Source organism: Luteibacter sp. OK325, from assembly GCF_003050935.1.
Classification (GTDB): domain Bacteria; phylum Pseudomonadota; class Gammaproteobacteria; order Xanthomonadales; family Rhodanobacteraceae; genus Luteibacter.
Map to the genome: position 1 here is coordinate 57672 of NZ_QAOX01000007.1, position 55609 is coordinate 113280.

The window sequence follows — 55609 nt, forward strand, 5'->3', positions numbered from 1 at the left end:
TCGAACTGCACGCGCCTATCGACGTCAGGGTCGATCTGCCTTTTCCCTGTCAGTCTGTCGTGTTTGCCTTGTTTGCTTTCCCCCGACTCACTGTGGAGACTACTGCTCGAGTCTTTGCGGACGACGGCGCGATTCTGAGGGAGCACATCTGGCTCGCCGGGGACGACCTGAACACGCTCTTCGGCTACGAAGGCAGTGGCGAAAAACGTGCGACGTATTTTACCGTTACAGGCGGAGCGAACCTCTTCCTTGACAATGTGCTCATGACCGAGTGGGACGACCCCGCGACGCCAGAACTGATCGTCACGAATGGTGACTTTGAAAATGACGACGCCTGGGTCTTTCATGGTTCTTCGATCTGGTTGCCGGCGCCGCCTTCGCGTCGCGTGGGGCTCAGTTCTGGGCCGCTCGGTGATGCATCCATAGAGCAGAAAATATTCTTACCCGTTGCCGGCAAGTATTCGCTCAGCTTCACGCTCCGCCATAAGACCACGACGCTGGAGCCGGATCGTGGCAAAGTCTTGATAGAAACATACAATCGGACGCATGAGAGTGCCATTGAAGTGAAAGCCAACGGCGTGTATCCGATCAGTCTCGTCTTCGATATCCCGGAAGACGACATCGGCGTAGATCAGGCGTTGCGCATCGTCAAACTGGGAAGCGAAAATACCGGTCTGCAGTCGTGGGAGATCGACGACGTTCGGATGGTCGCTTTATTGTAGAGGCCTTGGCGGCGAAGGTCGCTTGCCGCAGACTCGGGACGATCTGCCCGAGGAAGCGATCCATGTCCGACACCGACATCTTCGGCGACGTCCGCGTCACCACGCATCGCGATGGCGACGACCTGCTGAGCGCCGGCCTCGGGTTGCGTGGTCTTGCGGGGACATCGACACGCTTCGCGCAGCCGGCCTCACCGACTCCTGCGGAGTTGCGCCAACGCGCCATCCAGTCCAGTTGGAAGGGCATCGCCGATCTGGGTCCGCTCGGTGGATTCGGCACGTTGTACGGCAGCGTGCCGAACGTTCCCGGTCGCGAATTCACGACGTTCGCCAATCTTCCCGGTGCGCGTGCATCGCATCGCGTGCTGGCTCAGATACCCGATGACTTCGATCGCAACAAGCGCTGCCTCGTCGTTACCGCTTCGTCCGGCTCACGCGGTATCTACGGATCCATCGCCCTGGCCGGTGGCTGGGGTCTTCCGCGCGGATGCGCTGTCGCTTATACGGATAAGGGCGGCGGTGCAGGGTATTTCGATCCCGCAGACAGTACGGGTGTCGTGCTCGATGGCACCCGTGCCAAAGCCGGCTCGGCACCGTTGGAGTTCGAACCGCAAGGTGTGAGCGCCGATGCAGGCATCGCGGTGAAACATGCTCACTCGGGTGACCATCCCGAGGCGGACTGGGGCCGTCATGTCCTGCAGGCCGCGCGTTTCGGCCTGGCCATGCTCGACCGCGCCTTCCCCGACGAGGCCCCCTTCACCGCGCAGAACACGACGATCATCGCCACCGGCATCTCGAACGGCGGTGGGGCGGTGTTGCGAGCTGCGGGGGACGACAAGGACGGCATCCTCGCCGCCGTGGTCGCGCTGGAACCGAACATCCATGTGCGCGGTGCGGGCCGCTCGTTCTACGACTACGCCACGGAGGCCGCCTTGCTGCTACCGGCCGCACTCGCGGCGCGCGACTTCGACGGCGTGCCGTTCGCCCGCGTCGGCCTCGCGTCGCCGACGGCCTGGGCATTGCGATGCGCTTCGCTGCGCGCCCACGGCCGGCTTACCGCCTTGATGCCCGGAGCGCAGGCCGAGGAAGCCCTGGCCATGCTCAGGGCAGGCGGCTGGCACGACGAGGTCCTCGCCACGGCGGCCTCGTCCACCTCGCTGGATCTGTGGCGAGTCGTGACGGTGGCCTATGCGTCGGCGTATCTGAAGCGCGATGCCGCGCATATGCCAGCCGGGTTTTCTTACCGGGCGTACCACGCGGCCGGCGTCGTCGGTCCGGCCGACGCCCTGCTCAAGGCGACATGGTGGGCGGAGGGCTCGGGCGTCCCGCCGGGTGCCGGCGTCCTGCTCGCTGGTGGCACCGATCTCTCCCTCGATCCGACCCTGCCGGGTGTGCTGAGCCTGCGTGAGCTGCAGACCGGCCACGGGATCGAGGCGGAGCAACTTCGCGCGGCCGTCGACGCCACTACGGCCGAGCTGCCCCGCGACGGCCTGCCCATCCTGATCGTCCACGGGGCGCAGGACGGCCTCATCCCGGCGGCCTTCAGCTCGGAACCGTATGTGAGGTGGCTGCGTGACGCCGGACGCACGCCGGTGTTCTGGAAGGTCCCCTACGCCCAGCACTTCGATGCTTTCCTGGCCTTCCCGGACTTCGGCGACCGGCACGCCCCGTTACTGCCTTTCGGCTACGCGGCGCTGGACCGCGCCTGGGCGCACATGAATGAGGGCAGGGCGCTGCCCGAGGACGCCGCCGTGCGTGACACGCGTCCCCGTGGCGCCGGCCCGCTGACCGCCGAAACGCTAGCCTTGCCGCAAAACTGAGCGACCATCACGCTTTCTCGCTTGAACTCTTGGGGATAGGGCGCCATCTTTGTTGGCCTTGCAGCCCCCCGGAGCCGGTCGCACGAAGCGACTGGACCGATTTTCAACGAGTTACAGGAATTGCGATGACCATCAACGTCACCATGAAGACCAACAAGGGCGACCTTCACCTTCGCCTGCACGACGAGAAGACCCCGATGACGGTGGCCAACTTCGTGAATCTGGCCAAGCGCGGCTATTACGACGGCAAGACCTTCCACCGCGTGATCGCCGACTTCATGGTCCAGGGCGGCTGCCCCGAGGGTTCGGGCCGCGGCGGTCCGGGCTACAAGTTCGGCGACGAGTTCGACGCCAGCCTCAAGCACGACAAGCCGGGCGTCCTGTCCATGGCCAATGCCGGCCCGGGGACCAATGGCTCGCAGTTCTTCATCACCCACGGCCCGACCCCGTGGCTGGACGGCAAGCACAGCGTGTTCGGCGAGATCATCGGTGCCGAAGACCAGAAGATCGTCGACGCGATTCGCCAGGACGACACCATTGAGAAGGTGGTTGTCGAGGGCGACGTGGACGCGCTGCTGGAGAAGCAGGCGGCGAATGTCGCCAAGTGGAATGAGGTGCTGGACGCGCGTTAAGCGGCCGGTTTTCCTGTGTTTGAAACGCCGCCTTCCGGGCGGCGTTTCTGTTTCTGGCCCGCTGGAGCGGGATCGCCGCTGAAGCGGCTCCCACACTTCCTGCGCAGGTCTTGTGTGGGAGCCGCTTCAGCGGCGATGCCCCTCCCACCCGGCCGTGTTAAAATAACGGCCTTTGCCCCGTCCCCCTCCGAGGAAACGATGCCGCAGCTCGCCACGCGAATGGGTCGCGCCAAACCCAGTGCGATCATGGTCATTGCCGAAAAGGCCAAGCGCCTGAAAGCGGAGGGGCGCGACATTGTCAGCTTCTCGATCGGTGTCCCCAACTTCCTCCCCGGCGAGCACGTCTACGCCGCGGCCCGCGAGGCCCTGGCCAAGGATTCCGGCCAGTACGGCAGCAACCGCGGCTCCGACGCGCTGGTCGACGCCTTCCTCGGCCACATCGAGGCCCTCGGCCTGACGGGCTACAAGCGCGAGAACGTCTCCACCGGCGTCGGCGCCAAGCAGATCCTCTACAACCTGGCCGAGGCGCTGCTGGACGAGGGCGACGAGATCGCCTTCCCGGCGCCGTACTGGACCAGCTACCTCGACATCGCCGAGATCGTCGGCGCGAAGATCAACATCCTGCCGTGCCCGCCGGAGCAGCACTACAAGCTCACACCGGCGCAGCTGGACGAAGCACTGGCCCGCAAGCCGCGCGTGTTCCTGTTCAACAACCCGTCGAACCCCACCGGCATGGTCTATACGCGCGATGAAATCGTCGCGCTGGCGGATGTCATCGCGACGTATCCGGACACCTGGATCATCACCGACGACATCTACAACACCATGGTGTTCGACGGCGTGGGTTACCACAACTTCGTGCACATCCGTCCGGAACTGAAGGATCGCGTGATCTTCGTCGATTCCTTGTCGAAGACCTACGGCATGCCGGGCTGGCGTGTCGGCTTCATCGCCGCGCCGGAATCGGTGGCCAGGGCCGTGACCACGCTCAACTCGAACCACATCACCAGCCTGCCGGAAGTGATCACCGCCGCGGCCATCGCTGCGTTGTCGGGTCCGCAGGACGTGCCGGCCGCGAAGTGCGCCGAGTTCGCGGTCAAGCGCGACCGCGTATACAACGCGCTGGTCTCGATTCCGGGCGTGGTCTGCCCGCGTCCGCAGGGCGCGTTCTACGCGTTCCCGGATATCTCGGTGGCCTTCGGCAAGAAGCACAACGGCGTGGCAATCACCTCCGACGTGGACTTCTGCGCCGCACTGCTCGAGACCAAGGGCGTGGCCTGCGTGCCGGGCTCGGCCTTTGGCGAGCCGCGCGCGCTGCGCATTTCCTATTCCTGCCCGGACGAGGCACTCGACAAGGGCATGGCCCGCATCGTCGAGTTCTTCGCCGAGCTCACCTGATCATTCCCAAGCGATATTCCTGAGGAGTCGAAAGATGAAAGCACCCGTTCGCGTTGCCGTGACCGGCGCAGCCGGCCAGATCGGCTATGCCCTCCTGTTCCGTATCGCCGCCGGCGACATGCTGGGTCCGGACCAGCCGGTCATCCTGCACCTGCTTGAAATCACTCCGGCGCTGCCGACCCTGCAGGGCGTGGTGATGGAGCTCAATGACTGCGCGTTCCCGACGCTCGCTGGCATCGTCGCCACCGACGACGTCAACGTCGCTTTCAAGGACGTCGATTACGCACTGCTCGTCGGTGCGCGTCCGCGCGGCCCGGGCATGGAGCGCAAGGACCTGCTCGAAGCCAACGGCGCCATCTTCGGCCCGCAGGGCAAGGCCCTGAACGACCACGCCAAGCGCGACGTGCGCGTGCTCGTCGTCGGCAACCCGGCCAACACCAATGCGCTGATCGCCCAGCAGAACGCGCCGGATCTCGATCCGAAGTGCTTCACGGCCATGGTTCGCCTGGACCATAACCGCGCGCTGTCGCAGCTGGCCGAGAAGACCGGCTCGCACTCGACCGACATCGCCAGGCTCACCATCTGGGGCAATCACAGCTCCACGCAGTACCCGGACCTGCACCAGACCACGGTGAAGGGCAAGGCGGCGCTCGAGCAGGTCGACCAGGCCTGGTACGAGAGCGACTTCATTCCGACCGTGCAGCAGCGTGGTGCGGCCATCATCAAGGCCCGTGGCGCCTCGTCGGCCGCGTCGGCAGCTTCGGCCGCCATCGACCACATGCGCGACTGGACGCTCGGCACGGCCGAGGGTGACTGGGTTTCCATGGGTATCCCGTCGGATGGCTCGTACGGCGTCGAGAAGGGCGTGATCTTCGGCTACCCGGTGACCGTGAAGAACGGCAAGTACGCCATCGTCCAGGGTCTGGCGATCAACGCGTTCTCGCAGGCTCGCATCGATGCGACCGAGAAGGAACTGCGTGAAGAGCGTGCAGGCGTGGCGCATCTGTTCGCGAAGTAAGTTCGCAGCAGGTTTTTGCAAATAAGAGGGCCGCGCTGCAAAGCGCGGCCTTTTTTTGTTGTTGTGGGAGCCGCTTCAGCGGCGATTGGGTGCTTGCCTCAACCTGGCCCGCTCCCGCGGGATCGCCGCTGAAGCGGCTCCCACAAGAAGCGGCTCCCACATGGTTTACTACGCCCATGGCCCATAGCTCCCGACTCGTCGTCTTCGTCGCCCTTGCCTCGAACGTCGCCATCGCCGTGGCGAAATTCGTCGCCGCGGCGCTCACCGGTAGTTCCGCCATGCTCTCCGAGGGCGTGCACTCGCTGGTGGACAGCGTCAACGAAGTGCTCCTGCTCTACGGCCTGAAGCGCTCACAGCGCCCGCCGAACCGCCAGCACCCACTGGGCTTCGGTCGCGAGCTGTACTTCTGGAGTTTCATCGTCGCGCTGCTGGTGCTCAGCCTCGGTGCGGGCTTCTCGCTATACGAGGGTGTCAATCACATTCTTACCCCGGAACCGTTGAAGGACCCGACGGCCAACTACATCGTGCTGGCTGTAAGCGCGCTGTTTGAAGGCAGCTCGTGGTACCTCTCGCTAAAGAGCGTGCAGCGGAAGAAGGGCAAGTACGGCTACTTCGAAGCATTCCGCCGGACCAAGGATCCGACCACGTTTTCGGTGTTGTTCGAGGACACGGCAGCGCTGCTGGGCCTGGGCATAGCGGCCATCGGCGTCTACCTCTCCCATGCGTTGAACGATCCACGCATCGATGGCTGGGCCTCTGTCGGTATCGCCGTGGTGCTTGCCGCAGCCGCCAGTCTTCTGGCGCGGGAGAGCAAGGCCTTGCTCATCGGCGAGCCCGCGCAACCGCGGCTGCTGGCCCAGGTGTGCAACATCGCCGGCGAAGTGCCAGGCATCGAGGCGGTGAATGGGGTCCTCACCGTACAGGTGGGTCCCGACCATGTACTGGTCGCGCTGTCCGCCGCGTTCGATGACGCGCTGACCACGGTAGAAATCGAGGCAGCTGTGCGCGAGATCGAGGCGCGAACGAAGGCGGCGAACCTGCCTATCGTGGCGTTGTTTATCAAGCCACAGACGCCGGAGGGGTGGCGGGAGAGGTTGCAGCAGCTGGATGGTAAGGCCTGAACGAGAAAACCCCGCGTGTGCGGGGCTTTTTCTCTGCTGTTTCTGTGCTCTTTGTGGGAGCCGCTTCAGCGGCGAAAAGCCCCCGCGTTGTAGCGGCCGCCAATCGCCGCTGAAGCGGCTCCCACAGGGGCTCCACACAGTGACCTATGGCATCAGGAGTGCTCGCTTTCCTTCGGCGGCTTGCCGCGGCCTTCGATGTGACCACCGAAGCCCATGCGCATGGCCGAGAGCAGGCGTTCGGCGTAGGTGTGGTCCTGGCGCGAACGGAAGCGGGCGAACAGGGCGGAGGTGAGCACCTCGGCCGGGACCGCTTCTTCGATCGCGGCGTTGACCGTCCAGCGGCCTTCACCGGAGTCGTCGACGTAGCCTGAGTAGTTGTCCAGTTCCGGGCCCTTGGCCAGCGCGCTGGCGGTCAGGTCGAGCAGCCAGGACGACACCACGCTGCCGCGACGCCAGACTTCGGCGATGTCGGCCATGTCCAGGCTGTAACGCTCGCGCTCCGGAATCTGCTTGCCGTCGCGGTTCTTCAGGATGTCGAAGCCTTCCGCGAAGGCCTGCATCATGCCGTACTCGATACCGTTGTGGATCATCTTGACGAAATGGCCAGCGCCCGCCGGACCAGCGTGCATGTAGCCGTTCTCGACGCGCGGATCACGGCCGTCGCGGCTTTCCGTGCGCGGGATGTCGCCGGCGCCCGGGGCGAGGGTCTTGAAGATGGGATCGAGGTAGTCGACCGTGGCCTTGTCGCCGCCGATCATCATGCAGTAGCCGCGATCCAGGCCCCACACGCCGCCGGAGGTGCCGACGTCCACGTAATGCTGGCCCTTGACGGCGAGCTCTTCGGCGCGACGGGCATCGTCCTTGTAGAAGGTGTTGCCACCATCGATGACGATATCGTCCTTGCCAAGCAGGCCACTGAGCGTGGCGACGGTGTTCTCGGTGATTTCGCCGGAGGGAAGCATGACCCAGATGATTTTCGGCGAGGGCAGGGCCTTGACCATGGCCTCGAGGGAGTCGACGGCTTCACCGCCGTCTTTGGCGAGCGTGGCACGCGCGTCGGCGTTATTGTCGTAAACCACGGTCTGGTGACCGTCCCTCATAAGGCGGCGGGCGATATTGCCGCCCATCTTGCCCAGTCCGATCAAGCCGATTTTCATGCGTGGGGTCCTCGATGAGTTCAACGTGGGGAATATGCGGATACCGTGGCGCGATGCAAGGTATACCTAAGAATGAGGCGCAAATTGGCGCCCCGAGGGAGATTTGATCCCCATGGTAAACCGCATGCCCGTCCGGCGTCTTGTGTTCACCTGACTTTCGGCACGGTAGAGGCGAGCTTCATTTGCCGGTTACGCTGAGGGGTCGTCCCCAAGGTGCTACCGATGAAAAACGTTGCCCGCCTGTCGATCGCCAGCCTTGCCCTGATGGGTTCGCTGGCTGCTTCGGCCGCGACCTTCGACCCACGCGAGACCTTCGCGCCGTTCACCTATCCCCAACAGGCAACCGCTTATCGCTCAGGCAGCGGCATGCCGGGCCCCCTGTTCTGGCAGAACCGTGCCGACTACGAGCTCGCGGCCACGCTGGACCCGGTGAAGAACACCATGGTGGGCAAGGCGACCATCCACTACACCAACAACAGCCCGGACGCGCTCGACGTGCTCTGGCTGCAGATGGACCAGAATCGCTACACCCCGGACGCGCGCGGCAATTTCACCTCGGGCCGCACGCCCAAGCAGCACACTGACGGCTATCGCGTCGCCACGGTGACGCTGGAGCAGGGCGGCAAGACCGTCAAGGCCAGCTACGTCGTCGCCGACACGCGCATGCAGGTACGTCTGCCCGAGCCCGTCGCGGCCCGCGGCGGCAAGGTCACCCTGACCATCGAATATTCTTACGATCTGCCCGGTGACTTCGGTGGCCGCACCGGCTTCGCTCCTTCGAAGAACGGCAACATCTACGAGATGGCGCAGTGGTATCCGCGCATGTGCGTCTACGACGACCTGCGTGGATGGGACACCGCCCCCTTCCTCAACAGCGAGTTCTATCTCGAGTACGGTGACTTCGATTACGCCATCACCGTACCGGCGAACATGATCGTCGCCGGCTCGGGTGAACTGGTGAATCCGGAGGATGTGCTCACCGCCACGCAGCGCGAGCGCCTGGCCAAGGCGCGCGACAGCGACGCCACAGTGATGATCCGCACGCCGGCCGAAGTGACCGACCCCGCCAGTCGCCCAGGCAAGGCGGGTACGCTGACGTGGAAGTTCCGCATGAAGAACAGCCGCGATGTCGCCTTCGGCGCTTCGACGGCCTACGTATGGGACGCCGCGCGGATCAACCTTCCCGAAGGCAAGAAGGCGCTGGCGATGTCTGTCTACCCGGTGGAAAGCGTGGGTGACAACTCCTGGGGCCGTTCGACGGAATACCTGAAGGCCTCCGTCGAACACTTCTCGACCAAGTGGTACCCGTATCCCTATCCTGTTGCCGTGAACGAAGCCGGCTCGGCGGCCAGCGGCATGGAATACCCGGGCATCGTCTTCGATCCGATGAAGGCGCCGGCGAAGCCGCTGCATATGGTCACGGCACACGAGATCGGCCACACCTGGTTCCCGATGATCGTCGGCACCGACGAGCGTCGTAATGCGTGGATGGACGAAGGCTTCAACACCTTCATCGACGTGTACGAGGCTGACGCCTTCCATCACGGCGAGTTCGCACCGAAGCGCGACAGCGAATACTCGCCCAAGGGTGGCAACCCGGTGGACGAAATCCTTCCGCTGCTGGCCGATCCGGATGCGCCGAACCTGCTGATCGGCGCGGACATGGTCAAGGAAAAGTACCGTCACCCGGCGACCTACTTCAAGGCGGCACTCGGCCTGGTATTGCTGCGTGAGCAGATCATCGGGCCGGAAAGGTTCGATCCCGCCTTCCGCAAGTACATCGCCACCTGGGCCTATCATCACCCCTCGCCGTCGGACTTTTTTCGCCTGATGGAAAGCGAAGCCGGTGAGGACCTCTCGTGGTTCTGGCGTGGCTGGTACGCGAACAACTGGCAGCTGGACATGGCGATCACCAAGGTCGACGGTTCCGTGGTGACCATCGAGAACCGCGACCAGCTGGTGATGCCGGCCACCCTGCGCGTGACCTTCGACGACAAGAGCACGAGCGACATCCGCGTGCCGGTGGAAACCTGGCAGCAGCACAAGAGCTTCGACCTGACCGTGCCCGGTGGGCGCAAGGTCGTCGCCGCCACCATCGATCCGGACCACGTGATTCCCGATCGTGACCGCTCGAACAACAGTTGGCCCGTCGTGGCCGCCGGCAAGGGCGGCTGATACCCATGTCGCCACGCACCGCCGCGCTGTCGAACCTCTTCGCAGTCGTCGTCGCGGCGGTCGCGTGGCCGGCGCTGATGTTGCAGTACTGGTTGATCCTGTGGTCCGGCCCGATCGGCTACGCCACGGTCCGGTATTTCAGCTTCTTCACCATTCTGTCCAACCTGCTGGTCGCGGTGGTGGCTGCCTCCGCGGCGACAGGCGGTAACTGGGCGCCGCTGCGCTTCTGGCGAAATCCGCGCGTGCGCGGCCTTGCAGCGCTATGTATTGCAGTGACCTGTCTTATCTACGCCACGATTCTCGCCGGTCAATGGCATCCGCAAGGACCTCAGCTGATTGCAGATCGCGCCCTGCATTACGTGCTGCCGGCCCTGTATCTGTTCTGGTGGGTGGTACTCCTGCCTCACGGCACACTGGTATGGCGCGATGCGCTTCGCTGGCTAGGGTTTCCACTGGTATATCTCGTGTGGACCCTGCTGCGCGGTGCCGTGGTGCATGAGTATCCGTATGCGTTCGTCGACGCGGATCACCTTGGTTACGGCGGGGTGTTGGTCAATTCGCTCGTGATTGCTTTGGTGTTTGTCGTGCTTGGCCTCGGGCTTGTCTCGATCGACCGCGTGCTGGGCCGACACAGCAGCCCATAGCGTTATCCTTGCTTTGCATTGACCCTCGATTGACGGGGGCACTGCCATAACCGACCTGCTGCCATAGCAAAGGGTCCGTCATGAGCAAGCCGCCGTTCGATGCTTCTGCGTTGCACGAGAGGTTCGATCGGTTCGATCACGCGCGTCTGCCCGAGCGGGTAGTCAATGCACGCGGTGCCGGCGCGCATGGCTATTTCGAGGCCTATGAGTCCATGGCATCGCTGACGCGTGCCGACTTCCTCAGGGCCAGGGGCAAGCGCACGCCGGTCTTCGTTCGCTTCTCCACCGTCTCGGGTTTCCGCGGATCCACCGACCTTGCGCGCGACGTGCGCGGTTTCGCCGTGAAGTTCTACACGGAGGAAGGTAACTACGATCTGGTCGGCAACAACATGCCGGTTTTCTTCATCCAGGACGCGATGGCGTTCCCCGACCTGATCCAGGCCGCGAAACCCGACGTGCATAACGAGATGCCGCAGGCGGCGACCGCGCAGGATTCGTACTGGAAATTCATTTCCTGCATGCCCGAGTCCATGCACATGATCATGTGGGCGATGTCGGATCGCGCCATTCCGCGGAGTTATCGCATGATGGAAGGCTTCGGCGTACACACGTTCCGCCTGATCAACGCGGCGGGCGAAGGACACTTCGTCAAGTTCCACTGGAAGCCGGCGCTCGGTTTGCATGCCGTGACCTGGGACGAGGCGGTCAAGATCTCCGGTAACGATCCGGACTTCCATCGCCGTGATCTGTTCGACGCGATCGAGGCAGGCGACTTTCCCGAGTGGGAGTTCGGCGTGCAAATAGTGGATGAGAAGGACAGGCACGCGTTCGACTTCGACCTGCTCGATCCAACCAAGTTAATTCCCGAGGAAGTGGTGCCTGTCCGGCGCATCGGCAAGCTGGTGCTCGATCGCAACCCGCGCAACTACTTCGCCGAAACCGAGCAGGTGGTTTTTCATCCTGGCCATGTGGTGCCCGGTATCGATCTCTCCGACGATCCGCTCCTGCAGGGTCGCGTTGCGGCATACGCGCACGCACAGGCATCGCGCCTTGGCGGAGCCGACGGCTACGATCTGCCGATCAATCGCGGCAGGGCATCGGCGACCGACGTAGCGCGACGGAACGGTCACGGCACCAGTGCACGTAGCGATACCTTCCTCGATCACTTCACCCAGGCGCGCATGTTCCTGCACAGCCAGTCCGAGCCCGAGTACAACCATATCTGCCATGCACTCGAGTTCGAGCTCGGAAAGGTGAATTCAGCGGCGGTGCGCGAACGCACGTTGTTCATGCTGGCGCAGGTGGACGCGGACATGGCGGCCAGTGTCGGCAAGGGATTGGGCATGCCTGTGCCGCGGAAGGTCGGGGCGCCGAAGACGGATCACTCGCGGCCTGCGCGGGATCTTCCCGTCTCGCCGGCGCTCAGCATGGCGAACGGCCACCCGCGCGGCATCGCCACACGCAAGGTCGCGGTGCTCCTGGCGGACGGCTACGACCGCGCCGACCTGGCCACGCTGCGCAAGGCGCTGGAGAGCAGTGGGGCATGGATGAAAATCGTCGCACCACAACTCGGCGCCATCCCGTCACATCACGATGCAGTGGAAGCCGACTTCAGTTTCCGCACGAGCGATTCCGTCCTGTTCGACGCGATTTATATCCCCGGTGGCCGAAAAAGCGTAGATGCTTTGAAGCGTCATGTGGAAGTCGGCGATTTCATCCGGGACAGCTGGCGGCATTGCAAAGCCATCGCCGCCAGCGGCGCGGGCGTGGAGTTGTTGGCGGGGCTGCCGGGTGCTTCCGCCGCCAACGGCAGAATGAAGTCGGTGCATGGTGTGGTGGTCGCGCCGGGGAAGGCCAGCGACGCCATGGCCGAGGCCTTCGTGCAGGCCATCGCCAGCGGCCGGCATTGGGTGCGCGAAACGCTGGCTTGAGATCGGGGAGGGGCGGGCACGTGCCCGCGACGCTCAACGGGACTAGAATGCCCACATGATATTTCGCTGGTTCGAATCCCTGATCGACATCTTCCGCGAGGCGCCGGACCGCGCACCGCCGAAGGGTGTCGTGCGTTTCTACATCTACTACCTGCGCCAGGTGTGGAAGATCTTCGCCGCCGCACTGTTCGTCGGCCTGGCGGTGGCGCTGATCGAAGTCGCCCTGTTCGACTTCCTCGGTCGCGTGGTGGATATGGCGCAGAAGACACCGGCCGCCGTGTTCTTCCAGACGCACGGCACCACGCTGCTGTGGATGGCCTTTGTCGTGGTGGTACTGCGCCCGCTGTCCATCGGCCTGCACGATCTGCTGGTGAACCAGACGCTCAACCCCGGCATGACGAACATGGTGCGCTGGCAGCACCATCGCTACGTACTGAAGCAGAGCCTGTCGTTCTTCCAGAACGACTTTGCCGGTCGTATCGCCAACCGCATCATGCAGACCGCGCCCTCGTTGCGCGAGTCGGCCGTGCAGGTGGTCGACGCGATGTGGTACGTCTCGGTGTACGCGGGTACGTCGGTCTACCTGTTCGCCAAGGCCGACGTGCTCCTGGCACTGCCCTTGGTACTGTGGATCGCGTGCTACATCGGCATGCTGGTGTTCTTCGTGCCGCGGGTGAAGGAGCGTTCCTGGAAGGCTTCCGAGGCGCGGTCGAAGCTGATGGGACGTATCGTAGACGGGTACAGCAACGTCATGACGCTGAAGCTCTTCGCCCATACCAACCGCGAGGAAGCCTATGCGCGCGAGGCCATGCTCGAACAGACCGACAAGGTGCGTTCGTCCAATCGCATGATCACCTCGATGGACTTCTCCATCACCTCGCTCAACGGCTTGCTCATCGCCGGCACCAGCGCACTTGCGCTGTGGCTGTGGTCGCGCGGTACGGTCTCGACCGGTCAGGTCGCGCTTTCCGTCGGCCTGGTCATCCGCATCAACAACATGTCCGGCTGGATCATGTGGGTGGTCAACGGCATCTTCGACAACGTCGGCACCGTGCAGGACGGCATCACCACGCTCGCGCAGGAACGTACCGTGGTCGATCGCGACGACGCGAAGCCGCTCGTCGTGACCAGGGGTGAAGTGCGCTTCGACGACATCCACTTCCACTACGGCAAGGCGGGTGGCGTCATCGGCGGACTCGACCTCATCGTCCGCGCCGGCGAGAAGATCGGCCTGGTCGGTCCCTCGGGTGCCGGCAAGTCGACGCTGATGAACGTGATGCTGCGTCTGTACGATCTGGAAGAAGGGCACATCCTCATCGATGGCCAGGACATCGCGAAGGTCGCCCAGGAGTCGCTGCGCTCGAACATCGGTGTGGTGACCCAGGACACCTCGTTGCTGCACCGTTCGATTCGCGACAACCTGCTTTATGGGCGCCCCGACGCGACCGAGGCGGAGATGTTCGAGGCCGTGCGCAAGGCGCGCGCGGACGAGTTCGTGCCCCTGCTATCGGATGGCGAAGGTCGCACGGGCTACGACGCCCACGCCGGTGAGCGGGGCGTCAAGCTGTCCGGCGGCCAGCGCCAGCGCATCGCCATCGCGCGCGTGCTGCTGAAGGACGCGCCGATCCTCGTCCTGGACGAAGCGACCTCGGCACTGGATTCGGAGGCCGAAGCGGCTATCCAGGAAAGTCTCGAAACGCTGATGCAGGGCAAGACGGTAATCGCCATCGCGCATCGCCTTTCCACCATCGCCCGCATGGATCGGCTGGTCGTGATGGAGCACGGGGCCATCGTCGAGACCGGCACGCATGCGGAGCTGATTTCGCGAGGCGGCCTGTATGCGCGTCTGTGGGCACATCAGACCGGCGGCTTCGTCGGCGTCACCTGACCACCTGACCACCTGACCACCTGATCACCTGGCCGCCAGTCGCTCGCTAGCCTCTGGGCTCGAGGGTCTCGCGTTCGACCCAGGCAATAAACGCCAACGCCGCCGCAGTCGGCGGCCGATGCGCGGAGTGCACCAGGTAATACGCATAGCGCGTCGGCAGCTCCGGTCCGGGCAAACGGACCAGCCGCCCATCGGCCAGATGCGCCGACGCCAGCCGCGTGCGTGCCAGCACCGCACCCAGACCCGACGCCGCCGCATTGAGGCCGTCGGCTGAATCGCTGAGCGTATGCATCGTGCCGCCACGCGGGTAGCGCACCCCGGCGGCGCGGAACCACTCACGCCAGCCTTCCGGTGCGATGTCCGTCAGCAGGGGCAGGGTGGCGACGTCTTCGGGCGAACGGATGCTGGCGGCCAGTTCCGGCGACGCCAGTGGTTGCAGCGAGTCGTCCATCAGGAAGCGCGCGGTGAGTCCGGACCACTGGCCTGACCCGTAGCGAATACCCAGGTCGGGGCCGCCTTCGTCGAAGCGGACGAGGGAGCGGTCGGTGTCGATGGAGAGGCGCACCGTGGGATGTGCGTCGATGAAGCGTCGTAGCCGCGGGGTAAGCCAGTTTGCTGCCAGCGAGGGCAGTACGCTCAGGCGCAGTCCGTTATCGCGTCGATGCTGCCGCAGGCTGTCGAGCACGGATTCCACCTCGGCGAGCGCCGAACCGGCGGCATCGGCAAGCAGGCGGCCCTCGGGCGTGAGGGCCACGCCGCGGGCATGCCGTTGGAACAGGCTCACGCCCAAGGCCGTCTCCAGCTTGCGCACATGGTGGCTCACCGCGCTGGCGGTGAGATGTAACTCCTCGGCGGCATGAGCGAAATTCTGGTGCCGGGCAGCGGAGGCGAAGGCAGCGAGGGCGGGCAGGAGGGCGGATCGCATGGGCAGGGCTGAATTAAATGAGAGGCTGGCTTGCAAAGAATGCGCTTGTCCGGCGCGCCATTCCAGCGAGAATAGGGCATAGCCACAAGCGAGGTTCATATGTCGACCGCCATCAATCCTCCCGCTGATTCCTTAGGCCCGGTCGCCGAACGCGATTGGCGCACCCCGGTCGAACTGGTCTCCCTCGGCGCCATCTGGGGCGGCTCGTTCCTTTTCATGCGTGTGGCGGCGAAGGATTTCGGCCCGTTCCCCATGGTCGCCACGCGCCTGCTTTTCGGCTCGGTGATCCTGCTGCCGCTGTTGTGGAAGGCCCGCAAAGCTGTCCGGCTGTCGCACCTGTGGAAGATGCTTCTTCTTGGCGCCCTGAGCGCAGCCATCCCGTTCACGCTGTTCGCGTGGGGTGCGGAGCGTGCACCGGCCGGCATCGGCGCGATCGCCAACAGCATGACCGTGCTCTTTGCCGCGCTGGTCGCCTTCGTTGGCTTCGGTGAGAAGATCGGCACGCGCAAGGCCATCGCACTGGTCGCCGGCTTCGTCGGCGTGGTGATCCTGGCCAGCGGTCGTACGGCCGGTGAAAACGTGGCGCCCGCCGCGCTCGCCGGTGCCGCGGCGTCGTTCTGTTATGGCCTGGCTGCCAACCTCATCAAGCGCTACCTGTCCGACCTCCCACCCACCGCCGTCGCGGCCGGTTGCCTGCTTGGCGCGACCATCCTCATGGCACCGCTGGCCGCACTGACCTGGCCGGATGCGCCGATCCCGACGAAGTCGTGGATCGCCGTCGTCGCCCTTGGCGTGCTCTCGACGGGGCTGGCCTATGCGTTTTACTTCCGCCTGATCCAACGCATCGGTGCTCCGCGTGCGGCGACCTCCACCTACCTCGTGCCGCTGTTCGGCGTGGCCTGGGCGTGGATGTTCCTTGGCGAGGCTCTGACCCCGACGATGGCCCTGGCCGGCGCGATCATCCTCGGCAGCGTGCTCTTCAGTCAGAAGAGCAAGGCCTGATAGGGCCTTTCGCGGATCCTCGCGGCATGGAATAGTCCCGGCACGTTCATTCCTGCCGGGACCTTCCATGCCGCGTCTTCGCTATCTCCTCGCCTTTGGTGTCACCAGCTTCGCCTTTGCGCTAGCCGCGCAGGCCCAGGACGCGCAAGTGTCACCGCAGGTCGCTCCCGGTACCGTGGCGCGTCCGATGGACCTCGCCGACTTCGACACCTATGTCGATGCCACGCGCAAACAGTTCGACGTGCCGGGTATCGCGGTAGCCATCGTCAAGGACGGCAAGGTCGTGCTCGAGATGGGTTCGGGTGTGCGCAAGCTCGGTGATCCGACGAAGGTGGACGCACATACGCAGTTCGCCATTGCCTCGAACACCAAGGCCTTCACGGCAGCCTCGTTGTCCATCCTCGCCGACGAGAAAAAGCTCGACATGAACGACCGCGTGGTCGACCGGCTGCCCTGGTTCCAGATGTCCGACCCGTACGTGACGCGCGAGATGCGCATTCGCGACCTGCTCGCCCATCGCAGCGGCCTCAGCCTCGGCGCCGGCGATCTGTTGTACTGGCCGGCCACCACCTATACGACGCAGGAAGTGGTGCAGCGCCTGCGTTATGTGCCGCTGACCAATAGCTTTCGCGCTGAGTACGCGTACGACAATATCCTCTTCGCCGTGGCCGGATTGGTCATCGAGCAGGTCTCGGGCAAGCCCTGGGCCGACTTCGTCACCCAACGCATCTTCACACCGCTTGGCATGACCGAATCGCAGACGCATGCACCGGATCACATCGGTGCGGGCGACGACATTGCCACCGGCCACGCCAAGTTCGACTTCAAGGACCTGAAGCCGGTCGAGCCGATGTCGTGGAACAACAACCAAGCGGCGGGCGGCATCTACTCCAGCGTGCACGACCTCTCGAAGTGGATGACGATGCAGCTCGATGGCGGCGTCTATAAGGACAGCGCCGGCAAGGAGCAGCGCCTCTTCAGCGAAGCACGGCAGAAGGAGATGTGGTCGCTGCTCACGCCCATCCGCATTGCCGAGCCGAGCGTGCCCGAGCTGAAGGCCGCGAAGGCGAACTTCTCGGGCTATGGCGAAGGCTGGTTCGTCTCCGATTACCGCGGCCACAAGCTCGTCTGGCATACCGGCGGCTGGCCGGGCATGGTCTCGCGCGTCACCCTCGTGCCCGATCTGAAGCTGGGTATCGTGGTGCTGACCAACCAGGAGTCCGGTGCGGCATTCCAGGCCGTGACGATGCGCGCGCTGGATGCCTACATGGACGCGCCGAAGACCGACTGGATCGCTGCCTACGCCGCGGGCGTGCGCAAGAACGAAGGCAACGCGGACGACAGCATGAAGAAGCACGAAGCGGCACGTGCGAAGGGCTCAAAGCCTTCGCTGCCGCTGGATGGCTACGTCGGCACGTATCGCGATCCCTGGTACGGCGACGTCAAGGTGAGCAAGCAGGGCGGCAAGCTGGTGATGAGTTTTGCCAAGACCGCCCAGCTCACCGGCACGCTCGACCCCTGGCAGCACGACACCTTCATCGCCCACTGGAAGGACCGCTCGCTCAACGGCGACGCGTTCGTCAACTTCGATCTGGATCCGGATGGGAAGGTGCGGGAAGTGCGGATGGAGCCGGTGTCGCCGCTGACGGATTTCAGCTTCGACTTCCAGGATTTGCGGTTGGCGCCGGTTGAGGCCGCCAAGTAACAGCATCGCCGATGAATCGGCTCCCACAGGGAGCTGAAAGCATCGCCGATGAATCGGCTCCCACAGGGAGCTGAAAGCATCGCCGATGAATCGGCTCCCACAGAAAGCTTTAAGAGCACTGCTTGCTCGTTGTGGGAGCCGATTCATCGGCGAAAAGGTGCTAGCGATCAGCTAGAAGGATCATCCGTAGATGCCTTAGGCGCAGCCGCAGCCGTAGGCCCCACCACATCCGACATACTCCCACCCCCACGCAACACCAGATCCTGCGGCCGCAGCAACGGAATATCCGACTTGCGCAACCGCGCGATGATGTCGAACAACAAATCACTCTTCACGTTACCCACGTCACGCGGCCCACCCACGTAGCACACCACGGCAAACGTCATGGCCGCACGGTCCACGCTATCCAGCGTGACCGACGGCGCCGGTGTCTCCAGCACCTGCTTATGCGAATGCATCGCCTCCAGCATGTGATCGCGCGCTTCCACCGGATCGGTATCCAATGGCATCGGCAGCTTGATCAGCACACGGCCCTGCGGATTGGACATCGTCATGTTGCGCACGGGCTTGGTGATGAACGACGAGTTCGGCACGATGATCGTCGAGCGGTCGGACACCTGGATTTCCGTGGCGCGCACATTGATCCGGCGGATATCGCCCTCGGCGTCGTCGAGCACCACCCAGTCGCCCACCTTCACCGGCCGCTCCGCAAGCAGGATCAAACCGGAAATGAAGTTCGAAACGATCGCTTGCAGGCCAAAACCGATACCGACCGAGAGAGCCGAAGCCACCCAGGCCACGTTCTGTACCGAGAGGCCCATTGCCAGCAAGGCGATAGCGACGACGATCACGACACCGACATAACCCAGCAGGGTCGTCAGCGAGCTGCGCATGCCGGGATCGAGGTTGGTCCGCGGCAGGTACTGCTCGGACATCCAGTTCTTGATCACCCGCACGGCGAGCAGGCCGAGGAAGAACAGGCCGATCGCGGTGAGGATCTGGTCCGGCTTGAACTCGAAGTTGTAGATCTTCAACGTCTGCAGCTTCGTGCCCAGCGTGAGGATGTCCGACGCCCCGGCACCGAAGCCGGAGATCACCGCCACCACGCCGAACATGAAGAGCGCCAGGCGCACGATGCCGGAGAGCAGCACGCCGGCCTGGTCGAGCAGGCGAGGGTGCGTGCCGAAAATGGCCTGCGCACGCGCGCTCATCGGACCCTTCTCCGAGAGCAGTGTCTCGAACAGGTCGTCCACCAGGCGCATCGCGAGATAGGTGGCCGAGAGCACGATGATCGTCCACACCACCTGGCCCGCCATGAACGAAGCGAAGGCAACGAAGCCGGTGAGCAGGCCGATCCACGACGCGACGATGGCGATCCATGCAGCCGCGATGAACAGGCTGGCCCAGACCGGCCTGGGCGACGGCGCGTCGCCTTCCTCGTCGACCTGGCTGACATGTTGCGAGCGACTCAGTCGAACCAGACCGATCGCGGTGAGCGTGGTGAGCACCAGCGCCTGCAGGCTGCTGGTCATCACCGTGGCGGCGAGGCTGGTGCCGATCGTGCGGTTCAGTTCCTTCAGGAAATAGAACAGCACCACGGCCAGCGAGAACAGCATCGGGAAGCGGCGCAGGCTCAACGCCGTCTCGTCGGACAGGGCGGGCAGGCGCCACGACGGCCGCTTGGCCGAGATGAGTGCACGGCCAAGCCCGGCAATAAACGCACCGAAGAAGATGATGCGCACGAGGGCCTTGGCCATCGCATCGGTATCTTCGGTGAAGGTCTCGTTCCAGTTCAGGCCCAGGTACAGCAGCTGGGTACCGAGACCGGTCGTAAGCGCCGAAGTGAGCGTGATGCCGAGGATGAGTGCCGAGCGGCGCAGACGGCCCGGCGGCATACGGTTCGCGGTGAGGTGGCGCGCACGTTTTTCGAGATAGAAGCGCACGCCGGTCATGAGCAGCACGCCGAACAGGACACAGATGACCAGGGCGATGCGGTTGCCGTCCGTCCAGCTGTTGGCGATATCGGTCTTTACGCCGCCGGCAAAGGCGCTCAGGTTGGCGGAGTCGCGCGGAAACGCCTTGGCCGGCTCCAGCCAGAAGGGGCGTGAGAGCGGGGACGACGTGCGCCGGGAAAGGAATTGCTGGAAGCGGATGCGGCGCAGGTCGGCGAGCTGGCTGGTGGTCTGCTGCGCCTCGAGCGTGATGCCGTCGGCCTGCTTGATTTGCGCATCGACGGCGTCGAAGGCCTTTTGGGCATCCTTGCGTGTGGCGGCGAGCTCCGGCGCTTCCTTGGTGCCGGCCGCCGGGGCAGGGCCGAGCTGGTCGAGACGGGCCTTCGCCGCGTCGCGGTTGGGCGACAGGGAACTGGAGACCTTTTGGGATTTGCCAACGATGTCCCCAGCCTTGCCGCGGAGGTCGTCGATAGTCGAATCGGTGATGTTTTCGTCCTTCATCCCCTTTTCGATCTGGTCGAGCTGGCCGCGGAGGTCACCGATCTGGGTGCCCGGGTCGTCGTCCGGCGCTTGCGCGAAGGCGGCGACCGAGACGGTCAAAAGGAGGGCGGTAAAGAAAATTCTCAGGGTTCGCATGCAGGGATCATCGAAGGCGGGACGGGGCAGGTCAATTGCGAGGGTTATGCGATACCCTCGGTGAACGTCGTGTTCCCACGGCTTTTTGCGGCGTTGCAGCTTTTGCCGCCGGGGGACCCGCCGCTATCCTGCCGCCCCCTGGCCCTGACCGGAAGCAACCCATGCGCAAGAAGCTCGTCGCCGGTAACTGGAAGATGCACGGATCGCGCAAGATGGCCGATGGCCTGGTCCGCGAGATCGTCGAGGGCCTGGAAGACGGCGTCGACGTGCTGGTTATCCCGCCGATCATCTATCTTGCCGACCTGGTCCATAAATACGGTGACCGTGGCCTGGGCTTTGGCGCGCAGACCATTTCCGAGCACCCCGAGCAGGGCGCCTATACGGGTGAAATCTCCGGCTCGATGGTCCGGGATGTCGGCGCCAAGTGGACCCTGGTCGGCCATTCCGAGCGCCGCCAGTACTACCACGAGACCGACGCGCTGCTATCGAAGAAGTTCAGGACGGCATGCGATGCTGGCCTCACACCTATCTATTGCGTGGGCGAGACGCAGGAAGAGCACGAGGCGGGCAGGGCGGAAGAGGTCATCGGCCGCCAGCTGGCCGCCGTGATCGATGTCTATGGGGTAGAGGCTTTCCGTGCCGGCGTGATCGCCTATGAGCCGGTCTGGGCCATTGGGACGGGGCTCACGGCCACCCCGGACAAGGTCCAAAAAATTCATGCGTTCATCCGTAGCCAAGTGGCAAAAAAGGATGTTAATATCTCGCTCCTGACCCGGGTGCTTTACGGTGGCAGCGTCAAGCCGGCCAATGCGGCCGACCTTTTCGCCCAGCCTGATGTAGACGGGGGATTGATCGGCGGAGCCGCTCTTGTAGCCTCCGACTTCCTGGAAATTTGCGCCGCGGCGCGTCGATAACGCGACACGGCAAACAGAAGATATGTTCATCCTCTTCAGCGTTCTTTACATCCTTGTCGCTGCAGCGATGATCGTGCTGATTCTTATGCAGCGCGGCGCCGGTGCGGATGCAGGTTCTGGTTTCGGTGGCGGCGCGTCCGCTACCGTGTTTGGTGCACGTGGTTCGTCGAGCTTCATGACGCGCGCCACGGCAGTCCTGGCCGCACTGTTCTTCGTGCTGAGCCTGGGCATGGGTATCTACCTCGGTCGCTCGGGCACGCCCCAGCCGGTCGCGGATCTTGGCGTGATGTCCGGTGCTACCGTGCCGGCCGCTCCCGCCAACAACGCTCCGGTGAAACCGGTCGCGTCGGACGTGCCCCAGGCACCCGTCGTTACCGCCCCGGCAGCGAACAACACCGATGTTCCGGCCGCGAAGCAGGATGCCGCCAAGGCACCCGCCGAGCCGGCCAAGAAGTAATCAGCGACACCGCAACACGCTGTAAAAGTTATGCCCAGGTGGCGGAATTGGTAGACGCACTACCTTGAGGTGGTAGCGGCTTAGGCTGTGGGGGTTCGAGTCCCCCCTTGGGCACCAACACAGATCCGGAGACCTCACCGGATCGCAAAGAAACCCGCGAAAGCGGGTTTTTTTGTGGGCGTTTGTCGGTAGACGGAAATGCCCTTATATTCCCGGCGGGGAACGATAAGGATCATCACGACTGTGGCAATCACTGTAACTGCGCCGCGGACGTTCTTCCGCACTTTCGCCGTCATGGCGCAACTCTGGTTTGCGGTCCCTTCCGGCTACGTCACCGTTGCTTTTATGTTCGTGCTCATAACATTCTCCTTTCACAATCCTGCTCCGCTATGGCTCGCGGCGTCGTGCGGATTGGGATGGGTCGTTGCGATGTTCCCCTTCCTCCTTGCGCTCCAGGCATGGAGAGTGCTGCGCGCAACGAAGGAATCTGGCGTTCCCGTCTTTACGTTCGACGAGGAGGGTGCTGCTTGCGCAACCGGCGCCGTCGTCACGCGCCTCCCTTGGTCGGGAATCCATCGCATCAGATTCGATGCGAGGACTTGCTTCGTCTACGTGACACCACGTGCGGCGTGGTTCTTCGGGCGTGCTCTGTTGACTAAGGGTCAGGAGGCGGCGCTCTCCGATTTCGCACGACGTTCCAACGTCAAGTTGGAAGGCCGTGCGCCGTCGGAATCGACATCCAGCGAGGCACTTTGATGTCGCTGAAAATAGTCGCAGGGGAATGTGAGGGCGTTGAAGGCCTAATAGTGCATCCTCCCGAGTGGCGCCTCTCGGAGAAATTTTGTGGGCATTCGTCTATCAGAAGAGTACTTAGAACGTCTGACTTGCCCCTCGGACGCTCTTGGTTTGGCTGAGTTGCAATCTACGGTGCAGGTGCCGAGATCCTTCGACTGCCAATTGCTCTCGTATGGATTGCCGGACAGCATTTTTTTCTTCGAGACGCTGAACTGGCTTTCTCAAAGCGTCAGGTCCGGAGCTTGGACGTACTTTGAATCCGTGCCTGAATATCGGGCGTTCGCGCTCGCTCATTTGATGAGTTTGATGGACGAAGCCGAGATTGCCGCAAAGTATCGTTTCTGTATTGGGAACTGGGCTATCGCCGCGGATATGCAGTGCATCGACGACTGGGTGCGCGATCGCGAAGATAGTCACGACGCGTGGCTCTGTGAATTTGTCCGCCTGCATCAGGGCGAGTTTCGTGCCCTGCTTGCTTCAGCCTCTTAGTTACCGAGGCCCCAATCACGTGTTCCTATGTCAACGTATGACATCGATCAATGGGCTTCGCGATGAGTTCCCTGGCGAAATTCGCATGGTTTAGATGAGCGTTTCGAACTTCGTTGCGTGGAAGCTCGACAGCACCAGGCACGTCTGGTTGCCTTAAATACACATCGTAAGCGGGCTGTAGCCGTCCCAGTCGTCGTCTATGACGATACGGGTGAGTTCGGCGGAGCCGGCTGGTGGATGCAGGGAACCTTTCTATCGCGAGGGCTTCGTGCACGATGACATCGTTGTGGCGATTACCAAAGCAGCGGCGAGTCTCAGCCCGATCCCAACACCGTTAACCTTTTCCATGGCCACTCCGTGGCACAACCGTTTCGTACGGCCGGATGATCATGCGGCTCGACCCGATGAGCCTATAAAGCCTTCCCGGCAGCGTCATAAACCTGCCCGAAGCATTCATCGGTGATTCCGACGCTTCGCCAATCCTCATCAGGAACGGGCACGTCGGCACAGAGTCGATGACCGGTCGTATGGTTTCCGTTGATGTATCGCTTCCACCTGACCGCACGGTGGTCACGCAGCGCCACCCAATACGTCGGGTAGCCACCCTGCATCACGATCACAGCGCCGTCGAGGAGGTGCGGATGCGTTGCGAGCTCAGGCAGTTTATGAGCCTGGGCCATCTGCGTGACGAATTGTTGCTTCGCCTCAGCATGGAATGGCTGAATGCCGATGCTGTGCTCCATGCGAAAGTCGTCCTTCGGGGCTGACTGCATGGCTTGATGCAATCCTGTCGCGGTAGCAGCCGTGTTCAAGGCAACCATCATCCCATCCAGCTCCGAGGGCTTCGCCAATGCCGGGCCTTTTATGGCGAGCTTCGTTCGGAGACTCAGGTTCGGCGGCCCACCGGGAAGGCTGACGGTGACAAAAAGCCCGTGTGATGTCATATCGACCGGATTGATATCGCGGATGGTGAAGCGCGACGTCAGCGCGGCATAGGCCTGCGGCGCTACGATCTGTACCTGGAACAGGGCGTAGTCCTCGCCCATTCCCGTCTCGAGGTAGTCGTGCAGTTCGTCCGGGGAAGGCTTCCCGGCGAGTCGCCCTCGATTGGTGGACGTCGGCGGCAGCACCGCGGCGAGCGCCTCGGGCAAATCCGCGGAGAACGTGGTGTGGCCCGATGCATCGCTCCACGGAAGCAGGAACATATTCTGCGAGCCGGAACGGAACGCCAGGCTCGATCCGTCGGCGAAGCTCGCTTCGACGCGGGTGTGTGGGTAGTCATCGGAGTGCGAGTCGGTGGTCACGCCCACGGTGATCGCCTGGGCCAGAGGTTGACCCTGCCGCAGGGTGGTCGCCCAGGCCAGGATGCGCTGGCGCAGGGCCGGCGACGGATTCAGGGCCATCAGCCTCTGCACCGTTTCGTCGATCGTCTCGCCAGCGTGATCGAGCGCCGCGCCGAACACGGCGGTGTCGACCGTCGGCTGCGGTGGCGCTCGCAAGGCGCGGACCAACGCGTCGACGGCTGCCGTGGGTACCGGCTGGGCGGGCACGTTCGTGACGTCGCGCTGGTCCGTCCGCGAGTAATGGGGTTCTGTCTCCATGTGCTGCTGACTGTACGTCCCGGAGAGGACGAAGCCCGAGCCCTGCGGCTCGATCACCCAGTGGGCGAGGTGCGGCGATGTGGGGTTGAGGCCACCCCAGTCGTCGTCGATGACAAGGCGAGTCACCGCGGAAGTCGCCGGCTCCGTAGCCTTGCTGCACACCGAACATGTCGCGGCGATCGTGAGGGCCGCGACCCACCTCAACCCAAGCGCGACGCCAGTAACCTTATCCATGGAAACCCCGGGGCACAGCCGCACCTTGCGGCCCGGTGATTATGCTTGAACCGGCTAAAAGTCGCGTGTACCGGACTCCAGAGTTGAGGGCGTCCAGAGCGACGGCTTAACCTCGGCGTCCCTCCTGGGCTCCAAGGCGCTGATCCATGAATCGATTGAACATCATCCTCGCCACTGTCGCCAGTGTGACCGTGGTGGGTACCCTGGGCGCCGCCGCATTTGTCTATTCGGGCGCGTACAACATCGGCGCCGATGATCCGCACAGCAAAGCGACCTATGCGGTATTGGAGGTTCTGCGAAAACGCTCGATCCATGCGCACGCCTCCGCCATCACGGTGCCCGATCTGTCCGATCCCCAACTGATCCTCAAAGGCGCGGGACAATACGCGGCGATGTGCACCGAGTGCCATCTGAAGCCCGGGCAGAAGGACTCCGAACTGCGTCCTGGCTTGTACCCGCAGCCGCCCAATCTGTCACAGACACGAGTCGACCCCGCTCAGGCGTTCTGGGTCATCAAGCATGGGATCAAGATGAGTGCGATGCCTGCCTGGGGTGGCAGTCACGACGACATGACGATCTGGAGCATGGTCGCCTTCCTGCAGAAGCTGCCCGAACTCACTCCGGCGAGCTACAAGGCGATGGTGGCGCAGGCTCCACCCGATGAAGACATGGACCCGGACATGGACATGGGTGATGGCCGCGACCCCAAGGGTCATTGACCGCCGGTGTAATAGCTCACCGACGCATCGATCTCTTCGGTCGTCATGTTCCGCGCAATGTTGCGCATCTGCGCACTGGTGTCGTTACGTCGCGTGCCGCGTGCAAATGCCTCCAGCTGCGTCTTCAGATAGTCGCGCGGCTGTAGTTCCAGCCACGGCACGCCCAACTTCGCGGTCAACCTGCCGTGGCAGGATCCGCAAGGCGGAATGTTGCGCATCGGCGCGCCGGTGGCGACGACGTCCGGTGCGGACTGCAAATCCTGCGTGGCGGGTGATTGCTGGCGAGGCAGGGAGGCGTAGTACGCCGAGAGATCGCGCAGATCCTGGTCGTGAAGGTCGGCGACGAAGGGAGCCATCACCGCGCTGACCCGTGCTCCGCTCTGGAAATCGCGTAGCTCCTTATAGATGGAGGAGGCGTACTGGCCGGCCAGGGTAGGTGTCTGCGAATTACTGACGCCCCGCAGTCCGTGGCACATGGTGCAACGGAGCGCCAGGGTGCCACCCCGACCAACGGCGCCGCTGGATGCCGGCCCATCGAGCGTGGTCGGCGTCATGACAACCTCCGAGACCTTCACCGGGGACGTCACCGGGGCACTGGCCTCGCCCAACCACGACCTCGGCACACCGGCTGCGCTGCAGATCGAATTGAGCAGTCCCTTGAACAGGGAATCATCCTGGGCCGAGGGAAGCCAGACGAAGCCGACGAAAACCGAAAACACCAGAAGCAGAAAGGTGCCGCCGACACTCCCGACGAACCACCGGTTGCGCAGTAGTGGGCCGCTCATGGCTTGCCTCCCACGAACACGGGTGGGACGCGTCCCTCAGGGGTCATGATCAGTTGCACGATCGGGTAGCCGTAGTTGGTGATCGTCAGCGCGATCATGAGGCCTAACCAAAGTCCCAGCCCGTTAAGCGCCCAGGGAAGCGACACCGGCTCATGCACGGCACGGCTGAAGGTGAACGGCTCCGGATCCACCCGCGCCGCCGAATGATTCCGGATAAGCACCGTCAGGAACAACGCCGCCGACACCACGAGCATCGCACCGCCGATCGTCGACATCACGACCGAGACGCCCTCGGCGAACATGCCGGGCGCCGTGTAATCGTAGAACGCCATGCGTCGCGGCATGCCCAGGAGCCCGGCGTAATGCCAGGGGAAGGTCAGCACGATCATGCCGATGAACCACAGCCACAACTGCCAGTGCACGAGTCGAAGATTGAGAAGCGCACGACCCGTGAGGTGTGGCCAGAGATCGTAGGCGAGGGCGAAATACATGATGACGATCGCGCCACCGAAAATCAGGTGGAAATGCCCGGTCACCCACTGCGTGTTATGGATGGTCGAATCCAGCTGGTAACTCATGTTGATCAGGCCGCCCGCGCCGCCGAAGCCGAGCATGACGAAGGACAGCGCAAGGGCGAGCATCTGCGGGTTGGCCCATGGCAGTGCCTTGACCCAGCCGAACAGGCCCTTGCCGCCGCGAAGACGGGCAGCAATCTCTACCGAGGCGCAGATCGTGAACACCGTCAGCAGCGTCGGCACGGCGACCATGGCGGTGAAGATGGAATGGACCACCTTGAATCCGGCACCGACTTCGGGATCGGCGAACAGATGGTGGATACCGATGGGCATGGCGAAGACAAGGAACAGCGCGAACGAGATGCGTGCCATCGAATCGCTGTAAAGCCGCCCGCCGATGGCTCGGGGAACGATGGTGTAGAAGGCGATGTACGCCGGCATCAACCAGAAATAGACGATGGCGTGGAGCGTCCATGAAAAGAGGACACGGGAAAGTCCGGCATTGATCGTCGTCGCGAAACCGAGGGCGACAGGAAGGATCTGAAACAGCAACTCCAGCGCGGCGCCGACAGCGGTCCATCCCCACAGATAGGCACCCGCCACATTGGCGAACATGGCCAGCGGAACCGGTGCGCCGGGATGGGCACGCTTCCACACGTAAAGGTTGATCCCCATCAAGGCGACCCACACCCAGGAGCCGACCACCACCAGAACAACGCCGATGTAATAGAAGGCGTTGCCGATCATCGGCGGGTAGAAGGTGTAAAGCACGGAATCCAGTCCCATCGCGACGGGCACCACCGCGGCCACCGAGCCGACGATGATCATGTAATAGCCTGCCCAAGCCCACCGGCGCCCGACTAGCGGCTGCCCCAGCGCCGCTTCGGATATGAAGTAGCCGAACCCCATGGCGACCAGGGTCGGAAACACATAGCCCATGACGGTGCCGTGCGCCGTGACCGACCGGTAATAGAGATCCGCGTTGCGCAGCCATCCATGCAACGGGCTACGGATGAACATCTGCCATTCGCCCAGCAGGATCGCTACACCGAAAAGCGCAAAGGCCAGCCAGAAGTGCGCAAGGATGAGCCGCTTGTTATAGATCACAGCTGGCTCTCCTCGTCGGGCCGACCAGTCTGGCGAAGGCGTCCGGTTCGACGACCTTGACGTTCGCCCACATGCCCTCGTGCCCCGTGCCGCAGAATTCGTGGCAGGGCATCAGGTGATCGCCGGGCCTTTCGAAGCGGGTCTTGAAGGTAGAGATGTAACCGGGTGAGACCATCGAATTGATGTTAGTGCCCGTGATGAGCATGCCGTGGATGACGTCGGCACTCGTTACGCGGAAGGTGACCGGTGTGCGCGAGGGAACGACGATGCACTGGGGCGTGAACGAATACTGTTGCCCGACGATCCGCACGGTGATCGATCCGTCCGCTTCCACGGCGCTGCCGAGGTTGCTCTCGACGAACTCACCGGCGACATGCAGGGTGGACGGATTGATCGTTTCGACGCGCGAAGGCGGCATCGTCGCCCAGTGCAGGCCGGTGAAGATCACCATCGCCACCAGCAGCGCGACAAGGCCGACCATGGTGAGCGCCCAGCGGTTCTCGATGCGCTTGGCGAGAGCTTCGCCGTCATGTGGATCTGCGGGCACCGCTCGGGCCATGACGATTCCTCTAGTGAAAAATGACGCCGCGCGGAAGGAAGGCGAAGAAGTAGAAGAGGAACCACATCAGGAACACCAGGGCCACGGCGATGCCGGCGACCATCAGGGCACCGCGTGGGCCCGCGCGCACGATTTCGTCGACACGCTTGTCTTCGTCGCCGGGTGCTTTGTCGATGTCGGTCATGCAGGTTCTCCCTCTAGTCCAGCGGAGCCGAACGAAGCGCGTTGACGTCCGCGTCGGTCACGGCCGTGCCGCGGTTGTTCCAGGCCGTGCGGATGTACGTGACGACGGCGGCGACTTCCTCATCCGACAGTCCTTGTGCAAACGGCGGCATGCCGTAAGGGCGGGGATTTCGTATCGTGCCGGGGGGATAACCGCCATTGAGGACCATGCGGATCGGATTGACGGACGAGGTCATCTGGATCGACTGGTTGCCGGCCAGTGGCGGAAAGTCGGATCCCTTGCCTTCACCCTGCGTACCGTGGCACGTGGCGCACTGGGCCGCGTAGATTTTCTTGCCCAGGGGAAAGAGGCGAAGCTTGCCCTGTACCTCGGCCTGCGTAGGTGCGCTCGATGCGCCGGTGGCTGGCAGGGCCTTCAGGTAAACAGCCATGGCCCGGATATCGGCGTCAGAGAGGTACTGCAGGCTGTTGTGGACGACTTCTGCCATGGGTCCGTACACCGCACCTCGTGCGGACACGCCGGCCTGCAGGAGGTCGGAAATGTCGGTGATGCTCCAATCGCCAAGGCCCGCTTCCTTGTTGGAGGTCAGCGAGGGTGCGTACCAGTACTGCATGGGAATGAGTCCGCCCTGATACGCCGCCGACGCGGAGCTGCCGCCCAGGGCATTGATGGCGGTATGGCACATCGCGCAGTGGCCGGGCCCTTCGACGAGATAGGCGCCGCGATTCCAGTCGCTCGACTTCGACGGGTCGGGCTTGTACTCGCCTTCGGTGAAGTAGAGCGTGCGCCACCCCAGCAGGAGGCTGCGATTGTTGTACGGGAAACGAAGGTCCTGTGCGGTGTTGGGCCGATGCACCGGCGGCACCGTTTTCAGGTAAGCGAAGATGGCATCGATGTCCGGCCGGGTCATCTTCGTGTAAGCGGCGAACGGCATGGCGGGGTAAAGCAACATGCCCGACCGCGAGCGGCCGGTGCGCATCATGTTGTAGAACTCATCGGCGGTCCACGCGCCAATGCCGGTCGTGCGGTCGGGCGAGATGTTCGGCGAATAGAGCGTGCCGAAGGGTGTCGCCATGGGCCGGCCACCACCGAAAGGTTTGTCTCCCGGATTGCTATGGCACGCGATGCAGTCGGAGGCGCGCGCAAGGTACTCGCCTCGCGCCACGATCGATGCATCCTGCGAGTGGCCGACCTGTGCCAGGAGGAGTAAGCCGAGTGCGAGCCAACGAGGCGTTCTCATCGGGCGTCACTACTGTGGCAAGTCAGTGCCAGCGCGAGCGAGCCTTCGGTGGCCGGAGCAGGGTTCGCCGGATAAGGTAGGGAAGATAGATACGCCGAGGTCGCGGCGATATCCGCATCGGAAAGCAGGACGGTGATCTTCTGCATGCAATTGGGCTTTGCCGAGACGCGCGCGCCATAGCGCGAGGCGCCGAGCTGGGCGCTGATGTACTTGGCACGCAGTCCGAGCAGTCCCGGAATATCGGGCGAAACACCGGTCAGCGATGCACCATGGCAAGCGACACACGAAGGAATATGTCGGCGAGCGTCGCCTTCGACGGTCAACTTCTGTCCGAGTGCCATCACGGCGGGCGGGACGTCGGGCTTGGGCAGCGTCGGGAAGGGCGTCTGTTGCTGGGCGAAGTAGCCGGCCATCTCCTGGAGATAGGCGTCAGGGAGATACTCGAGCAGGTAATTCATGGGCGCGTACTTGCGCTGCCCGTCGCGAAAGGCGATCAACTGGTTGTACAGGTAGCCCGCGGGCTTGCCTGCCAGCCTGGGAAAGTAGTCGTCGTTGCTGCCTTCGCCGCGCAAGCCGTGGCAGGTCGTGCAGGCCATGACGCGGGTGGCAATGGTGTCGGGCGCCGTTACCGTGGTGCGCGTCTGCGCGCGCAGGGGAGCTGCGAGGATGAATAACGCCAGGCACGCAGCGGCTCCCGCCACGTAGCGGCCGAACACCCATCCACCGATTCCACGGCGTTCGCGATTCATCGATATGAAACCCCTGCCTGTCGTATCCCGGCCCATGGCTACACTACGTCCCGGACGCGGGACGTAGATTGGAAAGGCGTGAGTGATCTTGCACCGACCGACGGTGCCCGGGAACCGTTGAACTACGTAGATAGCCCGGGGTAGAGCCCGGGCTATCCCGATCTTCGGCAGGCATTTTGGAAAGCGCGGTGAACTTACTGCTTCGCTGCAACCAGGGTCACATCGCGATTGCTCGGCTTGTACACGACCGCGGTAGTCATGGTCTTGCCGTCCGGCGATACCGTCATTTTCGCCACGGAGGTTTCCTTGTCGCCCTTCATCGTGGTCTCCTGCAGCGCGTTGCCCACCATCTTGACCGCGATCGTGTCGGTGTCCGGGTCACCCTTGTACGGTACGGGTTTCCCGTCGAGCTTGGCCGTGTACGACTCACCCTGCGGGTTCGTCATGGTGATGGCATCACCGTCGATCTTATAGGTGTAGCTCATCATGCTTTCGGTCGCGCTCTGGTAACTGCTGGTGAGCCAGGATCCGGCGATAGCATGCGAGCCGGCAGCACCTGGTTTCACGCGCGTCAGTGTGCCCTTGACGGTGGTCGCGCCACTGGGGCGGTTGTTGATGGATTCGAATGTCGCTGTCTTGCCGTCGGGTGCCACGGTCGTGGTTCGTGTGTTGACCACCGCACCGTCCTTCTTCACGGTATCGACGATCGTATGATCGTCCACGATCTTCACCGAATCGCTATCGAAGCTGAGATGTCCGGTGACAGCGTGGTCGACGCCATCAGCCTTGATCTTGATCGGCGGCGTGCAGTTGCATGTGTATTCGTCGCCCTTGAGCGTGACCACGAGCGGCTTGTTCGAGGCTTTCACCTTGTTGATGTCGACTTTCCAGGTCCCTTCGAAGGCGTTTTGCGCCATGACCTGGAACGGGAGAAGGAGTGCCAGGAGCACTCCACCGATAAGCATCTTCTTCATAGCCAATCTCCGACTGCTGTGTGCGTCGCCAAGATCTGCCCGGATAGCTCAGAGGGTCCCCCGGTGCCGAAACTTTCCTCTTTTCCGAGTCCCAGCCTTGCCAGCCTACTCTTTGGGGTAGCGGCGTAAAGGCGGCTGCGTGGCCACGACGTGGTCGTCATGCTTCCTCTGGCCCTGTATTTAAGGCTTGATGACAGTTACGTAGACTGTAAGTCTTAGGCCGTCCGACATACCTGTACCGGAGGCACGACCTGATGCATCTCCGTGGCGTCGAGCGGTTCGAATAACGTTTCGGCAAAATCGAACATCTCATCCGTCACGGCAAACGAGAACGTACCTGTGCGAAGCCGATTTCTCGCGGCCACGCGTTCACGACGGGTAGTGATGTCGACCTCGAGAAGATGCAGCTGTGCGTCGGCACCCGCCGCGGCCGCCCACTCGACGAATTTCTTCCGGCGAGCCATGCGGAGGAAACCGAGATCCAGCACTACCGAACGGTGCTGTGCGACTTGCTGCTTGCATAGCTCCCAGATCATGGCTTCACAGCGGTCGACGCGCTCGGCGTACCAGGCAAAATCGATGGGGCGGCCGACGCCAGATGCCGGCGTATCGGCGCCGAAGAGCGTCGCCATCCAGGCATCGATAGAGAAAACGGGCGCCTGCGTTTGCGCGGCGAGCCGGGTCGCGTAGGTTGTCTTTCCCGAGCCCACCTTGCCACAGATCAGGTAGGCGACCGGCCTATCGAGGTCCTTTTCCATCTTGCCTGGGCATCCTTCAGTCCGTCGCGTGGGCGCAGGTTAGGGCGGTCGCTTCCGCATCGCAAGACCTGCCCAATCTGACGAAAATGATGGTTTCTCCTCAAGATGACTGCCCGTTAGCCGATATCCTGTACGACGCCATCCATCACCCCGATGCGTGGCAGCATCGCAGGCCCGTCAGGTAAACCCATGCTCGTCAGCAGTTACAGCGGCGTCCTCGTCGTTTTCTCCCTCGTGGTCGCCATCCTCGCTTCGTATACGGCCCTGAATATGGCCGGGCGGGTCTCGGGCACGCGCGGCACGGCATCGGTGCTCTGGCTGGTGGGCGGCTCCTTCGCCATGGGCATTGGCGTCTGGTCGATGCACTTCATCGGGATGCTGGCTTTCAGCCTGCCGATCGCGATCGGCTACGACCTCGACCTGACCCTGCTTTCGTTGGTCTTCGCCATCGGTTCCTCGGCATTCGCCTTGTGGCTCGTGTGCCACGAGCAGCTGCCGATGCGGCGGCTGGTCGTGGGTGCCCTGGTCATGGGCGCCGGCATCGCCGCGATGCACTACACCGGCATGGCCGCGATGCGGATGATGCCCGGCGTGGTCTACGACCCGCTTCTTTTCTCGTTGTCGGTCGTCATCGCGGTGCTGGCCTCCGGCGCGGCCCTGTGGATCGCCTTTCGCCTGCGCAAGGACGTCGAGCGCGTGGTATTCGCCCGGCTGGGGGCCTCCCTGGTCATGGGCTGCGCCATTGTCGGCATGCACTACACGGGTATGGCCGCGACCGGATTTCCCGTCGGCAGCTATTGCGGCGCGGCCAATACCGGCATCGACGCCAAGTGGCTGGCCGTGGTCGTGATCGTCGTCAGCCTGGCTGTGTTCGCCATCGCGCTGATCGTGTCGATGCTCGACGTCCGCGCCAGCGTGCTGACCACTTCACTGGATCGCGCAAACAGCGAGCTGGTCCAGCTCGCCCTGCACGACAACCTGACGCGCCTGCCAAACCGCGTGCTTCTTGGCGACCGCCTGGACCAGGCGATCCACAAGGCCACGCGCGAAGGGCGCCAGTTCGCCGTGCTCTTCATGGATCTGGATGGATTCAAGGCGGTAAACGACGTTTACGGTCACCACGTCGGCGACCTTCTCCTCAAGGAGGTATCGAAGCGCATCCTTGCCACCAAGCGTGGCGAAGACACCGTTGCCCGCCTGGGCGGTGACGAGTTCGTCATGGCGGTGGATGTCGCAAGGCCCGAAGACGCGGCCATGCTTTCTCAACGGCTGGTCGAAGCGCTGGGTGCGGCTTACCTGATCGATGAACACAGCGTGCATGTGTCGGTAAGCGTCGGCATCGCCGTCTTCCCGGAGAACGGCCGGACCACGCACGACCTGATGATCCATGCCGACGCCGCGATGTACCACGCGAAGGAGCAAGGCCGTAACGGCTACTGCTTCTTCGAGAGCGCGATGAACGCCAACGTGCACCAGCAGTTGCAGTTGCAACATGACCTGCGTCGGGCGATCGACCAGCATGAGTTTCTGCTGTATTACCAGCCCAAGCTCGTCTCGCCCGACGGCCCGGTCACGGGCGTGGAGGCTCTTCTGCGCTGGCAGAAGCCGGGTGTGGGCCTCGTGCCGCCGGACGACTTCCTCGGCGTGGCCGAGCGCACGGGCCTGATCATCCCCATTGGCAATTGGGTGCTCGACGAGGCGTGTCGGCAGATGCGTGCGTGGCAGGACGAAGGACACGCGGCCTGGACGATGGCGGTGAACCTGTCGACCGTACAGCTCACACATGCCGGTCTGGTCGACGTGCTTCGGTCGACGCTGGAGCGCCATGCGCTCGACCCGGCCTGCCTGGTGCTGGAAGTCACGGAGTCCACCGCCATGCGCGATGCGGAGGCCAGTCTGGCTATCCTCAACCAGGTGGCAGCCCTGGGCGTGGGCATCTCGATCGACGACTTCGGCACGGGTTATTCCAGCCTGCTCTACCTCAAGCAGTTGCCGGCCGATGAGCTCAAGATCGACCGTGGTTTCGTGACCGAACTGACCCGGGGTAACGACGATGAGGCCATCGTTTCGGCGATCATCGCCCTGGGCAAGACCCTCGGCCTGAAGATCGTGGCCGAAGGCGTGGAGACCACGGAGCAGCAGGAATTGCTCACGCGCCTGGGCTGCGATGTCCTGCAAGGGTTCCTGCTCGGCAGTCCGGTCCCGGCAGATCAGCTGGCGCGGAGCCTGCCGAGCCCGGCGTAGCGTCGCGGCCCGTGCTGTCTTACGATGCCCCCACCCATCGCCGATCGGCATGTTCGAGGAATTTGTATGGACGTCACGCAGGCGCGACTCAATCAGCTCTTCACCTTTTCGATGGATTTTGCGAAGGAGATGCTGGAGGAGAACGGCGATTTCTACCCGTTCGGTGCCACGGTGTCGGAAGAGGGCAAGCTCGCCGCCGATCCGGGGCATGACGGCGGCGACGAGCCGGAGGCACACGATGTCTATCGTGTGATCTTCGATCGCTTCGCAACCGGCAGGTCGCCTGAAGCGCTCGCCGCGGCTCTCGTCGCCAATGTGACGATTCCCGACGAGTTCGACGCGCCCGCGAAAGACGGCGTCCGTGTGCATATCGAGTCGAAGGGCTACGCGCGTTTTATCTACGTTCCGTATGAAATTGTGTCGACGGATACCCGCGAAGTACGACTCCACGACCCGTTCGCGGTGGAGATCTCGCCGAGTTTCTTTGCCGCGTGAGTTGTCGGGAATCACCCGGATGATCGCTGGTTCCGATGTGATACTGCTGACGAAACTCACGGCCCTGGAGCGTGAGCTCCATGATCCGTCCGTCCGTCGTGACGTGCATCGTTTGCGCGAGCTGCTGCATCCGTCGTTCGTGGAGATCGGGAGGTCGGGCTATCGCATCGATCTTGCCGACGTGCTGCGTGATCTGCCGACCGAGGGTGGCAACGGCTCGATCACTGCCGATGGCTTCGAGCTACTACGGCCCGCGGAAGGCGTGGCGATTCTGCTTTATCGGTCGGCGCACCGTTCGCCATCGGGCGTGGATTCGCGCCATGCGATGCGGTCGAGTACGTGGGTTTGCGAGGGCGGTGAGTGGCGGATGGTTTATCACCAGGGTACGCCGGCCGAGGCGTTTGATATTGTATGAGTTTTTCGGCTGGCGCCTTCGCCGATGAATCGGCTCCTACAGGAGCGGGCTTCTGGGTGTGATCGGAGTCCTTGCTCTGGGCTGGTCGGATGGGTAAGTTCTGACGCTTGAATCCTGCGGAAGACACGATGAAGCGTCTGAGTCTGCTCCTGTCGACCTGCCTGCTGGCAGGCGCGGCCTATCCTTCCTTCGCGGCGGTTCCCGCTGCAACGACACCACACTTCGCAGTCGATCACGGCCAGTTCCTTCTCGACGGCAAGCCTTATGTGATTCGCTCGGGAGAAATGCATTATCCGCGCATCCCCCATGCGGACTGGCGTGATCGCCTGCGCAAGGCGAAGGCGATGGGGCTCAATACCATCACCACGTACGCCTTCTGGAACGAGAGCGAGCCGGAGCCGGGCAAGTTCGATTTCAGCGGAGACCGTGACATCGCCACCTTCGTGCGTACCGCGCAGGAAGAGGGCCTTAATGTCATCGTGCGTCCGGGCCCCTTCGTTTGCGCCGAGTGGGAATTTGGCGGGATCCCGGCGTGGCTTCTGCGTACTCCCGGCCTGCGCATCCGTTCGTTCGATCCGCGCTTCCTCAAGGCCAGCGCAGCGTGGTTCAAGCGGTTGAACCAGGAGCTCGCGCCGCTGCTGAGCAGCCGCGGTGGTCCGGTCCTCATGGTGCAGGTCGAGAACGAGTACGGTTACGTCGGCAACGACCACGATTACCTCGAAGCGATCCACCAGCAGATGGTCGACGCCGGCTTCGACGTTCCCATGTTCACCTCCAACGGCCCCGGTCCGACCTGGATGCCGCGTGGATCGCTGCCCGGCATGGTTTCGGTGATCAATTTCACCGGGGACGGCAAGCAGACCGAGCGTGCGTTTCGTCGCTCGGCGCCGCTGATGGAAGGCATGCCGCGCATGGCCGGCGAATACTGGACGGGGTGGTACGACCGCTGGGGCCTGGAGCACAAAACGCGCGACGTCGGTGACGTGAGCAGCGCGGTGTCGTGGATGATGGATCACGACATTTCGTTCAACCTGTACATGGTCGATGGCGGCACGAACTTCGGCTGGATGAATGGCGCGAACAACGACGATGCGCATTACCTGCCGGTCACGACCAGCTATGACTACGATTCGCCGATCGACGAAGCCGGCCGCATCACCCCGAAATTCGAGGCTCTGCGCAAGGTGATCGCCGCGCACCTGCCCAAGGGCGAGACTTTGCCCAAGGTGCCCGCATCGTCTCCGACGGTCGCGATTCCGCGCTTCACGCTGGACACGTCGGTGAGCCTGCTCGATGCGCTGCCGGGTCTGTCGAAACCGCAGACCACGGTCACCCCGCACGGTATGGAGACCTTCGGCCAGAACTACGGCCTGATCCTCTACCGCAAGGCCCTCGACGCCGATGCGAAGGGCTCGCTCGATGTGAGCGATGTACGCGATTACGCCACCGTCCTTGCCGACGGGAAGTCGCTGGGAACGCTCGACCGCCGCCAGGATCAGCATGCGATGCCGGTCGACCTCAAGGCGGGCAGCACGCTCGACCTGGTAGTCGAGAACATGGGCCGCATCAACATCGGCCCAGGCATGGAAGACGATTACAAGGGCATTACCTACTCGGTGCAGGTTGCCGGCGAGGACCTGCTCAACTGGTCGGTTTACCCGTTGCCGCTGGACGATCTGTCGGGCCTGCACTTCGCACCGGGTGGGACGGGGCAGGGTCCTGCGTTCTGGCACGGGAGCTTCACCATGGCGAAGCCGGACGGCAGCTTCCTCGACATGCGCGGCTGGAACAAGGGCAACGTGTGGGTGAACGGCCATCATCTCGGCCGCTTCTGGCGCATCGGGCCGCAGCAGACGCTCTACGTGCCGGCTTCCTGGCTGAAGAAGGGGCGCAACGACATCGTGGTGCTCGAGATGCAGGCTGGTGGGTCGCACACGATCGCGGGGCTCGAGGATCCGGTGTTCGACACGCCGGCGAAGTAAGTACAAACAAGCCGTCGGAGGCTACCGACTCCGACGGTGATGCACTTCTTCAGGACATCCGCGTGCCGTTGGGCACCGGCCGCTCCACGGTTGTGATCACCACGCCCTCGTCGGTATGAAAGCCGGTGAGCAGGAACTGCGAACGCACCGGTCCGATCTGCTTCTCGGGGAAGTTGATCACGCCGACGATCTGCCGACCGACGAGTTCCTCCGGCTGGTAAACGCCGGTAACCTGCGCGCTGGTCTTTCGCTCGCCATGGGGGCCGAAGTCCACCCAGATCAGGTAGGCGGGACGTTTGGCTTCGGGAAAAACCTCGGCGCGGACGACGGTGCCCGCCACCAGCATCACTTTCTCGAAGTCGGCCCAGCTGATCGTCTCACTCATCGTCGTCTCGTCTTCGCGCTACATGGTGAGGATGATCTTACCGACACTGGACGAGGACTCCATGCGCCGGTGAGCCTCCGCAGCCTGGCCGAGGGGGAACTCGCTGTCGATCACCGGCACGAGTGTGCCGTCGTCGAAGGCGTGCAGCCAACGGTCGCGAAAGCGCCGCGTCATCGCCTGTTTGACGCTCTGTGGCCGCGATTTCATCACTGTGCCGATGATCTGCAGGTGGCGGTAGAGCAGGCGGTCCAGTGGCAGGGATGCACCCCTGGCGCCGCCGAGCAGGCCGACTTCGACGAGCCTGCCGCCGAACCCGAGCGAAGCGAGGTTGCGTTCGAAGTAGGGTGCGCCGATGAAATCGACGATCACGTCGACGCCCTTGCCGTCGGTCTCGCGCTCGATCGCCTTGGCGAAATCATCGGTTTTGTAGTCGATGGCGACATCCGCGCCGAGCTCATGCACGCGGTCGAGCTTGCTGGCGCTCGCGGTGGCGAAAACCCGCGCACCCGCCGCATGGGCGAGTTGGACGGCGGCGGAGCCGACACCGCTCGCCGCGGCATGGATGAGGATGCTCTCGCCAGCGTCGAGCCGGCCGAGATGGAAGGCGGCTTCGTGAGCCGTCACGAAAGCCTCCGGGATGCCAGCCGCCTGCACGTAGTCGACGCCTTCGGGAATCGGCATGGCCATGCGGTAGTCGATACGGGCCTGTTCGGCGTAGCCACCGCCGCCGACGATGCCCATGACGCGATCGCCCACGGCGAAACCCTGGACGTCCTTGCCGATGGCGATCACTTCGCCGGCGATCTCCAGGCCCATGATCGCGGAGTCGCCGTAGCTCTCCTTCCCGTAGCCGCCCGTACGCTGGATGACATCGGCGCGATTCACCCCGGCCGCGTGGTTACGGACGAGAAGGTCGCTGTCGCGCAGCTCGGGTTCCGCGACGTCATGCAGCTGAAGAACCTCGGCCGCACCGAAATCGTCGAACGCGATCGCCTTCACTGGTTTTCCTTCGCCGCACGCACGAGGACCGCCTGCCAGTGATTCGGCACCAGGTCCCTGGGGCCCGGGGTCGTTTGATCGTGTGGGTGGCTGTGCGGAGGCTTCAGCGACGGCCCGTCGAACATATCGTCGGTACGGTAGTCGTAGAACCAGTCCTCGCCGGGCTCGAAGCTCTGGATGACCGGGTGCCCGTCAGCGTGCGCGTGCTTGCTGGCGTGTTTGTGCAGGGAATCGTCGCAGCAGCCGATGTGGCCGCACTGGGCGCAACGGCGCAGATGAAACCACCAGGTGCCGGCGGCAAGGCATTCGACGCAGCCCGGACCACTGGGCTCGGCGGCCAGATTGATACCGTCGTTTTCGCTGTTCATGGGCACCTCCGAAAGGGGATACCCGATCCTACCCGACCGCCACGTCGCCCTGTCCAGCTCAGAGGATGCGTCCGGCGCGATTGAGCGCGATCAGCTGCATGCTGTCTACCGAGGCGGCGAGAACACGCAGGGCGATGCGCAGCTCCACGCTGTTCGGACAGCCGCGCTCGAGCAGCCCCTCGATCCGCTCGGCGGCGTCGGCCACGGGCAGGTGCTCGTGCTCGAGGGCGTGCCGGGCCACATGGTTGGCGCGGAACTGGGCTTCGAAGTAGTCGTGGTGCAGCAACGCCTGGAGCAGCCCGAGGGCTTCCAGCGAGATCTCCTGTGCTGCCATGAGGTTCCCCATTCCCTAATGAAAGCGTTGGCGCCGCCCCCCTGCAATCCACCATCCGGCCTAAGTAGAATCGCGGTCATTCCCGAGGAAAGGATCGCCATGGCCATCGCAGCTACCGTACTCACCCTCCTGGTGATCCTGATCCACGTGTACATCGTCGTTCTCGAAATGCTGCTCTGGCGCACACGCGGACCCAGGGTCTTCGGCATAACGCCCGAATTTGCGCGTGACAGCGCGGCCCTGGCCTCGAACCAGGGCCTCTACAATGGCTTTCTCGTGGTCGCACTGGTGCTTGGCCTGGTGTTGAGCGAGCCTTTCGCCACGGCCTTCGTGTTCTACGGCCTGGGCTGTGTCGTGGTGGCGGGCCTGTGGGGCGCGCTCACCGCGAGCCGTCGCATCCTGTACGTGCAGGCCCTGCCTGCCGCGCTCGCGCTTGCCGCGCAGTGGCTGGCACGCTGATCGGTCGCGCGCGGCGTATTTGACGGATCCCTCTTGCGAGGGGCAAGGTGGTGGCGCCTGTCCCTTCAGGAGTTGCTTGCCGTGACCACACGTGGAACCTCCCGCCTGTCCCTGATTGTCGCGGTCGTTGCCCTCGCCGGCTGTGCCGGGCACGGTACGCGGCCCTTGCGAGACCGCACGGCCGAAGCGGCACAGGACGAAAAGGCGGCCAACCGGGCCTACGCGGGTGGCGATATCCACCACGCCGCCGATCTCTACGAATCCGTGGTCGCCGCCACGCCTGACGATGCGGACGCGTGGTATCGCCTGGGCAACGCCCGCTTTCGCCTGCAGAAGCTCGATGACGCTGGCCTCGCGTACGAACGTGCGATCAAGCTCAAACCCGACCACGCGCAAGCGCTGTACAACCTCGGCGTGGTCCGGCTGAAGCAGGCGCAGGCAGCCATGGTCGCGAGCGCGCGGGCGGGCGAGCCGGGCGATTCATTGCGGCGCGATAGCGGACGGATCGTGCAGCGCCTGGCCAGGGTCGGTGATGACGTCGGGGCAAGAAATAAAGGAGCCGGCGGCGCCCCTCCATTTATCGTCGAACCCGAGGACGATCGGTAATCGGATATGACGGAACTGCGATTCAATCGAGCTAAGTAATCGCCCCTGAAAAATCTGCCGAGTGGTCTATATTCAACGTGCAAATTCGGTAGTAGCTTCAGCCACAGGTTCCCCCGAAGCCGATATCGAGGCTTTCATGAGTACTGTGCTGGGCGCACCACGCGCGATCATCGTTGAAGACCATGCCGGGCTGGCTGCAGCACTCACCGACCTGCTCGAGGGGCGGCTGGGCTATGAGGTCGTAGCGTGTGCGGGTTGTATCGAAGACGCCATCCGGGTGGCGCATGTAGAGCGTTGTGACGTCGCCGTCGTCGACCTCGATCTGCAGGGCATCATGGCTTACCCGGCGCTGGACGAACTCATTCGTCGCGGCATTCCTTACGTGCTTGCCACGGGCGCCATGCCTCTGGATATCCCTGTCCGTTACCTCGCGCCCCTGGTGCGCAAACCGTACAGCGCGCAGCAGCTGGAGCACGCCATCCGTGAGGCATGCGGCCGTGCCGCCGTGCACGCGGCGGCGCCGGCCAGCATTACATGGTCGGCGGCGGGCCGGGCCTGAGCCGGTCATCGGTCCCGGGGCCCGCACGTACACGTATCGCGTTCTCCACGTCCTTCACCCCGACGGTTTCGACGACCGCGTCCTCGGCCAGATGCTTCATGTAGCGCTCCGGCACGTCGCCGCCCAGGGTGACCACGCCCTCCGTCACGCCGACCTCGATGTTCGAGGCGTCGATGGCGTCGTGCAGGGTGAGTCTTTCGCAGACGTCCTCACGGATACGCTCGTCGGAGCGAACGTAGCCTTGCGGGCCGATACCCCGGTGCCCGCCGGGATAACCCGAAGCCGTCCAGCGACGCCCTTCGCCGTCGCGCGCGGAGGCCCCGTCGTCGCGGCCGAAATTCCGGTGGCCGGGATGTCGACCCTCGTAAGCGTGATTGCCGCCAAAGGCGCGGTGCCCGGGATGTTGCCCCGCGCCGGCCTCATGGCCTGCTTCAAAGGGACTCCCTCCGAAATCGCGCTCATCCGGAAAACGGCCCCGGTTGGCATACATGCTGCCGAACTCGTCGCCCGGTACGTTGCGTTCGTCAAAGCGACCCATGGTCGACCTCCCACGCGATAAGAGTAACCAGTCTTCGCCTTCACCCATGCACGTTGTGTGGACGCGACGTGGTTCGCTTGTGGCTGGCGGCGCTTTTCTCCACTATGGCCGCCATATCGTCGGAAACCGGCGATCCGCCAGACATCGTTACGGGGGTGAGATGTCGCGTATCAGCTTCGATGAGCCGTGGACGTTCGGGGGCCACCCGTGGCGCAGCCTCAAGGACACATCGTTTGGCGTGATCGTCGCCGACGCACAGGGCGATATCGTCCACGTCAACGAACGCGCGGCGGAGTTGCATGGGTGGGTTCGGCTGGCCGTGGGGCCGGAAGACTACAGCCGGATGTACAGCATCTTCACCGAGGAAGGCCGTCCGTACCCCTCCGAAGACCTTCCGCTCGCCCGCGCCGTGCGTAAAGGTGAAACCAGCAAGCACGCCCGATGGGTGGTTCGCCGGCCGGATGGCTCGCGGCAGACGATGCAGGGCTCAGCCTATCCCGTGGTCGACGACGAGGGCGACCAGGTCGCCTCCGTGCTGGTCCACGACGCGATCGGTGGGGTCACAGCGGGCTGATCAGTGCGCCGGGGCGTCGCGGCTGGCGGCACCGCAGGCCTGGCGGAGCCAGTCGTTCACGACGTCCAGATCGGTCACGATGCCTGCGCACAGCCGGCGCAGCTCGGCCGACGGTTGCTGCAGGTCGGGCACCATGATCGTCGGCAATCCCGCGGCCACCGCCGAGCGCACGCCGGCTTGCGAGTCCTCCAGGGCAAGGCAGCAGTTGGCCGGCTTGTTGAGGATCCGCGCGGCGCGCAGGTAGGGATCGGGGTAGGGCTTGCAGCGCTCGCAGTCTCCCGCCGCCACGAGAGCGTCGAAACGGTCTCGCAGGCCGAACTTCTCGAGGTGGTGGATCGCCGTGCCATGGGACGACGAGGTGGCGATGGCGCGGGGCAGGCCGAACTCGTCGAGGGTGTCCAGCAGGGCGGTGACGCCGGGTTTCAGCCGGAGATCGGTCTCGAACATGGCGTGGTAACGCTCGGAGGCACCGGTCCACACGGCATCGAGGTCGACCTCGTCGCCCACGTATTCGCGAAGCAGCATGCGCGCCGCATGACCATGCAGGCCGACCATCCTCTGACACAGCGACAAGGGGATCTGGATGCCGACGTCGGCGGCCGCGGCAAGCAGGGCGTCGCGATACAGCGCTTCGGTATCGAAGAGCACGCCGTCGAGGTCGAAGACGATCGCCTGCGGTGTCGCTGGAAAACGGACCATGCGAGCCCCCTTTCGAAACAGCATTGCCGTGCTCGTATGGCCGGCTTCGTACCGAAAATAACCCGCTTTGTGGCAGTGCGCCATAGTACGAATAGGTGATTTCACCAGCGGAAACGTTTGCGTTCCCAGGCAGCAGCGGCGACGCTTGCCGGATGAGTCATTCGGAACCCTTTTGCCCATGAGAAAACGCAGGATGCTCGCCCGAACCCTTGCGGGAGCCCTGGCGGGCGTGCTCCTGTTCCTCTCAGGAGCATGGGGCGCAATTGCCTTGTTTTACCAGCTGCCCGGCGCCGTCCCGATGCGGGCAACCGCTGCGGTCCTGTGGAGCGTTCTTTACCTCGGACTGCTGGTCGCCATGTTCGGCTGGCGGGCCTGGTGGGCGCCGATCGCCCTGGCGGTGGCGCTAGCCGTGCTGATCGGCTGGTGGACGACCATCCGGCCGCGCAACGATCGTGTCTGGGCCGACGACGTGGCCCGGCTGCTGTCCGGCGAGGTCCACGGGTCCCGGGTGACCCTGCATAACGTGCGCGACTTCGAATGGCGCGCCGACGACGATTACGACGCCCGCTGGGAAACCCGCGACTACGACCTCGACCATCTGGTATCGGCCGACGCGATCCTGTCGTACTGGTCGAGCGAGGCCATCGCGCACGCCATGCTGTCGTTCGGCTTCGACGATGGCCGCCACGTGGTCTTCTCGATGGAGATCCGTCGCGAGAAAGGCGAGGCGTTCTCGGAGGTCGGCGGCTTCTTCAAGCAGTTCGAGCTGGTCCTGATCGCCGCCGACGAGCACGACATCGTGCGCGTGCGGACCAACGTGCGCGGCGAGGACGACTACATCTTTCCGCTGCGGATGCCGAAGGAAGCGATGCGCTCGCTGTTCCTTTCCTACGTGAAGGCGGCCAACGAGCTGGTGCAGCATCCGCGCTTCTACAACACGGTCACGTCGAACTGCACGACAATCGTCTATCGCATGGCGCGGCGCATCGACGGTGGCCTTCCGTTCGATATCCGCCTGCTGCTGACCGGCTACCTCCCTGGTTACCTCAGGGACAACGGGGCGCTCGACAGTCGCCTTTCCGTGGATGAGTGGCGACGCCTCGGCCGGATCACCGACCGGGCGAGGGCCACCAGACCTGGCGATGACTTCTCGGCGATCGTTCGCGAGGGCATACCGCCCGCCGAGGTCCCATCGCCGGCTCAGTCGCCGTCGTCGGGAGCTTCGACCTTATAGCCCTTGGCCTGGAGCGCCGTGAGGTAGCCGTCGTCGCCGAGCAGGTCCTCGATCGGCACGATGGCGACGGCCTGGGTGTCGTGGGCCATGGCGGTGTCGACCACGGCAAGCCATGCGGTACGTACGGCCTTGGGTATGTCGGTCAGGCCGATCCGCTGGGCTACGCCACCGTCGGTGACAGCGTCGAGGCAGGCCGTGCGTTGTTTCGCCGTGCGGTCGTCGCGAAGCGCGGCGATATCGCCGGTTGCCCACGCGTTTCCGCGTCGGGTCATGTCGGCGAGCTGTGCGTCGATATTGTCGACGCTCAGGGTGAAGCAGGAGAGATCGTCCAGCGTCGAACGCTTGAACTCCTTCACGGCCTTGCGAGGGTCGTCGACCATCAGCGTGTACTGCACGGGCGTCTGCTTGACGTTGTACTTGGTGGCGATGGCCACCACGGTGCGTGTGATCACACCAGCCTTGCCCAGGCCGGTCTTCTTCACCGCATTCTTGTACAGCTCCACGACGGCGAAGATCGGGCGGTAGCGCTCCACGGAACGGTCGTCGCCGATGTACCGGGCCTTCACCGTCAGCCAGCGCGCGTAAACGTCGGCTGGCACAGTGTCTTTGAGGGTGGCGCCATCGGGTGCATTGCGGACGCCGATCAGGGAGGGCAGCAGGGCGAGCTTTCCGAAGAAACCGACATTGGGTTTGATCTCCACCTTCGGCGGCAGGATCAGCTCACTGGAATGGGCGAGGGCGTCGTCGATCTCGTCCGACTTCCAGGTCATGTTCTGCGGCAAAGGCGACAGGCTGCCGAGGATAAGCAGGGTGTGTCCGTCCCGGGTGACCTTCCACAGGCCTGGTCCTGGTTGCACGCCGCTGACGGTCACGGCCTCGAGCGTGGGTATGCTGCCGGCCGACGCCGGTGCGGGTGCTGGTGTTGTCTGGGGTTGGGCGCCGGCCATACCGGCCAGACCGAACAGAAGGGGCAGGGCAAGAAGGATGCGGGGCGTCGTCATCGGCGAAGTCTAGACGAACGCCGCGTCCGGTCGCCTGCCATCGGTCACGCCCGCTGTCCTTGCGTTCACCTCCGCGAACGCCTTCTGGCGTGAGTCCGGCGTGAAGAAAATGATGCGTCATCCTTCCATTGTGGGGGCATTCGCGAACGGATAATCTTGCCCATCCGCCGCGTCCGCCGTAACAACTCTAAGGTTGCCCTCCGATCCATGGCACTGGTGATTTACGACATTCCGTTCAGCCCCGATCTCGCGGGGCTGTGGCACGTACAGATGAATGGCGTGCCCATGGAAAATTTCGAAACGCGCGTTGGCGCCATCGCTTACGCGGTGCAGCAGTCCAAGCTGCTGGGCGTCCACAATGGCCTGCAGGTGCTGGTTTCCGTCGAAGGCGCCGACGGTATCTGGCGGGAATTCGAATCGAATGCGAAGCGTCCGGTGAGCGGCCTGCAATAGTGCTGCACGTCACCTTGATGCGCGATGCATACGATGGGGTGAGAAAGGAGGAATATCCCACCCATGACGCATCGAAAGATCGGTTACTTTGACGTTGAAGGCACGTGCTATGTCGCCAAACCCGGCCACTGGCGCGGCAAATACGTCATCAGCGAAGACGGCGACGAACTCGCCGAGAAGCTCTGCGTCACCTTGCACGAGAATGAAGAGGACGCCTGCGCCGAAGGCATGACACTGGGCGTGGCGGCAGCGCGCAAGCTGATGAAGGAGCGGGAGGGCTTCGACCCGGGTGACGAGTAGGCGGTTAGAATGGCCGCATGACCGATCCCAATGACGCCTTTCGCCAGGACCTTGCGAAACTCGCTACGGCCGTCATGCCCTTCGGCAAGTTCAAGGGCAGGGCGATCGCCGACCTCCCCGGAAACTATCTTGCGTGGTTTGCGCGGGAGAGGTTTCCTCCAGGTGAGCTTGGCCGGCTCCTGGCCATCATGCTCGAGCTTGACCATAACGGTCTGCGTCGCCTGCTGGACCCCTTGCGCAAGGCATCGAAACCGGGCTGAGACCGCGCACGGCGCTTGCATAGCGCGTGCCAGCCGAGGCCCTTTTTGGGCTGTGTAAGTTATTCCGAATGGCCGATGGTGCAATCCGTTTACACGGCGTAAGTTTTCCTTGCGTCCCTGTGAATGTCTCGTTGCGTTCTCATTCGTCGGGTCGCGAAGTCCCAGCCCAACTCCCCTAAGGCCCGGAGACTCACAATGAAAACGACAAAAATCATGGCGCCCCGGCGCCACGGCCTCGCTTTGGCCATCGCCGCCGCACTGGCATGCGCCTGTGCGCAAGCTTCGGCGCAGACTCCGCCGACGCCCGCCCCAGCCACCGCTGCGCAGACGCCCCCGCCGGACGACCAGGCGCAGCAGAAAACCACCGAGCTGACCGCCATCACGGTCACCGGCTCGGCCCTGCCGCGCATCGACGTAGAGACGCCATCGCCGGTGACGACAATCACGGCCGCGGATATCCAGAAGAGCGGCCTGACGACCGTCTCAGATGTGGTGCGCTCCATCTCGGCCGACAACAGCGGTTCCATCCCGGCCTCGTTCACCGCCGGTTTCGCCGTCGGTGCGACGGGCGTCGCGCTGCGTGGCCTGACCGTGAACTCGACCCTCGTCCTCATCGACGGCCGGCGTGCGGCGAACTATCCGGTGACCGATGACGGCCAGCGATCCTTTGTCGATCTCAACACCATTCCTTCGAACGCAATCGATCGCATCGAAGTGCTGAAGGATGGTGCTTCATCGCTGTACGGCGCCGATGCCATCGCCGGCGTGGTCAACATCATCCTCAAGCCCAGCTTCAAGGGCGCGGAGTTCACCGCTGATGTCGGAACCTCGGAGCATGGCGGAGGGCTGACGAAACGCGGTACCGTGTTGTTCGGTGGCGGCGATCTGAAAAAGGACGGCTGGAATGCCTACTTCAGTGCCGAATACCAGAAGGACAACAGCATCATGACCCGTGATCGCGGTTATCCGTACAACACCGCGGACCTGCGCCGCAGCGGCGGCAACAACCTCATCGGTGGCCAGCCCTCGCAGAATTCCGGCTCGATCTACGGCACGGTGACGCCGGGTACCTTGTCGCGTCCCGGCGACGTGACTTCGGGTGTGGCCGATCCGGGAGGCCTCGCGCAGCCGCTGCAAGCCTGCGGTTCGCTCGGCACCCTGATCACCGACGATCCTGCCAATCCGGGCAGTTACTGCGCGCAGAACCGCGCGCTGTACACCGCGATCCAACCTACCGTCGAACGGGGCGGGTTATATGGCCGCTTCACCATCAAGTTGTCGGATACCTCGCAGGCCTATATCGGTGCGAGCTATTACGAGGTAAAGACGACGTTCCCGGGTACCCCGGCACAGATCCAGGCCAGCACGCCGAACAACACCAATGCGATTGCCTTGCCGGCGACGCTGCCGGACGGCTCGCTCAATCCGAACAACCCGTTCGCGGCCCAGGGTAGCGCGGCACTGATCAACTACTCGTTCCCCAGTGCCCTGGCCAGCGGCCAGACCGATAACCACAACCTGCGGCTGGTTGGCGGGATGACCGGGCAGTGGGGTGAGTGGAGCTACGACACGGCCCTGGTGCTCAACCATGATTCACTGGATACGCGCCTGGACGGCTTGCTCAACTACGGCGCCCTGATTTCCGCGATCACCAATGGGACGTACAACTTCGTCAATCCGTCGGCGAACTCGCGCGAGCTGCTTGCAGCGCTGTCGCCCACCCTGGAGAAGACCTCGACCAGCGACCTGCAATCGCTCGACTTCCATGTGACGCGTCCGTTGATGGATATGGGCGGTGGCTCGCTCGGTCTCGCTACTGGCGTCGATGTGCGCCACGAACAACAGAGCGATCCGGATCTCAATGCGAACCTGCAGGCGCAGGGCCTCGGCGTCGCGCGCACGAAGGGCCAGCGCACGGTGGGTGGCATCTACGTCGAACTGGATGCGCCGTTCACGGAGTCCTTTGAAGTGGATGCTTCCAGCCGCTTCGACCATTACTCGGACTTCGGTAACAACTTCTCGCCGAAGATCGGTTTCAAGTGGAAGCCGTTCGAGCAACTGGCCGTGCGTGGCACGTTCTCGAAAGGCTACCGCGCGCCGGGCTTCTCCGAGAGTGGCGACAGCCAGAGCGAGGGCTTCGCGACGTTCACGCCGCCGGAGGATTTCCAGAACGCACACGGCAATAGTGGTTACGTGCAGCCTTATCCACTGGCTTTCCTCACCACCTCCAATCCGAAAATCCAGCCGGAGCGGTCGAAGAGCTACACCCTCGGCCTGCTGTTCCAGCCGACGCAGGATCTCAGTGCTTCGCTGGATTTCTACCGGATCAAGAAAACCGGGGTGATCGCACAGCAGGATCCCAACGCCGTTCTCGACGCGTACTTTGCCGGCGAGCCACTGCCGGCCGGTTCGGCGATCGTGGCGGATGGTCCGGACCCGGCGGCGCCCGGCGCACTTCCGCGGCCCCTGGTCGTGGCAGCGCCATGGGTGAACCAGAACTCGCTGAAAACCCAGGGCGTCGATCTCGACCTCAAGGGCGGCTATAGCTTCAACGAGAATGTGCGCTTCACCAGCGAAATCAACCTGACCAAGATCATCAGCTGGAAGCTGACCCTGGAGGATGGCACCACGCTCGACTTCGTCGGCACGCACGGTCCTTATGGCGTGTCGTCGGGTGCGGGTACGCCGCGTTATCGTGGTTCATGGGCGAACAGCATCTCGTTCGGCAAGGCGACCATCACCGGCACGGTGTACTACACCAGCGGTCTGAAGCTGACCGCGCCAGACATCACCTCGGGCTGCTTCTCGACCAATACGGATACCGGTGAGAACCTGCCGGCGGATTGCCGGATGGCCTCGTTCACGGACTTCGACCTGACCGGCCGCTACGACCTTACGGAAAAGATAGCGCTCACCGGTTCGATCATGAATGCGTTCGACAAGAAAGCACCGTTCGATCCGCTGAACTATGCAGCACTGAACTACAACCCGACCTATGCGCAGAACGGTGTGGTCGGGCGGTTCTTTACGGTCGGCGTGCGGGTGAAGCTGTAACGATCAACCGCGCTTCACCGTGTTCGCACAGGGCGTCGGTGGCGGTGCGGGGAAATCGGCAAAACCATGTCTTGCCGACGGCCGCCACCGACGCCCTGTGCGTACGCGCGGGTGGGACCCCCATTGACCTTACGGGGGTTTTGCCTTAGTAAGAGCGACGGGGGAACACCAAAGGGGGCCGTAAAGGGCCATGGCACGTCGAGTCACGCAAGTCAGCTCACCTGTAGTCGAAGACACCGATCACAACGCAACGCCCTGGCCCGATGGCTTCATGCCCGGCACGGTGGCGCCGTTCGTCATGCGTTACGGGGTCGATTTCCTGGTCGCGATGCAACGCGCTGCCACGTCGCATGATGCCGCCCTGGTGCCGGGCGAAGTCGAGCCGGCTTGATTTAACGAACCGGTTTAACGGTCCGCCCCGTGCGAGCGGGGCGCTCGCGCGCCGTCGTCCGGCGTATCGCCGGCAGGGCCGCCTTTCATGATGCCGCCAACGATCGTGATCGCGATTGTTGCCGCGATCAGGGCGAGCAGGGCGTAGTAACGCGTTCGATTCATGCGTCGGGACACCTCGATGACGGCCCCAGTGTCCGTGGGCAGGGGTCAACGAAATGGATGCCTGGTGTTACGTGGGCGTCCCGCCGAGCAGATCGGCCACGGCGTCGATGAGGGCATGTACGGAAAACGGCTTGCTGAGCATGGCCGTCCGTTCCGGCAGCGTCTGTGAATCCGCGAAGGCATCCCAGGCATAGCCGGTGACGAAGAGAACGGGGACGTTTCGCAAGGTTTCGCGGACGGTCAGTGCCAACTGACGGCCGTCCATGCCGGGCAGGCCGATATCGGTGACCAGGAGGTCGGGCGGTGGCCCGGCATCGATCAGGCGCAGCGCTTCGTAGGCTTCGGCACAATCGCTCACCCGGTAGCCGGCTTCTTCCAGCACTTCCCGCGCGATCGAGCGCAGCATCTCTTCGTCTTCGACCAGCAACACGTGCTGGCCGCGTCCGCGCACGACCGCACCGTTGACGTGGGCGTGGGCGGCGGCGTTCTCGCCAACGTGCCGCGGGAGCCAAAGGCTCACCGTCGTGCCCTGACCGGGTGTGGATTCGATAATCGCGCGGCCTCCGGTCTGTCGTGCGAAGCCGTCCACCATGGACAGCCCGAGTCCCGTGCCCTGACCGATGGCCTTGGTGGTGAAGAATGGATCGAAGGCCTTCTCGATCACACTGGGTGACATGCCGGTGCCCGTATCGCTCACGGCGATCACCACGTAATCTCGGCGCCCCCTGCCGATGTCGGCGTGGGCGATGTTGCTCGTGAGAATGGTCAGGGTGCCGCCTGCCGGCATCGCGTCCCGCGCATTGATCGCCAGGTTGAGGACGGCGCTCTCCAGCTGGCTGGCGTCCGACAGGGTGCGCCACAGGCCATCCTGCATGCGCAGCTCGAGGGTTACCTGCTCGCCGATCAAAGGACGCAGCAGTAGCTCGAGTTCCCTGACAAGCGCATTGGCGTCCACGTCGGAGAGGGAGAGTGCCTGCTGGCGCGCATAGGCAAGAAGCCGATGGGTCAGGCCGGCGGCGCGTTTGACCGCACCGCCGGCGGCATCCAGCAGCCGTCGCGTGCCATCCACGCGACCGTTCTCCAGCCGTTCGGCGACGACTTCGATCGCGCCGCCGATGCCACCGAGGATGTTGTTGAAATCGTGCGCGATGCCACCGGTGAGACGGCCTAGCGCCTCCAGTTTCTGGGCGTGGCGCTGTTGCTCGTCGAGGTCGCGGCGGCGCTGGGTATCGCGACCCATGCCGTAGACGACATCGCCATCGGGGACGCAAGTCCAGGCAAACCAGCGGTAGGTGGCGTCTTTCGCGCGCAGGCGCAACTCGAGGTCTTCAACAACGTCGCCGTCGAGCATCTGGCTGACCGCATCGCGCGCGCGGTCCAGGTCATCCGCGTGGACCAGCTCCTCGAAACCCAGGCCGATCAGCTCACTGGCCTCGTAACCCAGCTCGCTGAGCCACGCGGGGTTGGTGTCGCGGTAACGACCGTCGCGCGCGAGCACCACGTAGAGGTCGCGCGAGATGGCCCATATTTTTTCACGGCCGCCGGTCATCGCCGGCTCAGGGCTTGAACGTGTCGACGGGCCCCGACACCTGGCGCCCGCGCTGCCACACGGCGTCGATGGTGGTCGTCGCTTCGACATTGTTGGAAGGATCGCTATCGAGCACGACGAAGTCGGCGCGCTTGCCGTTGGCCAGCACGCCGCGGTCGTCGAGCCCGAGTAGCTTCGCGGCGTTCTGCGTGGCGATGTGGATTGCCTGCAGCGGGGTCAGGCCCGCATCGACCATGAGCGCGAGCTCGCGGTGCTCGGCAAAGCCGGGGATGCGCAGCGGCATAGCGCCCGCATCGGTGCCGAAGCCGATCTTCACTCCGGCGTCGTTGAGGATTTTCAGGTTCTTGAGGTTCACCTGCAACGCCTCTTCGTTGACCGGTGTCGAGCCATTGTTGTTCACCTTGTCGCGCCAGGCGCCGTCGGCGAACTGCCTGGCGAGGTCCGGCTGCACGGCGTGGAGGAAGAAGGGCCGGTCCATCCAGGCGGGATGCCGTGCATAGATGAATGCGGCCTCGTTGAGGTCGAGTGTGGCGATGTACCAGGTCCCGTGCTGCTTCATTGCCTGGATGAAGCCCTGGTCGACCGGTTTGTCGCGCACGCCGTGGGCCAGGATGTCCACGCCAGCGTCCACCAGCTGCCGTGCGTCGTCGAGGTAATACACATGGGCAGCCACGCGCAGATGCTTTGCGTGCGACTCGTCGATCACCGCGTGCCAGATCTCCGGCTTCATCTTGACCGGCAAGCTGCCGTTGAAATCATCCAGCCAGATCTTGACCAGGTCCGTCCCGCGAGCTGCGGCGGCGTCCACGTCGGCGCGCGCTTCCTCCGCGGTGGCGGGCCGGTCGAGCTGGTTCGGGCCGGCTTGCATCATCTTCGCAGGGGGCGCGCCGTTCGGCACGCCGATACCGCGGTCGGCACCGAACAGGTCGGCACCGTCGGCCGTTCCGGCATGGAGCTCGGCACGCAGGGGATAGAACACGTCGGGGTCGTTTACACCGAGCGAGGTCACCGTGGTCACGCCATAGGCTCGCCACTGACGCAACTGGCGCAAGCTGTTGTCGCGCGTATAGAGTTCGGGGAGGCCGCTCCTGGTGCCGTTCACCGAGCCGATATGCCCGTGGTCGGAGACCAGGCCGGGAATGATCGTTTTGCCTGTGTAGTCGATGATCTTGGTACCGGCCGGCATCTTTGCGCGCAGTCCCGATCCCATGAGCGAGATGTGGTCGCCGTCGATCACCAGGGTGACGTCCTCCCGCGGCGGCGCGCCGGTGCCGTCGATGACGCGCGCGCCACGGATGACAGTGGCGGCCCCGGCGGAACCCGAGGCGGCGGCCAGGGCAAGGGCGAGCAGGGTGGGGCGGAACAAGATCATGGGACGTCCTTCCTGATGATTGCCCGTCACGAATAATGCACGAGATGCGAAGACGGTGTGCTTGCGAAATCCATCATGGCGCTGTTGTCACATGCGGTGCACGGAATCCGGTCGAATCTCCGTATCCGACCCCACCCGGAGCATCGAGCAATGGAAGAAAAAGACCTTACCCCTGTAGCGGACAAGCAGCGCGGTGGCATCGGTTACATCCTGCTTTGGGTGCTGGGCGTGCCGATCCCCATTCTGATCCTGATCTTCCTCGTCCGCGGTTGCACGTAATCGACCCTGGAGGATCATCTATCGGTACCTGTAGGAGCCGATTCATCGGCGATCAGCGCACGGCGTCCCCGCTACGTCGGCTTTTCGCCGATGAATCGGCTCCTACAACAGCGTACATCCGCCGCCGACTCAAGCCCGCTCGTGTGGCTGCGACGGCGTAACTTCCTCCGCGAAGCTCTCGGCATGCTCTGCCGGTCGGATTTTCGCGCCACGCGCGACGGCGAGGCCGCGCGTCAGCTCGGCACCCAGCAGCACGATGATCGAGGCGTAATACACCCATGTGAGCAGGACGACAATGGCGCCGGCGGGGCCGTATGCGCCGCCGATGGAAGCGTGCTCGATATAAAGACCGATGACGAACTTACCGGCGGCGAACAGCACGGCGGTAAGGATTCCGCCGCGGGTCGCGTCCTTCCAGGCGATCTGCGCATCGGGAAGCACGCGATACATCGCGCCAAAAGCGATCGCGAAGACGATGAAGGAGACGCCTGCCTCGGTGAGTTGCCAGGCCGTGGTGTCGCCGGGGATCATGGCCTTGATCAGTCCGTTGATGACGAAGGAAATGATCAGCAGGAAGGCGATGCCGACCAGCAGGCCAAAGGCACGCGCACGAGTGCGCAGCCAGCCAACGACGGCTTCACCCGGCTTGGCGCGTAGCTTCCAGACGCGGTTTAGCGTGGACTGCAACTGGGTAAAAACAGCCGAAGCGCTGAACAAGGTGATACCAAGGCCGATAAGTCCGACCACGTTGCCCAGGTGCGGACGCTGCTGCGCGTTGTCGATGACAAGCTTTACGGCACCGGCGCCTTGCGTTCCGATCACACTGGTAAGGCTATCGACCAGATCGTTCTGCCATTCGGGGCGAAGTGCGGCGAGTACCCACAACAAAAGCACCAGCAAGGGTGCGAAAGACAACGCGGAATAAAAGGAAAGCGCCGCGGCCCGGGTCATCAACTCGTCGTCCGTAAACCCGTCGATCGCAGTGCGGACGGCCTTCGTCGCGAGGTCGAACCAGCGGCGCAGAGACATGATCAGGAGCCGCGGGAGCCTGGGGACGGCTCCCGCGCAGCCAGATCAATGATGGCGGTCGGTGTCACGTGCTTTGTCCGCGGCCTTGCCGACTTCCTTCTGGACCTTGCCGGCATTCTTCTCGATGTTGCCGGCCGCTTCTTTGGCGTGATTGCCGGTGACCTTGCCGGTCACTTCCTTCACGGCGCCTTTGACTTCATGTTTCATGCCTTCGGTACGATTTTTGTCCACGATGGAAATCCTCACCTGACTCTGCGTCATTCGCAGCGGGATCGATTTACGCCGTTACGGCATTACAGATGCGTGAAGCGCATGTGCGTCGGCGTTCACCCCCCTCACGGCGGCGCAGGATAGTTCGAAGCCTTCAGGATCTTCGCCAAATGAGCCGCATTCGTGGTCAGCGTCGCTATGGTGCTGGCCACTTTTTCAGGTGTCTTTTTCAGGTCGATATAGTTGGTATCGCCCATCGCTTCACCCACCCAGTAAGCCGAACTGCCTGCCGGAATAGTGAAGCCGACATCGGCCAGCGCCTGGTAGATCTCGGCCGTTACGTGGTGGGCGCCGTCCTCGTTGCCGACTACACCGACGATGCCGACCTTACCGAAAGTAGGATAGCGGCCGTCGTCGCCGATATCGCCGAGAATGGCATCCATGCGCTCGATCACGCGCTTGGAGACGCTCGAAGGCTGTCCCATCCAGATCGGCGTGGCGATCACCAGGATGTCGGCTGCCATCAACCGTTCGCGCAGCTTTGGCCAGTCGTCGCCCGCACCCTCGTCGTGTTTCACGCCGGGCTTGATGTTCAGGTCCACCACCCGCGCACTGTCGGTTTCGACGCCATGCTTTTTCAGGCCGTCGAGCAACTGGTCCAGCAATTTCTGGGTCGAGGAGGGTTTGGGCGAGGGCGACAGCGTGCAGTTGAGTCCCAGGGCTTTCAGCGTCATGGAGTGTTCTCCGTTGGAAAGGCTCCAACGTGACGCCACGCACGTGCAATGCGCGTCGTCTTCAGGTGCATACGGCGCGGGGCTTCTTGGTTAGGATGACGCCCATGCTTTCCCTACCG

The 55609-nt window shown here is 63.6% G+C and carries 57 protein-coding genes, 1 tRNA gene and 1 pseudogene (2 of these 59 only partly in view); 34 read left to right on the top strand and 25 right to left on the bottom strand.

Features of this window, described 5'->3' with window-relative positions; genetic code table 11:
- The 6 genes from C8J98_RS15250 to C8J98_RS15275 form a co-directional block, all read left to right on the top strand.
- Positions 1-722 carry the 3' portion of a hypothetical protein gene (locus C8J98_RS15250; RefSeq protein ID WP_146171649.1) on the top strand. Its footprint begins 220 nt before the window's first position, so 722 of the gene's 942 nt are visible here — the last part of the coding sequence; its start codon lies off the left edge, out of view; it ends in the stop codon at positions 720-722.
- Positions 723-784: 62 nt separating this feature from the next.
- Positions 785-2539 carry a 3-hydroxybutyrate oligomer hydrolase family protein gene (locus C8J98_RS15255; RefSeq protein ID WP_107914049.1) on the top strand — a complete coding sequence of 585 codons (1755 nt, stop codon included), beginning with the start codon at positions 785-787 and terminating at the stop codon, positions 2537-2539.
- 125 nt (positions 2540-2664) lie between these two features.
- Complete coding sequence (locus C8J98_RS15260; RefSeq protein WP_107914050.1) at positions 2665-3171, top strand: peptidylprolyl isomerase; 507 nt, start codon at positions 2665-2667, stop codon at positions 3169-3171.
- Positions 3172-3369: 198 nt separating this feature from the next.
- Positions 3370-4569 carry a pyridoxal phosphate-dependent aminotransferase gene (locus tag C8J98_RS15265; protein WP_107914051.1) on the top strand — a complete coding sequence of 400 codons (1200 nt, stop codon included), beginning with the start codon at positions 3370-3372 and terminating at the stop codon, positions 4567-4569.
- Positions 4570-4603: 34 nt separating this feature from the next.
- Complete coding sequence (locus C8J98_RS15270; RefSeq protein WP_107914052.1) at positions 4604-5587, top strand: malate dehydrogenase; 984 nt, start codon at positions 4604-4606, stop codon at positions 5585-5587.
- Between the two features lie 176 nt (positions 5588-5763).
- On the top strand, positions 5764-6708 hold the full coding sequence (locus C8J98_RS15275) for a cation diffusion facilitator family transporter (protein WP_107914053.1): 945 nt from the start codon (positions 5764-5766) through the stop codon (positions 6706-6708).
- A 152-nt stretch (positions 6709-6860) separates the two neighbouring features.
- Here the strand turns inward: C8J98_RS15275 and gnd are convergent, their stop codons facing one another.
- Complete coding sequence (gnd, locus tag C8J98_RS15280; RefSeq protein WP_107914054.1) at positions 6861-7865, bottom strand: phosphogluconate dehydrogenase (NAD(+)-dependent, decarboxylating); 1005 nt, start codon at positions 7863-7865, stop codon at positions 6861-6863.
- 222 nt (positions 7866-8087) lie between these two features.
- Here gnd and C8J98_RS15285 point away from each other — a divergent pair, with 222 nt between their 5' ends.
- The 4 genes from C8J98_RS15285 to C8J98_RS15300 all read left to right on the top strand — a co-directional run bounded on the left by C8J98_RS15285 (position 8088) and on the right by C8J98_RS15300 (position 14503).
- The gene (locus C8J98_RS15285) at positions 8088-10040 is read left to right on the top strand and encodes a M1 family metallopeptidase (protein WP_107914055.1); all 1953 of its coding nucleotides are present in this window, start codon (positions 8088-8090) and stop codon (positions 10038-10040) included.
- Positions 10041-10045: 5 nt separating this feature from the next.
- Positions 10046-10684, top strand: a complete 639-nt coding sequence (locus C8J98_RS15290) for a Pr6Pr family membrane protein (RefSeq protein WP_107914056.1) — start codon at positions 10046-10048, stop codon at positions 10682-10684.
- Between the two features lie 80 nt (positions 10685-10764).
- A complete protein-coding gene (locus tag C8J98_RS15295) occupies positions 10765-12615 on the top strand; it encodes a catalase (RefSeq protein WP_107914057.1) in 1851 nt (616 codons plus the stop codon).
- Positions 12616-12670: 55 nt separating this feature from the next.
- Positions 12671-14503 (top strand): ABC transporter ATP-binding protein, encoded by a 1833-nt coding sequence (locus tag C8J98_RS15300; protein WP_107914058.1) that lies wholly within the window; start codon positions 12671-12673, stop codon positions 14501-14503.
- A gap of 46 nt (positions 14504-14549) precedes the next feature.
- Here C8J98_RS15300 and C8J98_RS15305 read toward each other — a convergent pair whose 3' ends face one another.
- Positions 14550-15428, bottom strand: a complete 879-nt coding sequence (locus C8J98_RS15305) for a LysR substrate-binding domain-containing protein (RefSeq protein WP_343125727.1) — start codon at positions 15426-15428, stop codon at positions 14550-14552.
- A gap of 99 nt (positions 15429-15527) precedes the next feature.
- Between C8J98_RS15305 and C8J98_RS15310 the strand changes: the two genes are divergently transcribed.
- Entirely contained in the window at positions 15528-16430 is a 903-nt protein-coding gene (locus tag C8J98_RS15310) for a DMT family transporter (RefSeq protein WP_107914059.1), read from the top strand.
- A 67-nt stretch (positions 16431-16497) separates the two neighbouring features.
- Complete coding sequence (locus tag C8J98_RS15315) at positions 16498-18135, top strand: serine hydrolase (RefSeq protein WP_107914060.1); 1638 nt, start codon at positions 16498-16500, stop codon at positions 18133-18135.
- Between the two features lie 167 nt (positions 18136-18302).
- Here the strand turns inward: C8J98_RS15315 and C8J98_RS15320 are convergent, their stop codons facing one another.
- A complete protein-coding gene (locus tag C8J98_RS15320; RefSeq protein WP_107914061.1) occupies positions 18303-20723 on the bottom strand; it encodes a DUF3772 domain-containing protein in 2421 nt (806 codons plus the stop codon).
- A 161-nt stretch (positions 20724-20884) separates the two neighbouring features.
- On the opposite strand from C8J98_RS15320, the gene tpiA reads away from it, so the two are divergent.
- The 5 genes from tpiA (at position 20885) to C8J98_RS15345 (ending at position 23378) form a co-directional block, all read left to right on the top strand.
- The gene (tpiA, locus tag C8J98_RS15325) at positions 20885-21637 is read left to right on the top strand and encodes a triose-phosphate isomerase (protein WP_107914062.1); all 753 of its coding nucleotides are present in this window, start codon (positions 20885-20887) and stop codon (positions 21635-21637) included.
- A gap of 22 nt (positions 21638-21659) precedes the next feature.
- A complete protein-coding gene (gene secG / locus C8J98_RS15330; protein ID WP_107914063.1) occupies positions 21660-22094 on the top strand; it encodes a preprotein translocase subunit SecG in 435 nt (144 codons plus the stop codon).
- A 32-nt stretch (positions 22095-22126) separates the two neighbouring features.
- A tRNA-Leu gene (locus tag C8J98_RS15335) sits at positions 22127-22211 on the top strand.
- A gap of 126 nt (positions 22212-22337) precedes the next feature.
- On the top strand, positions 22338-22850 hold the full coding sequence (locus C8J98_RS15340; RefSeq protein WP_146171650.1) for a YcxB family protein: 513 nt from the start codon (positions 22338-22340) through the stop codon (positions 22848-22850).
- A gap of 87 nt (positions 22851-22937) precedes the next feature.
- The gene (locus C8J98_RS15345; RefSeq protein ID WP_107914065.1) at positions 22938-23378 is read left to right on the top strand and encodes a hypothetical protein; all 441 of its coding nucleotides are present in this window, start codon (positions 22938-22940) and stop codon (positions 23376-23378) included.
- Between the two features lie 410 nt (positions 23379-23788).
- On the opposite strand, the gene C8J98_RS15350 is transcribed toward C8J98_RS15345, so the two are convergent.
- Complete coding sequence (locus C8J98_RS15350) at positions 23789-25105, bottom strand: hypothetical protein (protein ID WP_146171651.1); 1317 nt, start codon at positions 25103-25105, stop codon at positions 23789-23791.
- A gap of 254 nt (positions 25106-25359) precedes the next feature.
- Here C8J98_RS15350 and C8J98_RS15355 point away from each other — a divergent pair.
- Positions 25360-25887, top strand: a pseudogene (locus C8J98_RS15355) (cytochrome c); the annotation flags it as partial.
- Positions 25888-25925: 38 nt separating this feature from the next.
- Here C8J98_RS15355 and C8J98_RS15360 read toward each other — a convergent pair.
- From C8J98_RS15360 to C8J98_RS15390, 8 genes are all read right to left on the bottom strand, one after another.
- Positions 25926-26717 carry a c-type cytochrome gene (locus C8J98_RS15360; RefSeq protein ID WP_107914068.1) on the bottom strand — a complete coding sequence of 264 codons (792 nt, stop codon included), beginning with the start codon at positions 26715-26717 and terminating at the stop codon, positions 25926-25928.
- Positions 26714-28339 carry a cbb3-type cytochrome c oxidase subunit I gene (locus C8J98_RS15365; protein ID WP_107914069.1) on the bottom strand — a complete coding sequence of 542 codons (1626 nt, stop codon included), beginning with the start codon at positions 28337-28339 and terminating at the stop codon, positions 26714-26716. The genes C8J98_RS15360 and C8J98_RS15365 overlap by 4 nt, the downstream gene beginning before the upstream one ends.
- Positions 28329-28898 carry a cytochrome C oxidase subunit II gene (locus C8J98_RS15370; RefSeq protein ID WP_107914070.1) on the bottom strand — a complete coding sequence of 190 codons (570 nt, stop codon included), beginning with the start codon at positions 28896-28898 and terminating at the stop codon, positions 28329-28331. Before C8J98_RS15370 ends, C8J98_RS15365 begins: the two co-directional genes overlap by 11 nt.
- Before the next feature lie 10 nt (positions 28899-28908).
- Positions 28909-29082, bottom strand: a complete 174-nt coding sequence (locus tag C8J98_RS22190) for a hypothetical protein (protein WP_199229932.1) — start codon at positions 29080-29082, stop codon at positions 28909-28911.
- Positions 29083-29095: 13 nt separating this feature from the next.
- On the bottom strand, positions 29096-30322 hold the full coding sequence (locus C8J98_RS15375; protein ID WP_107914071.1) for a c-type cytochrome: 1227 nt from the start codon (positions 30320-30322) through the stop codon (positions 29096-29098).
- Complete coding sequence (locus tag C8J98_RS15380; protein ID WP_233260251.1) at positions 30319-31071, bottom strand: c-type cytochrome; 753 nt, start codon at positions 31069-31071, stop codon at positions 30319-30321. Before C8J98_RS15380 ends, C8J98_RS15375 begins: the two co-directional genes overlap by 4 nt.
- A 194-nt stretch (positions 31072-31265) precedes the next feature.
- The gene (locus C8J98_RS15385) at positions 31266-32045 is read right to left on the bottom strand and encodes a hypothetical protein (RefSeq protein WP_107914072.1); all 780 of its coding nucleotides are present in this window, start codon (positions 32043-32045) and stop codon (positions 31266-31268) included.
- A gap of 215 nt (positions 32046-32260) precedes the next feature.
- Positions 32261-32803 carry an ATP-binding protein gene (locus tag C8J98_RS15390; protein WP_107914073.1) on the bottom strand — a complete coding sequence of 181 codons (543 nt, stop codon included), beginning with the start codon at positions 32801-32803 and terminating at the stop codon, positions 32261-32263.
- Between the two features lie 189 nt (positions 32804-32992).
- On the opposite strand from C8J98_RS15390, the gene C8J98_RS15395 reads away from it, so the two are divergent.
- From C8J98_RS15395 to C8J98_RS15410, 4 genes are all read left to right on the top strand, one after another.
- Positions 32993-35047 carry a bifunctional diguanylate cyclase/phosphodiesterase gene (locus C8J98_RS15395; protein WP_107914074.1) on the top strand — a complete coding sequence of 685 codons (2055 nt, stop codon included), beginning with the start codon at positions 32993-32995 and terminating at the stop codon, positions 35045-35047.
- 66 nt (positions 35048-35113) lie between these two features.
- Complete coding sequence (locus tag C8J98_RS15400) at positions 35114-35542, top strand: hypothetical protein (RefSeq protein WP_107914075.1); 429 nt, start codon at positions 35114-35116, stop codon at positions 35540-35542.
- The gene (locus C8J98_RS15405; RefSeq protein ID WP_158272725.1) at positions 35532-35957 is read left to right on the top strand and encodes a nuclear transport factor 2 family protein; all 426 of its coding nucleotides are present in this window, start codon (positions 35532-35534) and stop codon (positions 35955-35957) included. Before C8J98_RS15400 ends, C8J98_RS15405 begins: the two co-directional genes overlap by 11 nt.
- 128 nt (positions 35958-36085) lie before the next feature.
- Positions 36086-37939: a beta-galactosidase family protein gene (locus C8J98_RS15410; protein ID WP_107914077.1), complete on the top strand. Its 1854-nt coding sequence runs from the start codon at positions 36086-36088 to the stop codon at positions 37937-37939.
- 49 nt (positions 37940-37988) lie between these two features.
- Here C8J98_RS15410 and C8J98_RS15415 read toward each other — a convergent pair whose 3' ends face one another.
- Genes C8J98_RS15415 through C8J98_RS15430 form a run of 4 tightly spaced genes read right to left on the bottom strand, consistent with a single transcriptional unit; the run spans position 37989 to position 40025 of the window.
- Positions 37989-38324, bottom strand: coding sequence for a tRNA-binding protein (locus tag C8J98_RS15415; RefSeq protein ID WP_107914078.1), 336 nt, complete (start codon positions 38322-38324; stop codon positions 37989-37991).
- A gap of 18 nt (positions 38325-38342) precedes the next feature.
- Positions 38343-39323 carry an NAD(P)H-quinone oxidoreductase gene (locus tag C8J98_RS15420; protein WP_107914079.1) on the bottom strand — a complete coding sequence of 327 codons (981 nt, stop codon included), beginning with the start codon at positions 39321-39323 and terminating at the stop codon, positions 38343-38345.
- A complete protein-coding gene (locus C8J98_RS15425) occupies positions 39320-39691 on the bottom strand; it encodes a UBP-type zinc finger domain-containing protein (RefSeq protein WP_107914080.1) in 372 nt (123 codons plus the stop codon). The genes C8J98_RS15420 and C8J98_RS15425 overlap by 4 nt, the downstream gene beginning before the upstream one ends.
- Before the next feature lie 58 nt (positions 39692-39749).
- Positions 39750-40025, bottom strand: coding sequence for a hypothetical protein (locus tag C8J98_RS15430; RefSeq protein WP_146171652.1), 276 nt, complete (start codon positions 40023-40025; stop codon positions 39750-39752).
- Positions 40026-40124: 99 nt separating this feature from the next.
- Here C8J98_RS15430 and C8J98_RS15435 point away from each other — a divergent pair, with 99 nt between their 5' ends.
- The 3 genes from C8J98_RS15435 to C8J98_RS15445 all read left to right on the top strand — a co-directional run bounded on the left by C8J98_RS15435 (position 40125) and on the right by C8J98_RS15445 (position 41649).
- Positions 40125-40484, top strand: coding sequence for a DUF1304 family protein (locus tag C8J98_RS15435; protein ID WP_107914082.1), 360 nt, complete (start codon positions 40125-40127; stop codon positions 40482-40484).
- A gap of 81 nt (positions 40485-40565) precedes the next feature.
- The gene (locus C8J98_RS15440; protein WP_158272726.1) at positions 40566-41090 is read left to right on the top strand and encodes a tetratricopeptide repeat protein; all 525 of its coding nucleotides are present in this window, start codon (positions 40566-40568) and stop codon (positions 41088-41090) included.
- A gap of 136 nt (positions 41091-41226) precedes the next feature.
- Complete coding sequence (locus C8J98_RS15445; RefSeq protein ID WP_107914084.1) at positions 41227-41649, top strand: response regulator; 423 nt, start codon at positions 41227-41229, stop codon at positions 41647-41649.
- Here the strand turns inward: C8J98_RS15445 and C8J98_RS15450 are convergent.
- The gene (locus tag C8J98_RS15450) at positions 41621-42187 is read right to left on the bottom strand and encodes a BON domain-containing protein (RefSeq protein WP_146171653.1); all 567 of its coding nucleotides are present in this window, start codon (positions 42185-42187) and stop codon (positions 41621-41623) included. The genes C8J98_RS15445 and C8J98_RS15450 overlap by 29 nt on opposite strands.
- A 160-nt stretch (positions 42188-42347) precedes the next feature.
- Between C8J98_RS15450 and C8J98_RS15455 the strand changes: the two genes are divergently transcribed.
- Positions 42348-42761 (top strand): PAS domain-containing protein, encoded by a 414-nt coding sequence (locus tag C8J98_RS15455; protein ID WP_158272727.1) that lies wholly within the window; start codon positions 42348-42350, stop codon positions 42759-42761.
- On the opposite strand, the gene C8J98_RS15460 is transcribed toward C8J98_RS15455, so the two are convergent.
- Positions 42762-43460, bottom strand: a complete 699-nt coding sequence (locus tag C8J98_RS15460) for an HAD family phosphatase (RefSeq protein ID WP_107914086.1) — start codon at positions 43458-43460, stop codon at positions 42762-42764.
- A 193-nt stretch (positions 43461-43653) separates the two neighbouring features.
- Between C8J98_RS15460 and C8J98_RS15465 the strand changes: the two genes are divergently transcribed.
- The gene (locus tag C8J98_RS15465) at positions 43654-44694 is read left to right on the top strand and encodes a DUF4105 domain-containing protein (protein ID WP_107914087.1); all 1041 of its coding nucleotides are present in this window, start codon (positions 43654-43656) and stop codon (positions 44692-44694) included.
- On the opposite strand, the gene C8J98_RS15470 is transcribed toward C8J98_RS15465, so the two are convergent.
- A complete protein-coding gene (locus C8J98_RS15470) occupies positions 44661-45695 on the bottom strand; it encodes a TraB/GumN family protein (RefSeq protein WP_233260252.1) in 1035 nt (344 codons plus the stop codon). The genes C8J98_RS15465 and C8J98_RS15470 overlap by 34 nt on opposite strands.
- A 207-nt stretch (positions 45696-45902) precedes the next feature.
- Between C8J98_RS15470 and C8J98_RS15475 the strand changes: the two genes are divergently transcribed.
- The 5 genes from C8J98_RS15475 to C8J98_RS15495 all read left to right on the top strand — a co-directional run bounded on the left by C8J98_RS15475 (position 45903) and on the right by C8J98_RS15495 (position 50153).
- Complete coding sequence (locus C8J98_RS15475; protein ID WP_107914088.1) at positions 45903-46148, top strand: hypothetical protein; 246 nt, start codon at positions 45903-45905, stop codon at positions 46146-46148.
- A 63-nt stretch (positions 46149-46211) separates the two neighbouring features.
- On the top strand, positions 46212-46448 hold the full coding sequence (locus C8J98_RS15480; protein WP_107914089.1) for a hypothetical protein: 237 nt from the start codon (positions 46212-46214) through the stop codon (positions 46446-46448).
- 17 nt (positions 46449-46465) lie between these two features.
- Positions 46466-46708, top strand: a complete 243-nt coding sequence (locus C8J98_RS15485) for a DUF3820 family protein (RefSeq protein WP_107914090.1) — start codon at positions 46466-46468, stop codon at positions 46706-46708.
- Positions 46709-46903: 195 nt separating this feature from the next.
- Positions 46904-49762 (top strand): TonB-dependent receptor, encoded by a 2859-nt coding sequence (locus C8J98_RS15490; RefSeq protein WP_158272728.1) that lies wholly within the window; start codon positions 46904-46906, stop codon positions 49760-49762.
- A 190-nt stretch (positions 49763-49952) separates the two neighbouring features.
- A complete protein-coding gene (locus C8J98_RS15495) occupies positions 49953-50153 on the top strand; it encodes a hypothetical protein (RefSeq protein WP_107914092.1) in 201 nt (66 codons plus the stop codon).
- Between the two features lie 14 nt (positions 50154-50167).
- Here C8J98_RS15495 and C8J98_RS22095 read toward each other — a convergent pair whose 3' ends face one another.
- The 3 genes from C8J98_RS22095 to C8J98_RS15505 all read right to left on the bottom strand — a co-directional run bounded on the left by C8J98_RS22095 (position 50168) and on the right by C8J98_RS15505 (position 53238).
- On the bottom strand, positions 50168-50317 hold the full coding sequence (locus C8J98_RS22095; RefSeq protein WP_158272729.1) for a hypothetical protein: 150 nt from the start codon (positions 50315-50317) through the stop codon (positions 50168-50170).
- A 67-nt stretch (positions 50318-50384) separates the two neighbouring features.
- Positions 50385-51866, bottom strand: coding sequence for an ATP-binding protein (locus tag C8J98_RS15500; RefSeq protein ID WP_158272730.1), 1482 nt, complete (start codon positions 51864-51866; stop codon positions 50385-50387).
- Between the two features lie 7 nt (positions 51867-51873).
- A complete protein-coding gene (locus C8J98_RS15505) occupies positions 51874-53238 on the bottom strand; it encodes an amidohydrolase family protein (RefSeq protein ID WP_107914094.1) in 1365 nt (454 codons plus the stop codon).
- Positions 53239-53388: 150 nt separating this feature from the next.
- On the opposite strand from C8J98_RS15505, the gene C8J98_RS22495 reads away from it, so the two are divergent.
- Positions 53389-53517: a hypothetical protein gene (locus C8J98_RS22495; RefSeq protein WP_255417744.1), complete on the top strand. Its 129-nt coding sequence runs from the start codon at positions 53389-53391 to the stop codon at positions 53515-53517.
- A gap of 129 nt (positions 53518-53646) precedes the next feature.
- Here the strand turns inward: C8J98_RS22495 and C8J98_RS15510 are convergent, their stop codons facing one another.
- From C8J98_RS15510 to C8J98_RS15520, 3 genes are all read right to left on the bottom strand, one after another.
- A complete protein-coding gene (locus C8J98_RS15510) occupies positions 53647-54546 on the bottom strand; it encodes a YihY/virulence factor BrkB family protein (RefSeq protein WP_107914095.1) in 900 nt (299 codons plus the stop codon).
- A 45-nt stretch (positions 54547-54591) separates the two neighbouring features.
- Positions 54592-54777 (bottom strand): CsbD family protein, encoded by a 186-nt coding sequence (locus C8J98_RS15515; protein WP_107914096.1) that lies wholly within the window; start codon positions 54775-54777, stop codon positions 54592-54594.
- A gap of 104 nt (positions 54778-54881) precedes the next feature.
- Complete coding sequence (locus C8J98_RS15520; protein ID WP_107914097.1) at positions 54882-55490, bottom strand: flavodoxin family protein; 609 nt, start codon at positions 55488-55490, stop codon at positions 54882-54884.
- 104 nt (positions 55491-55594) lie between these two features.
- Here C8J98_RS15520 and C8J98_RS15525 point away from each other — a divergent pair, with 104 nt between their 5' ends.
- Positions 55595-55609 carry the beginning of an Nramp family divalent metal transporter gene (locus tag C8J98_RS15525; protein ID WP_107914098.1) on the top strand. The gene runs 1305 nt beyond the window's last position, so only the first 15 of its 1320 coding nucleotides appear in the window; its start codon is at positions 55595-55597; its stop codon lies off the right edge, out of view.

What these genes read in the sequence shown, in the direction of transcription:
- C8J98_RS15415 (WP_107914078.1), bottom strand. Translation starts at nt 38,324, where the DNA reads ATGAGTGAGACGATCAGCTGGGCCGACTTCGAGAAAGTGATGCTGGTG.
- C8J98_RS22190 (WP_199229932.1), bottom strand. Translation starts at nt 29,082, where the DNA reads ATGACCGACATCGACAAAGCACCCGGCGACGAAGACAAGCGTGTCGAC.
- C8J98_RS15265 (WP_107914051.1), top strand. Translation starts at nt 3,370, where the DNA reads ATGCCGCAGCTCGCCACGCGAATGGGTCGCGCCAAACCCAGTGCGATC.
- C8J98_RS15510 (WP_107914095.1), bottom strand. Translation starts at nt 54,546, where the DNA reads ATGTCTCTGCGCCGCTGGTTCGACCTCGCGACGAAGGCCGTCCGCACT.
- C8J98_RS15495 (WP_107914092.1), top strand. Translation starts at nt 49,953, where the DNA reads ATGGCACGTCGAGTCACGCAAGTCAGCTCACCTGTAGTCGAAGACACC.
- C8J98_RS15470 (WP_233260252.1), bottom strand. Translation starts at nt 45,695, where the DNA reads ATGACGACGCCCCGCATCCTTCTTGCCCTGCCCCTTCTGTTCGGTCTG.
- C8J98_RS15410 (WP_107914077.1), top strand. Translation starts at nt 36,086, where the DNA reads ATGAAGCGTCTGAGTCTGCTCCTGTCGACCTGCCTGCTGGCAGGCGCG.
- C8J98_RS15425 (WP_107914080.1), bottom strand. Translation starts at nt 39,691, where the DNA reads ATGAACAGCGAAAACGACGGTATCAATCTGGCCGCCGAGCCCAGTGGT.
- C8J98_RS15450 (WP_146171653.1), bottom strand. Translation starts at nt 42,187, where the DNA reads ATGGGTCGCTTTGACGAACGCAACGTACCGGGCGACGAGTTCGGCAGC.
- C8J98_RS15380 (WP_233260251.1), bottom strand. Translation starts at nt 31,071, where the DNA reads ATGAATCGCGAACGCCGTGGAATCGGTGGATGGGTGTTCGGCCGCTAC.
- C8J98_RS15300 (WP_107914058.1), top strand. Translation starts at nt 12,671, where the DNA reads ATGATATTTCGCTGGTTCGAATCCCTGATCGACATCTTCCGCGAGGCG.
- C8J98_RS15435 (WP_107914082.1), top strand. Translation starts at nt 40,125, where the DNA reads ATGGCCATCGCAGCTACCGTACTCACCCTCCTGGTGATCCTGATCCAC.
- C8J98_RS15395 (WP_107914074.1), top strand. Translation starts at nt 32,993, where the DNA reads ATGCTCGTCAGCAGTTACAGCGGCGTCCTCGTCGTTTTCTCCCTCGTG.
- gnd (WP_107914054.1), bottom strand. Translation starts at nt 7,865, where the DNA reads ATGAAAATCGGCTTGATCGGACTGGGCAAGATGGGCGGCAATATCGCC.
- C8J98_RS15480 (WP_107914089.1), top strand. Translation starts at nt 46,212, where the DNA reads ATGACGCATCGAAAGATCGGTTACTTTGACGTTGAAGGCACGTGCTAT.
- C8J98_RS15485 (WP_107914090.1), top strand. Translation starts at nt 46,466, where the DNA reads ATGACCGATCCCAATGACGCCTTTCGCCAGGACCTTGCGAAACTCGCT.
- C8J98_RS15290 (WP_107914056.1), top strand. Translation starts at nt 10,046, where the DNA reads ATGTCGCCACGCACCGCCGCGCTGTCGAACCTCTTCGCAGTCGTCGTC.
- tpiA (WP_107914062.1), top strand. Translation starts at nt 20,885, where the DNA reads ATGCGCAAGAAGCTCGTCGCCGGTAACTGGAAGATGCACGGATCGCGC.
- C8J98_RS15475 (WP_107914088.1), top strand. Translation starts at nt 45,903, where the DNA reads ATGGCACTGGTGATTTACGACATTCCGTTCAGCCCCGATCTCGCGGGG.
- C8J98_RS15295 (WP_107914057.1), top strand. Translation starts at nt 10,765, where the DNA reads ATGAGCAAGCCGCCGTTCGATGCTTCTGCGTTGCACGAGAGGTTCGAT.
- C8J98_RS15460 (WP_107914086.1), bottom strand. Translation starts at nt 43,460, where the DNA reads ATGGTCCGTTTTCCAGCGACACCGCAGGCGATCGTCTTCGACCTCGAC.
- C8J98_RS22495 (WP_255417744.1), top strand. Translation starts at nt 53,389, where the DNA reads ATGGAAGAAAAAGACCTTACCCCTGTAGCGGACAAGCAGCGCGGTGGC.
- C8J98_RS15505 (WP_107914094.1), bottom strand. Translation starts at nt 53,238, where the DNA reads ATGATCTTGTTCCGCCCCACCCTGCTCGCCCTTGCCCTGGCCGCCGCC.
- C8J98_RS15275 (WP_107914053.1), top strand. Translation starts at nt 5,764, where the DNA reads ATGGCCCATAGCTCCCGACTCGTCGTCTTCGTCGCCCTTGCCTCGAAC.
- C8J98_RS15445 (WP_107914084.1), top strand. Translation starts at nt 41,227, where the DNA reads ATGAGTACTGTGCTGGGCGCACCACGCGCGATCATCGTTGAAGACCAT.
- C8J98_RS15375 (WP_107914071.1), bottom strand. Translation starts at nt 30,322, where the DNA reads ATGAGAACGCCTCGTTGGCTCGCACTCGGCTTACTCCTCCTGGCACAG.
- C8J98_RS15285 (WP_107914055.1), top strand. Translation starts at nt 8,088, where the DNA reads ATGAAAAACGTTGCCCGCCTGTCGATCGCCAGCCTTGCCCTGATGGGT.
- C8J98_RS15400 (WP_107914075.1), top strand. Translation starts at nt 35,114, where the DNA reads ATGGACGTCACGCAGGCGCGACTCAATCAGCTCTTCACCTTTTCGATG.
- C8J98_RS15360 (WP_107914068.1), bottom strand. Translation starts at nt 26,717, where the DNA reads ATGAGCGGCCCACTACTGCGCAACCGGTGGTTCGTCGGGAGTGTCGGC.
- C8J98_RS15455 (WP_158272727.1), top strand. Translation starts at nt 42,348, where the DNA reads ATGTCGCGTATCAGCTTCGATGAGCCGTGGACGTTCGGGGGCCACCCG.
- C8J98_RS15430 (WP_146171652.1), bottom strand. Translation starts at nt 40,025, where the DNA reads ATGGCAGCACAGGAGATCTCGCTGGAAGCCCTCGGGCTGCTCCAGGCG.
- C8J98_RS15465 (WP_107914087.1), top strand. Translation starts at nt 43,654, where the DNA reads ATGCTCGCCCGAACCCTTGCGGGAGCCCTGGCGGGCGTGCTCCTGTTC.
- C8J98_RS15500 (WP_158272730.1), bottom strand. Translation starts at nt 51,866, where the DNA reads ATGACCGGCGGCCGTGAAAAAATATGGGCCATCTCGCGCGACCTCTAC.
- C8J98_RS15520 (WP_107914097.1), bottom strand. Translation starts at nt 55,490, where the DNA reads ATGACGCTGAAAGCCCTGGGACTCAACTGCACGCTGTCGCCCTCGCCC.
- C8J98_RS15320 (WP_107914061.1), bottom strand. Translation starts at nt 20,723, where the DNA reads ATGCGAACCCTGAGAATTTTCTTTACCGCCCTCCTTTTGACCGTCTCG.
- C8J98_RS15310 (WP_107914059.1), top strand. Translation starts at nt 15,528, where the DNA reads ATGTCGACCGCCATCAATCCTCCCGCTGATTCCTTAGGCCCGGTCGCC.
- C8J98_RS15390 (WP_107914073.1), bottom strand. Translation starts at nt 32,803, where the DNA reads ATGGAAAAGGACCTCGATAGGCCGGTCGCCTACCTGATCTGTGGCAAG.
- C8J98_RS15305 (WP_343125727.1), bottom strand. Translation starts at nt 15,428, where the DNA reads ATGCGATCCGCCCTCCTGCCCGCCCTCGCTGCCTTCGCCTCCGCTGCC.
- C8J98_RS15370 (WP_107914070.1), bottom strand. Translation starts at nt 28,898, where the DNA reads ATGGCCCGAGCGGTGCCCGCAGATCCACATGACGGCGAAGCTCTCGCC.
- secG (WP_107914063.1), top strand. Translation starts at nt 21,660, where the DNA reads ATGTTCATCCTCTTCAGCGTTCTTTACATCCTTGTCGCTGCAGCGATG.
- C8J98_RS15255 (WP_107914049.1), top strand. Translation starts at nt 785, where the DNA reads ATGTCCGACACCGACATCTTCGGCGACGTCCGCGTCACCACGCATCGC.
- C8J98_RS15260 (WP_107914050.1), top strand. Translation starts at nt 2,665, where the DNA reads ATGACCATCAACGTCACCATGAAGACCAACAAGGGCGACCTTCACCTT.
- C8J98_RS15315 (WP_107914060.1), top strand. Translation starts at nt 16,498, where the DNA reads ATGCCGCGTCTTCGCTATCTCCTCGCCTTTGGTGTCACCAGCTTCGCC.
- C8J98_RS15490 (WP_158272728.1), top strand. Translation starts at nt 46,904, where the DNA reads ATGAAAACGACAAAAATCATGGCGCCCCGGCGCCACGGCCTCGCTTTG.
- C8J98_RS15385 (WP_107914072.1), bottom strand. Translation starts at nt 32,045, where the DNA reads ATGAAGAAGATGCTTATCGGTGGAGTGCTCCTGGCACTCCTTCTCCCG.
- C8J98_RS22095 (WP_158272729.1), bottom strand. Translation starts at nt 50,317, where the DNA reads ATGAATCGAACGCGTTACTACGCCCTGCTCGCCCTGATCGCGGCAACA.
- C8J98_RS15270 (WP_107914052.1), top strand. Translation starts at nt 4,604, where the DNA reads ATGAAAGCACCCGTTCGCGTTGCCGTGACCGGCGCAGCCGGCCAGATC.